Origin of the sequence: Streptomyces sp. NPDC046887 (genome assembly GCF_040644755.1) — a bacterium.
Taxonomy (GTDB): Bacteria; Actinomycetota; Actinomycetes; order Streptomycetales; family Streptomycetaceae; genus Streptomyces; species Streptomyces lichenis.
Window position 1 is genome coordinate 57,672 of sequence record NZ_JBEYXH010000025.1, and the last position, 43,966, is coordinate 101,637.

The 43,966-nt window shown below is 74.5% G+C and carries 41 protein-coding genes and 2 pseudogenes (1 of these 43 running past the window's edge); 18 read left to right on the forward strand and 25 right to left on the reverse strand.

Annotated elements, in window-relative coordinates:
* Positions 1-14, forward strand: the final stretch of a protein-coding gene (locus tag ABZ945_RS22075; RefSeq protein WP_361272085.1) for a Gfo/Idh/MocA family oxidoreductase. The gene continues 895 nt to the left of window position 1, outside the view; the window shows 14 of its 909 coding nt (coding positions 896-909); its start codon lies off the left edge, out of view; its stop codon occupies positions 12-14.
* A 68-nt stretch (positions 15-82) separates the two neighbouring features.
* Here the strand turns inward: ABZ945_RS22075 and lnt are convergent, their stop codons facing one another.
* The gene (gene lnt, locus ABZ945_RS22080; protein WP_361272088.1) at positions 83-1,645 is read right to left on the reverse strand and encodes an apolipoprotein N-acyltransferase; all 1,563 of its coding nucleotides are present in this window, start codon (positions 1,643-1,645) and stop codon (positions 83-85) included.
* A 128-nt stretch (positions 1,646-1,773) separates the two neighbouring features.
* Here lnt and ABZ945_RS22085 point away from each other — a divergent pair, with 128 nt between their 5' ends.
* Positions 1,774-1,989: a hypothetical protein gene (locus ABZ945_RS22085; RefSeq protein ID WP_361272091.1), complete on the forward strand. Its 216-nt coding sequence runs from the start codon at positions 1,774-1,776 to the stop codon at positions 1,987-1,989.
* A gap of 18 nt (positions 1,990-2,007) precedes the next feature.
* Here the strand turns inward: ABZ945_RS22085 and ABZ945_RS22090 are convergent, their stop codons facing one another.
* Positions 2,008-2,883 carry an undecaprenyl-diphosphate phosphatase gene (locus ABZ945_RS22090; RefSeq protein WP_361272094.1) on the reverse strand — a complete coding sequence of 292 codons (876 nt, stop codon included), beginning with the start codon at positions 2,881-2,883 and terminating at the stop codon, positions 2,008-2,010.
* Between the two features lie 177 nt (positions 2,884-3,060).
* Positions 3,061-3,852, reverse strand: a complete 792-nt coding sequence (locus ABZ945_RS22095; protein ID WP_361272097.1) for a TVP38/TMEM64 family protein — start codon at positions 3,850-3,852, stop codon at positions 3,061-3,063.
* A gap of 173 nt (positions 3,853-4,025) precedes the next feature.
* On the opposite strand from ABZ945_RS22095, the gene ABZ945_RS22100 reads away from it, so the two are divergent.
* A complete protein-coding gene (locus tag ABZ945_RS22100) occupies positions 4,026-4,871 on the forward strand; it encodes a fused MFS/spermidine synthase (protein WP_361272100.1) in 846 nt (281 codons plus the stop codon).
* Between the two features lie 29 nt (positions 4,872-4,900).
* On the opposite strand, the pseudogene ABZ945_RS22105 reads toward ABZ945_RS22100, so the two are convergent.
* Positions 4,901-5,726 (reverse strand): annotated as a pseudogene (locus ABZ945_RS22105) (hypothetical protein).
* Complete coding sequence (locus ABZ945_RS22110; protein WP_361272103.1) at positions 5,723-6,820, reverse strand: hypothetical protein; 1,098 nt, start codon at positions 6,818-6,820, stop codon at positions 5,723-5,725. Before ABZ945_RS22110 ends, ABZ945_RS22105 begins: the two are co-directional and overlap by 4 nt.
* A 94-nt stretch (positions 6,821-6,914) precedes the next feature.
* Between ABZ945_RS22110 and ABZ945_RS22115 the strand changes: the two genes are divergently transcribed.
* Together ABZ945_RS22115 and ABZ945_RS22120 are read left to right on the forward strand one after the other, a co-directional pair.
* The gene (locus tag ABZ945_RS22115) at positions 6,915-7,367 is read left to right on the forward strand and encodes a DUF4442 domain-containing protein (RefSeq protein WP_361272106.1); all 453 of its coding nucleotides are present in this window, start codon (positions 6,915-6,917) and stop codon (positions 7,365-7,367) included.
* 160 nt (positions 7,368-7,527) lie between these two features.
* Positions 7,528-8,181: a DedA family protein gene (locus ABZ945_RS22120; protein WP_361272109.1), complete on the forward strand. Its 654-nt coding sequence runs from the start codon at positions 7,528-7,530 to the stop codon at positions 8,179-8,181.
* A gap of 31 nt (positions 8,182-8,212) precedes the next feature.
* Here ABZ945_RS22120 and ABZ945_RS22125 read toward each other — a convergent pair whose 3' ends face one another.
* Positions 8,213-8,746, reverse strand: a complete 534-nt coding sequence (locus ABZ945_RS22125) for a gamma carbonic anhydrase family protein (protein ID WP_361272112.1) — start codon at positions 8,744-8,746, stop codon at positions 8,213-8,215.
* A 191-nt stretch (positions 8,747-8,937) separates the two neighbouring features.
* Here ABZ945_RS22125 and ABZ945_RS22130 point away from each other — a divergent pair, with 191 nt between their 5' ends.
* Both ABZ945_RS22130 and ABZ945_RS22135 read left to right on the forward strand, forming a co-directional pair.
* A complete protein-coding gene (locus tag ABZ945_RS22130; protein WP_248634178.1) occupies positions 8,938-9,723 on the forward strand; it encodes an acyltransferase in 786 nt (261 codons plus the stop codon).
* Between the two features lie 101 nt (positions 9,724-9,824).
* On the forward strand, positions 9,825-10,424 hold the full coding sequence (locus ABZ945_RS22135; protein ID WP_361272116.1) for an XRE family transcriptional regulator: 600 nt from the start codon (positions 9,825-9,827) through the stop codon (positions 10,422-10,424).
* Between the two features lie 18 nt (positions 10,425-10,442).
* On the opposite strand, the gene ABZ945_RS22140 is transcribed toward ABZ945_RS22135, so the two are convergent.
* The 3 genes from ABZ945_RS22140 to ABZ945_RS22150 all read right to left on the reverse strand — a co-directional run bounded on the left by ABZ945_RS22140 (position 10,443) and on the right by ABZ945_RS22150 (position 15,734).
* Positions 10,443-10,865: a CoA-binding protein gene (locus tag ABZ945_RS22140; protein WP_361272119.1), complete on the reverse strand. Its 423-nt coding sequence runs from the start codon at positions 10,863-10,865 to the stop codon at positions 10,443-10,445.
* A gap of 132 nt (positions 10,866-10,997) precedes the next feature.
* On the reverse strand, positions 10,998-15,326 hold the full coding sequence (locus ABZ945_RS22145) for a trypsin-like peptidase domain-containing protein (RefSeq protein ID WP_361272122.1): 4,329 nt from the start codon (positions 15,324-15,326) through the stop codon (positions 10,998-11,000).
* A gap of 33 nt (positions 15,327-15,359) precedes the next feature.
* Positions 15,360-15,734, reverse strand: coding sequence for a CU044_2847 family protein (locus ABZ945_RS22150; protein ID WP_361272195.1), 375 nt, complete (start codon positions 15,732-15,734; stop codon positions 15,360-15,362).
* A gap of 148 nt (positions 15,735-15,882) precedes the next feature.
* Between ABZ945_RS22150 and ABZ945_RS22155 the strand changes: the two genes are divergently transcribed.
* The 7 genes and pseudogenes from ABZ945_RS22155 to ABZ945_RS22185 all read left to right on the forward strand — a co-directional run bounded on the left by ABZ945_RS22155 (position 15,883) and on the right by ABZ945_RS22185 (position 23,919).
* Positions 15,883-16,509: a YigZ family protein gene (locus ABZ945_RS22155; protein ID WP_361272125.1), complete on the forward strand. Its 627-nt coding sequence runs from the start codon at positions 15,883-15,885 to the stop codon at positions 16,507-16,509.
* Positions 16,510-16,743: 234 nt separating this feature from the next.
* Positions 16,744-17,427 (forward strand): class I SAM-dependent methyltransferase, encoded by a 684-nt coding sequence (locus ABZ945_RS22160; RefSeq protein ID WP_361272198.1) that lies wholly within the window; start codon positions 16,744-16,746, stop codon positions 17,425-17,427.
* Between the two features lie 43 nt (positions 17,428-17,470).
* Positions 17,471-18,166 (forward strand): alpha/beta hydrolase, encoded by a 696-nt coding sequence (locus ABZ945_RS22165; protein ID WP_361272128.1) that lies wholly within the window; start codon positions 17,471-17,473, stop codon positions 18,164-18,166.
* 286 nt (positions 18,167-18,452) lie between these two features.
* Positions 18,453-19,622, forward strand: coding sequence for an exonuclease SbcCD subunit D (locus tag ABZ945_RS22170; RefSeq protein WP_361272200.1), 1,170 nt, complete (start codon positions 18,453-18,455; stop codon positions 19,620-19,622).
* Between the two features lie 46 nt (positions 19,623-19,668).
* Complete coding sequence (locus ABZ945_RS22175) at positions 19,669-22,686, forward strand: SMC family ATPase (protein WP_361272131.1); 3,018 nt, start codon at positions 19,669-19,671, stop codon at positions 22,684-22,686.
* Positions 22,687-22,749: 63 nt separating this feature from the next.
* Positions 22,750-22,923 (forward strand): annotated as a pseudogene (locus tag ABZ945_RS22180) (rhodanese-like domain-containing protein); the annotation flags it as partial.
* A 141-nt stretch (positions 22,924-23,064) separates the two neighbouring features.
* Entirely contained in the window at positions 23,065-23,919 is an 855-nt protein-coding gene (locus ABZ945_RS22185) for an SDR family oxidoreductase (RefSeq protein WP_361272133.1), read from the forward strand.
* 29 nt (positions 23,920-23,948) lie between these two features.
* Here the strand turns inward: ABZ945_RS22185 and ABZ945_RS22190 are convergent, their stop codons facing one another.
* On the reverse strand, positions 23,949-25,640 hold the full coding sequence (locus ABZ945_RS22190) for a DUF885 domain-containing protein (protein WP_361272136.1): 1,692 nt from the start codon (positions 25,638-25,640) through the stop codon (positions 23,949-23,951).
* A 104-nt stretch (positions 25,641-25,744) separates the two neighbouring features.
* Positions 25,745-26,308 (reverse strand): Lrp/AsnC family transcriptional regulator, encoded by a 564-nt coding sequence (locus ABZ945_RS22195; protein WP_361272139.1) that lies wholly within the window; start codon positions 26,306-26,308, stop codon positions 25,745-25,747.
* 59 nt (positions 26,309-26,367) lie between these two features.
* On the opposite strand from ABZ945_RS22195, the gene ABZ945_RS22200 reads away from it, so the two are divergent.
* The gene (locus ABZ945_RS22200; protein WP_361272142.1) at positions 26,368-27,621 is read left to right on the forward strand and encodes a PLP-dependent transferase; all 1,254 of its coding nucleotides are present in this window, start codon (positions 26,368-26,370) and stop codon (positions 27,619-27,621) included.
* Here the strand turns inward: ABZ945_RS22200 and ABZ945_RS22205 are convergent.
* Positions 27,512-28,996, reverse strand: a complete 1,485-nt coding sequence (locus ABZ945_RS22205; protein WP_361272202.1) for a GNAT family N-acetyltransferase — start codon at positions 28,994-28,996, stop codon at positions 27,512-27,514. The genes ABZ945_RS22200 and ABZ945_RS22205 overlap by 110 nt on opposite strands.
* Before the next feature lie 332 nt (positions 28,997-29,328).
* Positions 29,329-30,159: an alpha/beta fold hydrolase gene (locus tag ABZ945_RS22210; protein WP_361272144.1), complete on the reverse strand. Its 831-nt coding sequence runs from the start codon at positions 30,157-30,159 to the stop codon at positions 29,329-29,331.
* A gap of 303 nt (positions 30,160-30,462) precedes the next feature.
* On the opposite strand from ABZ945_RS22210, the gene ABZ945_RS22215 reads away from it, so the two are divergent.
* On the forward strand, positions 30,463-31,209 hold the full coding sequence (locus ABZ945_RS22215) for a GntR family transcriptional regulator (RefSeq protein WP_361272147.1): 747 nt from the start codon (positions 30,463-30,465) through the stop codon (positions 31,207-31,209).
* Positions 31,210-31,259: 50 nt separating this feature from the next.
* On the opposite strand, the gene ABZ945_RS22220 is transcribed toward ABZ945_RS22215, so the two are convergent.
* Positions 31,260-31,661 carry a signal peptidase I gene (locus tag ABZ945_RS22220; protein ID WP_361272150.1) on the reverse strand — a complete coding sequence of 134 codons (402 nt, stop codon included), beginning with the start codon at positions 31,659-31,661 and terminating at the stop codon, positions 31,260-31,262.
* Positions 31,662-31,704: 43 nt separating this feature from the next.
* Positions 31,705-32,862: an ROK family protein gene (locus ABZ945_RS22225; RefSeq protein WP_361272153.1), complete on the reverse strand. Its 1,158-nt coding sequence runs from the start codon at positions 32,860-32,862 to the stop codon at positions 31,705-31,707.
* A gap of 187 nt (positions 32,863-33,049) precedes the next feature.
* Here ABZ945_RS22225 and ABZ945_RS22230 point away from each other — a divergent pair, with 187 nt between their 5' ends.
* Complete coding sequence (locus ABZ945_RS22230) at positions 33,050-33,466, forward strand: hypothetical protein (RefSeq protein ID WP_361272156.1); 417 nt, start codon at positions 33,050-33,052, stop codon at positions 33,464-33,466.
* Between the two features lie 3 nt (positions 33,467-33,469).
* Here ABZ945_RS22230 and mug read toward each other — a convergent pair whose 3' ends face one another.
* From mug to ABZ945_RS22265, 7 genes are all read right to left on the reverse strand, one after another.
* Positions 33,470-34,042, reverse strand: coding sequence for a G/U mismatch-specific DNA glycosylase (gene mug / locus ABZ945_RS22235; RefSeq protein ID WP_361272159.1), 573 nt, complete (start codon positions 34,040-34,042; stop codon positions 33,470-33,472).
* Positions 34,043-34,115: 73 nt separating this feature from the next.
* Positions 34,116-35,555 carry an adenylosuccinate lyase gene (purB, locus tag ABZ945_RS22240; protein WP_361272162.1) on the reverse strand — a complete coding sequence of 480 codons (1,440 nt, stop codon included), beginning with the start codon at positions 35,553-35,555 and terminating at the stop codon, positions 34,116-34,118.
* A gap of 105 nt (positions 35,556-35,660) precedes the next feature.
* Entirely contained in the window at positions 35,661-36,467 is an 807-nt protein-coding gene (locus tag ABZ945_RS22245) for an SGNH/GDSL hydrolase family protein (protein WP_361272165.1), read from the reverse strand.
* A 63-nt stretch (positions 36,468-36,530) separates the two neighbouring features.
* Positions 36,531-37,421, reverse strand: a complete 891-nt coding sequence (locus ABZ945_RS22250) for an SAM-dependent methyltransferase (RefSeq protein WP_361272168.1) — start codon at positions 37,419-37,421, stop codon at positions 36,531-36,533.
* A complete protein-coding gene (locus ABZ945_RS22255; RefSeq protein WP_361272170.1) occupies positions 37,418-38,044 on the reverse strand; it encodes a cysteine hydrolase in 627 nt (208 codons plus the stop codon). Before ABZ945_RS22255 ends, ABZ945_RS22250 begins: the two co-directional genes overlap by 4 nt.
* Positions 38,041-39,135, reverse strand: a complete 1,095-nt coding sequence (locus ABZ945_RS22260; protein ID WP_361272172.1) for an isocitrate/isopropylmalate family dehydrogenase — start codon at positions 39,133-39,135, stop codon at positions 38,041-38,043. The genes ABZ945_RS22255 and ABZ945_RS22260 overlap by 4 nt, the downstream gene beginning before the upstream one ends.
* Before the next feature lie 29 nt (positions 39,136-39,164).
* Positions 39,165-39,704: a calcium-binding protein gene (locus tag ABZ945_RS22265; protein WP_361272175.1), complete on the reverse strand. Its 540-nt coding sequence runs from the start codon at positions 39,702-39,704 to the stop codon at positions 39,165-39,167.
* 288 nt (positions 39,705-39,992) lie between these two features.
* Between ABZ945_RS22265 and ABZ945_RS22270 the strand changes: the two genes are divergently transcribed.
* Entirely contained in the window at positions 39,993-40,532 is a 540-nt protein-coding gene (locus ABZ945_RS22270) for a GNAT family N-acetyltransferase (RefSeq protein ID WP_361272178.1), read from the forward strand.
* 348 nt (positions 40,533-40,880) lie between these two features.
* On the opposite strand, the gene ABZ945_RS22275 is transcribed toward ABZ945_RS22270, so the two are convergent.
* From ABZ945_RS22275 to ABZ945_RS22285, 3 genes are all read right to left on the reverse strand, one after another.
* Positions 40,881-41,897, reverse strand: coding sequence for a hemolysin family protein (locus tag ABZ945_RS22275; RefSeq protein WP_361272181.1), 1,017 nt, complete (start codon positions 41,895-41,897; stop codon positions 40,881-40,883).
* Positions 41,894-43,270 carry a hemolysin family protein gene (locus ABZ945_RS22280; protein ID WP_361272184.1) on the reverse strand — a complete coding sequence of 459 codons (1,377 nt, stop codon included), beginning with the start codon at positions 43,268-43,270 and terminating at the stop codon, positions 41,894-41,896. Before ABZ945_RS22280 ends, ABZ945_RS22275 begins: the two co-directional genes overlap by 4 nt.
* Before the next feature lie 182 nt (positions 43,271-43,452).
* The gene (locus tag ABZ945_RS22285) at positions 43,453-43,878 is read right to left on the reverse strand and encodes a GNAT family N-acetyltransferase (RefSeq protein WP_361272187.1); all 426 of its coding nucleotides are present in this window, start codon (positions 43,876-43,878) and stop codon (positions 43,453-43,455) included.
* Between the last annotated feature and the right edge of the window lie 88 nt (positions 43,879-43,966).

Consider the following 43,966-nt stretch of genomic DNA (forward strand, 5'->3'; position numbering starts at 1 on the left):
AGACCGCCGTCTAGGACGCCCGCCTCCAGGGCCGCGCGCCGCCGTCCAGGACGCCGCCGGAGGACCGGGTGCGCGCTGCCGTCTAGGACGCCGCGCGGGTACCGGGTCGGCGCCCGCGCCGGGAGGCCCGTACCGCCGCCCGCGCCTCCGTCCCCGCGTACGCCGCCAGGACCGCCAGGGCCAGATACAGCGGCCAGGGGCCCAGCCGGACATACGGGGTGGTCCCGGCGGCCAGCGGCACCTCGTAGACCGCCGCCGTACTCGCCTCCGTACCGAGCGGGCGGCCGATCCGCCGCCCGTCCGGCCCGTACACCGCGCTGACCCCGGTCAGCGTGGCGTGCACCATCGAACGGCCCGTCTCGGCGGCCCGCAGCGCCCCGAGCGAAGCATGCTGGTCCGGGGCCCAGCTCTGCTGGAAGGTGGAGGTCGCCGACTGCGCCACCAGCAGCTCCGCCCCCTGTCGCACCAGCGCCCGGCTCATATCGGGGAACGCGGTCTCGAAGCAGACCAGTGGGCCGAACCGCACCACCGGGCGGCCCTGAGTGCCCCCGGCCTCCATCACCACCGGCCGCTCACCCCGCCGCCGGTCCTCCCCGGCCGCCTCGCCCACCGAGGTCACCCAGCCCAGCGCCGAGCGGAATGGGACGTACTCCCCGAACGGCACCAGCCGCATCTTGTCGTACCGGTCCCCGGTGGCCCCGTCCGGTCCTACCAGCACACTGCTCTTGTAGATGCCCGGCCGGTCCGCCCGCCGCGCGTCCACATTGACCAGCACCTCCGCCCCGGTCTCCCGGGCCAGCGCCGCCAGCCGCCGCTCCAGCCCGGGCTCGGCCGCCAGGTCCGTACCGACGCTGCTCTCCCCCCAGACCACCAGGTCCACGTCCTGCCCGGCCAGCCGCCGGGTCAGCTCCTCCTCCCGGTCGAACCGCGCCCCGGCCCCGCCGACCCCGTTGACCACCCCCGGCTGCACCACACCCACCCGGACCGTCCCGTACGGCTCCGGGGTCCCGGCGAACCGGCTCACCACCAGACCCGCCAGCGCGCACACGACCAGCCCCGCCAGTCCGGTACGCCGGGTCCGGGCGCCCGCCACCAGCAGCACCACCGCCGTGTTGACCGCCACCACCAGCAGCGACAGCAGCCACACCCCGCCCACCGACGCCAGCCGCAGCGCACCGGCCGCCTGCCACTGACTCGCCCCCAGCAACCCCCAGGGCCCGCCCAGCCCCTGCCAGGAGCGGACCAGCTCCACCATCAGCCAGCCGGACGGCACCACCGCGACCGCCGCCAGCGCCCGCCCCGGGCCACCGCTCAGCATCCGGTGCGCCAGCCACCCCCAGGGCAGCCACAGCAGACCCAGCAGCGCGGCCAGCAGCACGATGAAGACATGGAGGTCGGGCGCCAGCCAGTGGTGCACCGCCAGCATGAACCCGGCCCCGCCCAGCCACCCCTCGAACGCGGCCCGCCGGCCGCTCGGCGCCGAGCGGAGCAGCAGCAGCCAGGGCACCAGCGCCCCATAGGCGAACCACCACAGCGAGGGCGCCGGGAACGCCAGCGCCGGGAACGCCAGCGCCGGGAGCGCCCCGGCGGCGAGCGCCGCCACCGCCCGCCACCAGCGCCCCCCACGAGAGCCCGCCCACCGCATCGGCACCCCTCCTCGCCGCCGGTCCGCCCGGCCCGGCATCGCCACAGAAACAGACCCCTCCAGTGTGCGGGCGATCAGCCGGTCCCGGCCCCCGTGCGATCTTGCCGGGCCCGTCGCACCCTGGACGCATGGCCTGGCAGGCACCCGTCGTGGTCCACCGCCCCTCCCCGGGCGGCGGCCGGCGCGTCACCATCCGCGGACAGATCGCCGGACTGGCCCACCATGACGCCGACCTGGTGGAGTTCCTGCGCCGGGCCGGACTGGACGAGGCGGACATCTCGCTGGACGACCCGCACCTGGTGGAGTGGCGCGGCGGACGCGCCCACCACTTCGAGGCGGCGTGAGCGCCCGGGCCCCCGGACTCAGCCGGCCGACTCACCGGCGTGCGGGCTGAGCACCCCCATGCCGATCAGGGCGAAGATCAGCAGCCCCAGCAGCACCCGGTAGATCACGAACGGCATAAAGCTCCGGGTGGTGATGAACTTCATGAACCATGCGATCACTGCATATCCCACCGCGAAAGCGACAATGGTGGCGAAGATCGTCGGCCCCCAGGACACATGCCCGCCCTCGGTGGCGTCCTTCAGCTCGAACAGCCCGGAGGCCAGCACCGCGGGGATGGCCAGCAGGAAGGAGTAGCGGGCGGCCGACTCACGGGTGTAGTTCATCAGCAGGCCGCCGCTGATGGTGGCGCCCGAGCGGGACACCCCCGGGATCAGCGCCATCGCCTGGCACATACCGAAAATCAGGCCGTCCTTCACGTTCAGGTCCCGGAGCGACTTGCGCTCCCGGGCGGCGCGGTGCCGGCCGCCCTCCTCCGCCCGGGCCGCCAGCCGGTCGGCGAAGCCCAGCACCAGGCCCATCACGATCAGTGTGGTCGCGATCAGCCGCAGATCGCGGAACGGCCCCTCGATATGGTCCTTCAGGGTCACGCCCAGCACACCGATCGGGATCGAGCCGACGATGACCAGCCAGCCCATCTGGGCATCGTGGTCCGAGCGCATCGCCCGGTCGGTCAGCGAACGGAACCAGGCGGAGACGATCCGCGCGATGTCCTTGCGGAAGTAGATCAGCACCGCGGTCTCGGTGCCGATCTGGGTGATCGCCGTGAACGCCGCCCCCGGGTCGTGCCAGCCCGCGAAGGCCGCCGTCAGTCGCAGATGCGCGCTGGACGAGATGGGCAGGAACTCCGTCAGCCCTTGGACGAGTCCGAGGATGAGCGATTCGAACCAATTCATGGAGCCTGGGCCGTCCCGGATGTCAGCGTGCGGTCAGATGGCAAGGTCCGGCCGGTGGTTGATCACCGCCGCCCGGACCGGGGCAGGGTACCGGCCCCAGATGAATGGAAGGCTGCGCCCGGCCGTCCGCCGGGTGACCGGCGCATACCCCGGTGATGGACGGTCGATGCCGGTCCGTCAGCCGCGTCCGGCCGGGACCGGTTCGAGTGACGGTGAGAGGGCGGCGGCTTCGAGGGCCAGGGGGTCGGCGACGGTTTCCGGCCGCTGCCGGCCGCCCAGCCGGTGGCGCTTGCACCAGGCGACGACCGCGCCGCTCGCCCCGGTCAGCACGATGAACCCCATGGCGATCAGAAAGGCCGGCGAGGTGGGCGAGGCGGCCTGGCTGCCCGCGATCACATAGGCGGCCGTGTTGGGGATGGAGCCCAGACCGGTCGCCAGCAGGAACGGCGGGTACCCCATCCGGGAGATCGCCGCGCAGTAGTTGGCGGCGGCGAACGGCACCCCGGGGAACAGCCGCAGCGCCAGCATCGAGCGGAAGCCGTGCCGGCTCAACTGCCCGTCGGCCGCCTTCAGCATGCGCCCGCGCACCAGCGGCCGCAGCGCGTCCTGCCCCAGCAGCCGGCCCAGCGTGAACGCGATCCCCGCGCCCAGCACCGTCCCGCCGACAGCGCCGACCAGCCCGGCCTGCGCGCCGAACAGCGCGCCCGCGGCCAGGTTCAGCAGCGGCCGGGGGACGAAGGCCGCGGTGCACAGCCCGTACGCCAGGCCGAACAGCACCACCGCGCCGGCGCCGTCCATTCTGGCCGGCCAGCCGTCCGCGAGCAGCCGCTGCGGTTCGAAGAGCACCACCGCGATCGCGGCGCAGACGAGCAGCACGACCAGCAGGGAGAGGCGCGCCCAGGGCGACATCAGCACCCGGGAGCAGCGGAGGGCAAGACCGGCCGGGGGTGGGGGGACGGGCTCGAACATTCGGGGAGCGTAACCGACATCGCGGGGTGTTCGCCGTAATCCGTGCCTCACTTCACGCCCCACCCTCCCCATGCTCACCGCCCCCGAGCGGCCCGAACACCCGCCCGCCCTGGCCGGAAACCGCTCGCCCAATCGGGTCACAGTCGAGTCCCTGCCCCGGGGACAATGGCGGAGTGACCGAGCCGCTGCCCGTCCTCGCCGCCACCGACCACGGGACCGCCAAGCTGATGCCCGACGTGGACCGCGAACGGGCCTGGCTGCTGACCGTGGACGGGGCGCCCCAGTCCTATGTGGACCTCGACGACCCGGCCCAGCTGGAGTTCGAGTACGTCCGCCGGCTCGCCCTCGCCATGGACTGCGCCGCCCCGGGCCACGGTCCGCTGGACGCGGTCCACCTCGGCGGCGGGGCGCTCACCCTGCCCCGCCGCACCGCCGCCGTCCGGCCCGGCTCCCGCCAGCGGGTGGTGGAGGCGGACAGCGGGCTGATCGCGCTGGTCGCCGAACACCTACCGCTGCCGCCGGACTCGGGGATCACCGTGCACCACGCCGACGCCCGGGCCTGGCTGGAGGCAGCCCCCGCCGACTCGGCGGACGTCCTGGTGGCCGATGTCTTCGGCGGCTCCCGGGTGCCCGCCCATCTGACCACGCTGCCCTACGCCCGGGCCGCCGAGCGGGTGCTGCGCCCCGGCGGGGTCTATGTGGCCAACCTGGCGGACGGGGCGCCGTTCGCCTTTCTCCGCTCCCAGCTCGCCACCTTCGGCGCGGTCTTCGCCGAGCTGGCGCTGATCGCCGAACCGGGCGTACTGCGCGGCCGGCGGTTCGGCAACGCGGTGCTGGTCGCCTCGCACCGTCCGCTGGACATCGCCGCGCTGGCCCGTCGGGCCGCCGCCGACGCCTTCCCCGCCCGGGTGGAGCACGGGGCCGCACTCGCCCGGTTCACCGGGGATGCGGCGGTGGTACGAGACGAGGACGCCGTGCCCTCACCGGTGCCGCCGGACGGGGCCTTCGGCATCGGCTGACGCCCGGGCGCCAAAACGCCGCCGAACCGCTAGACGGCGGCCGGGGGAGTGCCCTGGGCGGCCCCGGTGACCGGAGCGCCGGCCGCCTCCGCGCCGCCCTCGGTGCCGCCCACCGGCTCGGTGCGCCGGGTCAGCCGCCGTACGTCCGGCACCAGCAGCACCAGCGCGGTCACCAGCACGATCAGCGCCGCGCCTCCCCACAGCGCCTGCGAGCGGCCGAACAGCGACTCCGCCGGGCCGGCCAGCGCGGTGGAGAGCGGCAGCATGGCGGTCGAGCCGAACCAGTCGTACGCCGCCACCCGGGACAGCTTCTCCTCGGGGATCTCCTGGTGCAGGGCGGTCATCCAGGCCACCCCGAAGGTCTCCAGCGCCACCCCGCACCCGAACATCGCCGCGACCAGTCCGCCGACCGGCAGCGGAACCGCCAGTGCCGCCGAGGGCAGCGCCAGCGGGAAGACGCAGAGGGTGCCGACGAGCAGCAGCCGGCGCGGCTTCCACCGCATGGCGACCAGGGCGCCGGCGATGGTGCCCGCCCCGAACGCGGCGAGCGCCAGCCCCCACGGCCGGGCCCCGCCCAGCTGCTCCTGGGCGACCAGCGGCCCGTACACCGCCTCGGCGGCGCCGACCACCGCCACCACCGAGGAACAGCAGCAGCGGTACGGTGCGGGCGGCCGCGACCAGTCCGACGTCCCCGCCGTCGCCGCCGGCCTCCAGCACCGCGAAGGCGGCCGCGATCAGCGCACCGTGCGAGCCCAGTCCGGTGACGATCGCGGAGGCGGTCAGCAGGGTGTAGTTCCGCCCCGCCCACTCCGGTCGGCGGCCCGCCGACCGGAGGAGGCGACGGCGGGAGGTCAGGAGCCAGACCCCGAGCCCGCCAGCCGCACGGTGCCCAGGATCTTCTGGATCACCGCGTCATCCAGCTCGTCGGGGATCCCGGCGTTGGCGTACAGCACCCAGCTGGCGAAGTCGCCCTTCTCGGTCTTGTAGGAGAAGGCGATGGACTTGCCGTCCGTGTCGCACTTCCCCTCCTTCTTGGTGCCCGTGGCGGTGGCCGTGGCGACATGGCCCTGGAGCCCGGAGGCGGTGGTGAACGGCTTCGCCTTGGTGATCTTCACCGTGCCCTTGGGCTCGGTCTGGGCGTAGCCCGCCCACACCCAGTTGCCGGCCTCGTTGTAGGCGGCCTCGGCGGTGTCCTTGGCGCCCTGGCCGCCCTTGGTGCCGACCATGGCGAGGCCGGTCTCGTCCTCCCGGCCGTTCTTCGGGTCGTTGGTGACGCACCAGCGGCTCTTGTACTCGGCCGGCGCGGACATGGTGACGACCGGGCTGCCGTCGCCCTTCTTCTCGTCCTCGAAGCCGACGCTGGTGCCCGCCCCGACCACCTCCCAGTCGCCCGGCACATCGAACTGAGTGCTGCGCTTGGGGTTGTAGACGACCTTCCAGCCCTCGATGGTGGGCTGGGAACCGGCGCCGTTGCGCGGGTTGTCCAGCGGCGGAGCGGTGGGTTCCGCGGACTTGGTGGCGCTCTGCGAGGGCTTGGCGTCCTTCCCGGCCACCGCCTTGCCCTCGTCCTCCTTGCCCAGCACCAGATAGCCGGTGACCGCGGCGGTGGTCAGCACGGCGAAGACGGCCACGATCGCCGTGATCACCGTCTTGCGCCGCTCGTCGCCCCCGCCGCCCGGCTGGGGCGGTCCGGGGACGCCGTAGCTGGGCACGGTGGGCTGCTGGTACGGGTTGGGCTGCCCGGCCCCGTAACCCGGCTGCCCGGCCCCGTAGCCCTGCTGGCCCGCGCCGTAGCCCTGCTGTCCGTAGCCCTGCTGCCCGGCGCCGTAGCCGCCGGGCTGGGTGGGCGGCTGCCCGTACGGGTTGGGCTGCTGGTAACCCGGCTGCTGGTACGGGTTCTGGTCCTGCGGGTTCTGCTCGCCCCCGGGCGGCTGCTGTCCTGGCCACATGGCGAGTAACCATAGAGGGGCGGGGTGACGGCTGCCACGGCCGCCCCTGGCCGTCCCCGTTCCCCCCTCGGCTACTGCCTGGTAACTTCGGGCCATGTCCGACACCCAGCCGAACATCGGCGAGATGCTGCTGGCCACCGTCCCCATGGCCAAGACCCTGAACCTGGAGGTCGTCGAGGCGACCGAGGAGCGTGCGGTGCTCCGCCTGCCCGACCAGCCCGACTTCCACAACCATGTCGGCGGGCCGCACGCCGGGGCCATGTTCACCCTCGGCGAGTCCGCCAGCGGCGCCATCGTCATCGGCGCCTTCGCCGACCAGCTGGGCCGGGCCGTCCCGCTCGCCGTGAAGGCCGAGATCGGCTACAAGAAGCTCGCCATGGGAGCCGTCACGGCCACCGCCACGCTCGGCCGCACCAAGGCCGAGGTCGTCGCCGAACTCGACGCCGGAGAGCGCCCCGAGTTCCCGGTGCATATCGCGATCACACGCGAGGACGGGGCGGTGACCGGCGAGATGACCATCGTCTGGACGCTCCGCCCGCAGAGCTGACCCGCCCGGCACACTCCGCCCCCGCACCTCCCCTCGGTGCGGGGGCGGTCCTGTCCTCCCCCCGGCCGATGCTCCGGTCGGCGGGGCCGCCCCGCCCCGGTAGGCTGCTGCGGCCCCTTGGTCGCAAAGGGGGCAGCGGAACGCGACGGAGGAGTCGGCAGTGCACGTCCAGGAATGGCTGGAGACCGTACCCGCGGTCAGCGTCTACGTCCTGGTGGGCGTCGTGATCGGGCTGGAGAGCCTGGGCATCCCGCTGCCGGGGGAGATCGTGCTCGTCAGCTCGGCGCTGCTGGCGTCCCAGCACGGCGAGATCAACCCGTACGTCCTCGGCGCCTGCGCCACGGCGGGCGCCATCGTCGGCGACTCCATCGGCTATGCCATCGGCCGCAAGGGCGGCCGCCCGCTGCTCGCCCGGCTGGGCCGCCGGTTCCCCAAGCACTTCAGCGAGGCGAACATCGCCCTGGCCGAGCGGTCCTTCCAGAAGTGGGGCATGTGGGCGGTCTTCTTCGGCCGCTTCGTCGCCCTGCTGCGGATCTTCGCGGGCCCGCTGGCCGGCGTACTGCGCATGCCCTACTGGAAGTTCGCCGTGGCCAACGTCTTCGGCGGCATCCTCTGGGCGGGCGGCACCACGGCCGTCATCTACGCGGTCGGCGTGGTCGCCGAGGCCTGGCTCAAGCGCTTCTCCTGGCTGGGCCTGGTCCTCGCGGTGCTGATCGGCCTCACCTCGATGCTGGTGCTGCGCAACCGCGCCCGGAAGGCCACCGCCGAGGCGGAGGCGGCGGCCCCGGTGCCGGTCCCCGCCGCGGCGGACTGAGACCGGCGACCCGGGTACGCCGGCGGCCGGGTCAGTCGGTCCGGTGCGCCTCGGCGTGGGCCCGGGACAGCTCCCGATACATCGCCGCGTTGAGCTTGATGCCCTCGCGCTCCTCCGCCGTCAGCTCCCGCCGCACCTTGGCGGGCACCCCGGCCACCAGCGAACCCGGTGGCACCCGCATGCCCTGCGGCACCAGCGCCTGCGCCGCCACCAGCGAACCGGCCCCGATATGGGCCCCGTTGAGCACCGTGGCGCCCATTCCCACCAGGACGTCGTCCTCCACGGTGCAGCCGTGCAGCACCGCGTTGTGCCCCACCGACACCCGCTCGCCGACCGTCACGGGAAAGCCGGGGTCCACGTGGACCGTGCAGTTGTCCTGGATGTTGCTGTCCGCGCCCAGCACGATCGGACCGCAGTCCGCCCGCAGCACCGCGTGGTACCAGACGCTCGACCCGGCCGCCATCACCACCTCGCCGACCACCACCGAGGTCGGGGCCGCGAACGCCTCCGGATGCACCTCCGGCCGCTTGCCGCCCACCCCGGTGATCAGTGCCCGCTCCGTCATCGCCGCTCCTCGTCCGTCCGCTGCTTGTCCGCCCTGGATCTCCCGCGCCGTGGTGAACCGTAGGCGACGCCCGGCGCGCCCGCGCCGCCAGGGCCGATGGGGGCCGGTGGGGGCCGATGGGGGCCCCGGTGGGGCGAACATCACAGGTCCCGGCCGGGCCTGCCCTCCGGCGGGCCGACTACCGTGACGGAGTGCCGAAGAACAGAAACACGTTCTCTTCCCTGGCCGCCCTCACCGCCTGGCGGCGGCGCGCGGTGACCCGGGCCGTGCACGGCGGCTGGCGCTGGGTGCAGCAGGCGGGCGCGGTCACCGCGGAGCGCCCCGGGCGGCTGCGGTTCCGCCGGATCGGCGCCGGCACCCGGCTGGCCTTCCCGCAGGGCACCGTCTTCGGCGAGCCGTGGATCGAGCTGGGCGAGTGCTGCATCATCGCCGAGCAGGTCACCCTGACCGCCGGGATGCTGCCCGACCTGGACCTCGGCCCCGACCCGGTGGTGACCCTCGGCAACGGCGTGGTCCTCGGGCGCGGCAGCCATGTGGTCGCCGACGCGCCGGTACGCATCGGGGCGGACACCTTCTGCGGCCCGTACGTCTACATCACCTCCACCAACCACAGCTACGACGACCCGGACGAGCCGGTCGGCCGGCAGTGGCCGCGCTCGGCCCCGGTGGAGATCGGCCCGGGCTGCTGGCTCGGTACGGGCGCGGTGATCCTGCCCGGCGCCCGGCTGGGCCGGAACGTGGTGGTCGCCGCCGGGGCGGTGGTACGCGGAGAGGTCCCCGACCACACGGTGGTCGCCGGCGCCCCGGCGCGGGCGGTACGCCACTGGGACCCGGTACGCGGCTGGCAGCCGCCGATCCGGACCCCGGTACCCGTCCCCGTACCGGCGGGCCTCACCGCCGAGCAACTGGCCGCGCTCGCCGAACTGGCCCCCGAGCCGGAGGCCGCCATCTCCGCGGCCCCGGCCGACCCCCGCTGACCCGCCGGGGGCCGGGGCGCCGTCCACGGCAGGCAGTAGAGTTCCCGGCGGCGGGCCCAGTGCCCCCTTCGCTTTCTCCTGGCTTCTCTCCTGGACGGAATGTGTCGGACCTCGACCAGCTCACCCAGTCGCTCGCGCGCAACCTCAAACGCTGGCGCAACGAGCGGGGGTTCACGCTCGACGCCCTCGCCGCCCGGGCCAACGTCAGCCGGGGCATGATCATCCAGATCGAGCAGGCCCGCACCAACCCCAGCGTCGGCACCACGGTGAAGCTCGCCGACGCCCTGGGCATCTCCATCGCCACCCTGCTCGACCAGGAGCCGGGGCCCCGGGTGCGCCTGGTCCCCGCCGAGCGGGCGGTGCGGATGTGGTCCACCCCGGGCGGCAGCAGCAGTGTGCTGCTGGTCGGCACCGAGGGGCGCGGCGGTCCGCTGGAGCTGCTGGCGTGGACGCTGGCTCCGGGCGAGGGCTCCGCCTCCGACCCGCACGTCGAAGGCACCACCGAGCTGCTGCACGTCACCTCCGGGGAGCTGACCCTGCTGGTGGACGGCGTGGCGCACCGGGTGCCCGCCGGGGCGTCGGCCTGCTTCACGTCCGACGTACCGCACGCCTACCGCAACGAGGGCACCGAGACCGTACGGATGACCCTGGCGGCCGCGATCCCGCCGGTGGGCCGCTCGGGCCCGACGTCCGGCTCCTGAGTCTCCCCGGGCGCGGGCTCAGCCCAGCCGGGGGATCTCGATGGCCGGGCAGCGGTCCATCACCATGTCCAGCCCGGCCGCCCGGGTCCGCTCGTACGCGGCCTGGTCCACCACGCCCAGCTGGAACCAGACCGCCCGGGCGCCCCTGGCCACCGCCTCGTCGGCGACCGCGCCCGCCAGCTCGCTGTTGACGAACACATCCACCACGTCGACCGGGAACGGGATCTCGGCCAGCGAGGCGTACCCCTGCTCCCCGTGCACGGTCTCCGCCTTGGGGTGCACCGGCACGACCCGCTTGCCGAAGCGCTGGAGCACCGCCGCCACCCCGTACGCCGCCCGGCTCTGGTTGTTCGACAGGCCGACCACGGCCCAGGTGTCACCGGACCCGGTCAGGATCCTGCGTACCGTCTCCCGCTCGTCGGTCCTGTTCGCCCCGCTCATCGAAGCCCGCCTCTCGACTGCCGTCCGGTTCGGTTCGGACCGGATCGGACCGGATCGAACCGGATCATGGTCCCGGTCCTCTCCTGCGAACCGCCGGCCGGCCGCCGCGATTCCCGCCCGCGTCGGTACGGCTCACTCCGGGCAGACGGTCCGGGGCAGCCCCGCGGGCAGCCCCCGGCGCTCCTCGTCGGTGAACTCGCGCCCCAGCACCTCGCACAGATGGCGCTTCCAGCGAGCGGGGTCGAGGCGGAACAGATCGGTGTAGCCGGCGCCGTCGGTGCGCAGCAGCACCCTGCCGTCCCGGGAGGCCGCCAGGAAGAACTGGTCCTCGTCGAAGTCGAAGGAGTCCAACCGGTCGGGCCGTGCGGCCTGCTGGAAGCGTACGGAGTCCCCGTTCGCCACGAACAGCTCGCTGCCGCGCCCGGTGAAACCGAACACGAACCCCTCCGACCAGGACGCCTTGCTGTCCCCCAGCGGCCCCAGCGGGCCGACCAGCCGCTCGGGCCGCTGTCCGGGGCGCAGCGACCACAGCTCCCACATGGCGCCCTTGGTCTTGGCGATCGCGTACCGGCCGGAGGCGTCCAGGCGGGCGCGGTCGTTGTCCGGGCCGAGCCGGAAGCGCAGCCGCTCGTCCCGCACCCCGGTGCGCAGATCGACGGCGTGCATCGCGGAGTCCCCCCGCACCATGATCTGCACATGTCCGGGCTCGGGACGGGGGCCCACCCCGAACCCCGAGTCGGGCCGGCCACCGTCCGTGGTCAGCGGCGGGTTCTCGGCCACCAGCCCCAGCGCACGGGCGTCGACGGGCGTCGACAGCCGCCGCCCGTCCCGGGTGCTCCAGCGTTCGATCCAGCTGCCGGAGACGGTGACCAGCTCGTCGCTACGGGGGAAGAACACCGTCAGCGGCTCCGCGATCCCGACGCGGCTGACCGGAGGCGTCCGCGTGGTGATCTCCGTGATCCGGCGCAGCGTGGGCAGAGCACGCACCACGACCTTGTTCCGGGCCACCACATCGGCGACCAAGGTCTCCGCCGGGTCCGTGGCCAGCCCGAGGAAGGCCTCCGAGACGAGGGCGCGGTCGGCCGCGGGGCGTTCCACCTGCGCTCTGGTCTCCCCGGTCTCCGCGTCGAGGAGCGCCAGCCGGTCCGGCCCGCCGGGCAGGTCGGCCCCGGAGTCCAGATGGGCGATCAGGGTGTTTCCGCCCTCGATCAGAAACGGATGGGCCACCGCGATCCGCACCGGAGGGCCGTCGTCCGCGCCCAGGGGGTGCCCCCACAGCGAGGTCGGGTCCCAGTAGGTCACCTCGGGGTGCTCGGCGCCCCCGAGGAGGCGGGCGGTGATACCGGCGGGCTTGGCACCGCCCACCGCCCGCAAGGCTCCGCCGTCCCGGCCGCGGTCGGCCAGCGACCACGCATACCTGGTACCCGCGGCGAAACGCCGGCCCGTCTCGTCCACGGCGAGGCCGCCGCAGCTGTAGCCGTCGCTCGCATGGGTGCTCAGCTGCTTTCCGTCGGCCACCCGCACGGTGCGGTAGACGGCGCGGTCCCGCTCGCCGTCCTCGCGGCAGTGGACGAGCACACGCCCGTCCCCGGAGAGCCCCAGTGCCGGGAGGCCGTAGGCGCCCTCCGTCTCCGCGAAGTAGGTGTCCACCCCCTCGGCCACGGTCCGGGTGCCGCCCGTGCGGACGTCCACCCGCAGGACCGAACGCCGACCGGACCCGCTTTCCGGCGTGGAGTGGGCCACCAGGACGTCGCGGTCAGGCCCGAACCACACGGCCTCGACGGCGGCGGTCTGGGTGGGCACCTGCCGGGAGGTCTTCGCCTCCAGGTCCCACACCCGGAGCCGTTCGTCCACCACCATGGCCACCTGCCCGCCGTCCGGGGAGAAGTCGGCCCGGTGGATCTGGTCGCTGGTACGCCGCTTGCCCTCCGCCATCGCCCGGAGCACGGGGTCGCGGACGGCCTGCGCCCGGCCCAGCAGCCTTTCCGCCGTACCGGCCGCGCGGTCCACGTCGTGCCAGACGAAGGCGCCGTCGGTCGACAGATAGCCGATCCGCCGGCCGTCCCGGCTGACCATCGGGTAGAAGGCCTGAGCCGAGAGGCGCAGCGGCACCCGCAAGGTCCCGCCCCCGTCCCGGCGGACGAACAGCGTGGCCCGGCCGAGCCGGCTGGTCGCCAGGATGACGGCGCCGTCGTTGCTCGTCGCCACGGCGTCGATACCGCCCTGGACTCCGCTCAGCACCCAACTGGTGTCCTTGAACTGGTCGTAGCGGCGCAGTACGGCGTTGCGGGCCTCCTGGGTCGGCGACAGCTCATAGGCCGCCATGGCCAGCAGGGCGGCCTGGCCCGGATCCTGCTCGGCGGTCTCCGCCGAGAGCTCGGCCAGCGCACGCGACCGCGCCTCCGCGTCCCTGCGCTCGCTCACCCGCGACTGGTAGACCAGGAAGGTGCCGAGCGCGGCGATCAGGGCCAGCACCAGCGCGGCGGCGAGCCACCCGGCCCGCACCCGCCTGCGCCGCGCCCGCTGCCGACCGCGCGCCCGGGCCAGGAAGTCCCGCTCCGCCGGGCTCAGCTCCTCCTCCCGGCCCTTCAACCAGTGCCGCAGAGCCGCCAGTTGCGGTGCGCCGGGCAGCGGCGCCGCGCCCCGCTCCCAGCGTTCGCGGTCATAGCCGAGCTCCGCCCGGCCGGCCAGGAACTCCCTGTCGTCGCGGACCTGATCCCGCAGTGCGGGCCAGACGCCGATCAAGGTCTCATGGGCCAGTTCGGCCGTCTCCGGCTCGTCCCTGCCGCCGCGCAGGACCAGCAGCCGCCGCTCGGCCAGCGCGCACGCCAGCCGCCAGCCGGTCTCCCCGGCCTCCTCGCGGGGCAGCCTTCGGCGCAGCGGGGTCTCACTCCCGGGCAGCACCCTGACCAGGCCCCGCAGCAGCCGGGACGCCGCTGCCCGCTGCCCCTCTCCGACGCACTCGGCCCAGGCCCGTTCGCAGTGCTCCTCCAGCGCGCCCGACACCCCGCGCACCGCCTCGTAGGTCTCCGTACGCAGCCGCCCGCCGAACCGGTCGTCCCACAGCTTCCTCAGGACGAAGCCGAGCAGCGGCAGGCTCTCCGGCCGGTCGCCGGCGTCCTTCAGGATGCGCTCGGCCAGTCCCGGTTCGTAGCCGACCGCCGGGGCCCTCCTCAGCGGTTCGTTGATCACCTGCCGCAACTGCCGCTCGGACATGGGCGCCAGGGGGAACGTCCGGCTCCGCTCGCCGTCGAGCAGCGGGCCGAGCCGCGGGTGCCGCAGCACCGCGTCCAGCAGGTCGGACCGGAGCGTGATCAGCAGCCGCGACCTGGTGCCCAGACCACCGCGCGGGAGCAGCAGCCGGACGACCTCCGCCACCTCGGCGTCCTCGCGGTCCAGCAGCGCCTCGGCCTGGTCCAGCACCACCAGGTACGCGCCACCCGTCCGGCGCCGCAGCCGGTCCAGCGCGTACCCCACGCCATGCTCCGTGAGCCACTTCTCCACCTGGTCGGGGTCGCCGTGCTGCCCGCTGCCCATGGCAGCGGAGAGGTCAAGGGCCAGCCCGGCCCGCAGGCTGCCCTCCGCCCCCGCGTTCACCACCACGACCTCGTCCGTCCCCTCCCGCCGCAGCCGGGGCACCACACCGGCCAGCGCCAGCGAGGACTTCCCGCAGCCCGACGGGCCGCAGAGGACCACGGCCGGCTTCTCGCTCCTCAGGGCCGCGACGACGCCCTCGATGTCCTGGTCGCGGCCGAAGAAGATCCCCTCATGGCTCTCCTGGAAGGTCTCCAGACCGAGGAAGGGGTCCGTGGTCAGAGCCTCGGAGAGGCCGGGCAGCAGACGCAGCACCGCCCCCACCCCGATGGCGAAGGCCTGCTGGGAGTCCTCCCGCCGGCTCTGGGCCGCGACGACGATGCCGACCACCGCACCCCGCTCCTCGTCCCAGACGGCGCCGCCACTGAAGCCCGGGGTGATGTGGGCGGTGTGCGGGTCGGCCCGGGAGAGCTGGATCCAGTCGCCCTCCGAGCGGCCGCTGAGCCGGCCGCGGTGCCAGAGCACGCCCGGCTCGCCGACCGGGAACCCCACCGCGCGCACCGGCCGGTCCGAGAGGCCGTCCGGATCGGCCACGGGCGCCGGACGGGTGCCGGGTACCGGAGCGCCGAGCCGCAGCACCGCCACATCCCCGCGATGGCCCGCCCCCTCCGGGATCCACCGCTCCACCACGGCCGGATGGCTTCCCTCCACACCGGCCAGCGGAAAGTCGACCCGCACCATCGCACCCGCCGCGACCTCCGCGCCGCGCGGCGCCCCCAGCGCGTCCGACACCACATGGGCGCAGCTCAGTATGCGGTCCGCGGTGACCAGGACACCCGCTCCGGCGCACGCCCCGTCCTCCCCGCGGATCCGGACGGCCGCCGCGTTCAGCGCCGCGTCGGCGGCCCGTGACTCTTCCCCCGGCATCCCTGGCCCCCAGACCCCCGTCAGTCGACCGGATCACGCTACCGGCGAGGCGGTTCCGCCCGGCTCCTCGACGTCACTTCTGTGCCAGGTGAGACGCACGGAGAAGTTGGCCGCCGTCGCGGTGCTCGCGATGACCACGTCCGCCTCGGCCGAGAGCGACACTCCGAACTCCAGGGTGATCTCGTCCGGCGCGTTCACCATCCCCCGGAACCTGCCCACGAAGGTCTCCGCCACCGGGCGCACGGTGTCCAGCATCTCCCCGAAGGTCCGCTCCGCCCGGGCCACCGAGCGGCCGCCGCGACCCACCCGGACCAGGGTCTCGTCCACCTCGCGGATCTGGACCCGGACCGTCTCCTCGGAGCCGTCCCCCAGCGGGACCTCCACCGTGTGGACCAGGCGTTCGCTCACTGCTTCCTCCAGCACTCGGGGAGGGTTGATCGTAACGGGGCAACAGCGTCCGCAACGAGGGGTGTTGATGCGGGTGTCGCGAACCGGTGGGCAGCCGGCGCCCGTACACGGGTCCGGACCGGCACACCTCCCGGGCTAGGGTGGCCGGATGCAGGAGCAGTACCGCACGGTCGCCCGGGAGGGCGTGCACGAGACCGAGATCAACCGTTCCCGCTTCCTCTGCGCGCTCGCGCCCGCCGCGACCGAGGAGGAGGCGCAGGAGTTCGTCGCCCGCATCCGCCGGGAGCGCCCCACGGCGACCCACCACTGCTTCGCGTACGTCATCGGCGCCGACGCCGCCGTGCAGAAGGCCGGCGACGACGGCGAGCCCGGCGGCACCGCCGGGGTGCCCATGCTCCAGATGCTGCTCCGCCGCGAACTGCGGTACACCGCCGCCGTGGTCACCCGCTACTACGGCGGGGTGAAGCTCGGCGCGGGCGGACTGATCAGGGCCTACGGGGGTGCCGTCGGCGAGGCGCTGGACGCGCTCGGCACCGTGGTGCGCCGGCGGTTCCGGCTGGCCACCGTCCAGGTGGACCACCAGCGCGCCGGAAAGCTGGAGAACGACCTGCGCGGCTCCGGTCGCGCGGTGCGCGAGGTGCGCTACGGGGAGTCCGTCACCATCGAGATCGGGCTGCCCGACGCCGAGGTGGACGCCTTCCGCGCCTGGCTGGCCGACGCCACCGCCGGCACCGCCCACCTGGAGCTCGGCGGCGAGGCGTACGGCGAGGCCTGAGCGGCCGCGAACGGGCCCCGGGGCCACCTGGGCGGGCGGGTGGAAAACGGGGTGACCGGCGGTCGCGAGCGGGGCTACCGTCGCGGGATGGACCAGGAGCAACCGGACGCCCGGGACGCACCGCCCGGCCCCGTCACCGCCCCCGTCGACCACTTCGCCGAACCCGCCGCCCACGTCCTTGTCGACCACTTCGCGGAGGAGGTGGCGTCCCGCTACGACGACCCCTCCTCGCCGATGTTCCAGCCGCCCGCGATCGACCCCGCGGTGGAGCTGCTGGCCCGGCTCGCCGCCGGTGGTCCCGCGCTCGAACTGGGCGTCGGCACGGGCAGGATCGCCCTGCCGCTGGCCGCCCGGGGGGTGCCCGTACACGGCATCGACCTGTCCCGCGCCATGGTGGAGCGGATGCGGGCCAAGCCCGGCGGCGACCGCGTCGGGGTGACGATCGGGGACTTCGCCACCACCCGCGCCCCGGCCCCCGGCACCTACGGCCTCGTCTACCTCGTCTACAACACGATCAACAACCTCACCAGCCAGGACGCCCAGGTCGCCTGCTTCCGCAACGCGGCGGACCATCTGCGGCCCGGCGGCCGCTTCCTCATCGAGGTCGGTGTGCCCGAGCTGCGGCTGCTGCCTCCGGGGCAGCGCGCGGTGCCGTTCCGGGTCGACGACTCCGGGTACGGCTTCGACACCTATGACCCGGTCACCCAGGCGATGACCTCGCACCACATCACCGTCTCCTCCGGCGGGCGGGCCGAGGTCCGCTCCCTCCCGTTCCGGTACGTCTGGCCGGCCGAGCTGGATCTGATGGCACGCCTCGCCGGGCTGCGGCCGCTCCACCGCTGGGAGGACTTCTCCGGGCGGCCTTTCACCGGCGAGAGCCGCCACCATGTCTCCGTGTGGGAGAAGCCGGGCGCCTGAAGGGGCCGGGGGCGTTGTCAGACCCCCGCGTTACGGTTCGGGCATGGTGAATTTCGTCATGGTGGCCGGGGCCTGGCTCGGGGCGTGGGCGTGGGACGCGGTGGTCCCGGCGCTGCGGGCGGCCGGGCACGGGGCGTACCCGGTGACGCTCTCCGGGCTGGCCGAGAAGCAGGGCCTGCCCGCCGGGCAGCAGACCCACGTACGGGACATCGTCGGAGAGGTCGAGCGCCTGGACCTGCGGGACGTGGTGCTGGTCGGCCACAGCTACGCGGGCATACCCGTGGGCCAGGCCGCCCAGCTCATAGGCGACCGGCTGGCCCGGGTGGTGTTCCTGGACTCCGAGGTGCCCGTCGACGGCGAGCCCTTCGCCTCCGTCCGGGTGCGGGCCGCGATCGAGCAGAACGGCGGCTTCTGGCCCCCGCTCACCGCCGAGGAGTACGAGGGGCAGGGGCTCACCCCGGAGCAGGTGGCCCGGATCACCGCGGGCTCCGTTCCGCACCCGGGGGCTAGCCTCACCGAGCCCGCCGCCCTGCACGGCAGTCTGGAGGAGCTTCCGGCCACCTATGTGAAGTGCCTGCTGGACTGGCCCGAGCCCGGCCCGGAGGCCGCCCGGCTGCTGGAGAGCCCCCGTTGGCGGCTGGTGACCATGGACACCGGCCACTGGCCGATGTTCTCCCAGCCGGAGGAGCTGGCCCGGCTGCTGCTGACCGAGGCGGGGGACGGGGCGCCGCCCCGGTAGCGCCCGCACGTCTGCGCGGCGGCGCCGTGGCCGCGACCGGGATGTGGCGTTCGGGTGATCCGTCCCCCGGACGGATGGCAGACTGAGGCACCGGAAGAGACGAGGCAGCCGAGGCACCGGCGCGGCGGCGTGCCGGCCGGGACGGCAGCGCCGACCGGGAGGGAAGCGGTCGGCGAGGACGGCGGGGCCGGAGCCGGGTGCGGGGCAGAAGCCCGGCCCGGTGGACGACGGCATGGAGAGCGACCGGAGGGGCGGCAGTGGTGCGGACGCGGGGCGGGGCGGTCCGTTGAGGATCCTGCACACATCGGACTGGCATCTGGGCCGGTCGTTCCACCGGGTCGGGCTGCTCGACGCCCAGGCCGCCTTCCTGGACCATCTGGTCGCCACCGTGCACGCCCGCGAGGTGGACGCGGTGCTGGTCGCCGGGGATGTCTACGACCGGGCGGTGCCGCCGCTGGCCGCCGTGGAGCTCTTCGACAGCGCCCTGCACCGGCTGGCCGCCGCCGGGGTGCCCACCGTGATGATCTCCGGCAACCACGACTCGGCCCGCCGCCTCGGGGTGGGCGCCGGACTGATCGAGCGGGCCGGAATCCATCTGCGCACCGACCCGGCCGCCGCCGGCACCCCCGTGCTGCTCTCCGACACCCATGGCCAGGTCGCCTTCTACGGGCTGCCCTACCTCGAACCGGCACTTGTCCGCGAGGAGTTCGGGGTCCGTAAGGCCCGGCATCAGGCGGTGCTCGCCGCCGCCATGGACCGGGTCCGCGCCGACCTCGCCACCCGCCCCGCCGGCACCCGCTCGGTGGTCCTCGCGCACGCCTTCGTCGCCGGGGGCGAGCCCAGCGACAGCGAGCGGGACATCACCGTCGGCGGGGTCGCCGCCGTCCCGGCCGGGGTGTTCGACGGTGTGGACTATGTGGCCCTCGGCCATCTGCACGGCAGCCAGCGCATCACCGAGCGGGTCCGCTACTCCGGCTCCCCCCTCGCGTACTCCTTCTCCGAGGCCGACCACCGCAAGACCATGTGGCTGATCGACCTCGGAGCCGATGGGGCGATCACCGCGGCCGAGCGGATCGACTGCCCGGTGCCCCGCCCGCTGGCCCGGCTGCGCGGCCGGCTGGACGAACTGCTCGCCGACCCCGCGCTCTCCCGCCACGAGGACGCCTGGGTGGAGGCCGTCCTCACCGACCCGGTCCGCCCGCCCGAACCGATGGCCCGGCTCGCCGCCCGCTTCCCGCACGCCCTCAGCCTCCGCTTCGAGCCCGAGCAGACCGAGGACGGCGCCGCGGCCGCCTCCTACGCCCAGCGGCTGCGGGACCGCGACGACCGGCAGATCGCCGAGGACTTCGTCGCCCACACCCGCGGCGCCGGCCCCGACGCGGGGGAGCGGGCCGTGCTCGGCGCCGCCTTCGACCACGTACGACTGGACCTGACCCGGCGCGAGGCGAACGGATGAGCCCGCACCCTCCCGCCGCTCCCCGCGACCTCACCGAGGCGGCCCGATGAGACTGCACCGGCTCACCGTCACCGGCTTCGGCCCGTTCGGGGGCACCCAGACCGTCGACTTCGACGCCCTCTCCGAGGCCGGGCTGTTCCTGCTGCACGGGCCCACCGGCGCCGGTAAGACCTCCGTCCTGGACGCCGTCTGCTACGCCCTGTACGGGGCGGTGCCCGGCGCCCGCCAGTCCGTCGGCATCCCGCTCCGCAGCGACCACGCCCCGGCCGGCACCAGCACCGAGGTGCTGCTCGACCTCACCGTGGGCGACCGGCGGCTGGAGATCACCCGCCGCCCCGCCCAGCAGCGCCGGAAGAAGAACGGCTCCGGCTTCACCACCGAGCGCGCCCAGTCCTGGCTGCGCGAGTACCGCCCCGACACCGGCCGCTGGACCGACCTCAGCCGCTCCCACCAGGAGATCGGCAAGGAGATCGAGGCCGTGGTCGGGATGAGCCGGGAGCAGTTCTGCCAGGTCGTGCTGCTGCCTCAAGGCGACTTCGCCCGCTTTCTGCGTGCCGACGCCGAGGCCCGCGGCAAGCTCCTGGGCAAGCTCTTCGACACCGCGCGCTTCCAGAAGGTCGAGGAGCGCCTGGCCGAGCTCCGCAAGTCGGCCCAGCGCCAGGTCGAGAGCGGCGACGAGAAGCTGCTCGCCCTCGCCCACCGGATGGCCCAGGCCGCCGGACCGGTGGCCGCCGACCGGCCCACCCCGGATATCCGCCCCGGCGAACCGGGCCTCGCCGAGGCGGTCCTGGACTGGGCGGCCGTCGCCCGCGCCGGAGCCCGGGAGCAACTGGCGGTCGCCGAGGCCCGGTCGGCCCGGACCGAGGGCCACCAGGCCGAAGCCCGGGACGCCCTGGACGGGGTACGGGAGCTGGCCGAGGCCCAGCGGCGGCACGCCGAGGCGCTGCGGCGCCGCACCGAGCTGGACACCCGGCGCCCCGAGTACGAGGCCTGGCAGGCCCGGCTGGACCGCGGCCGCAAGGCCGAGCGGGTCGCCGCCCCGCTCGCCCTGCGCGAGGAGGCCGAGCAGGAACACCGGGCCGCCCGCGCCGACCGGGACCGGTCCGCCGCCGCACTGCCCGCCCCACTCGCCGACGCCGGCCAGGAGCGGCTGACCGCCCGGGAGCGCGAGGCCCGCCAGGAGCTGGCCGCGCTGGCGGGCGCCCGGGGCGCCGAGCGGCGCGCCGCCGAGCTGGACCGGGAGCGCGCCGAGCTCGACCGGGAGGCCCGGGCCGACGAGGAGGCGCTGCGGGAGACCGCCGACTGGCTGGACGGCTGGGAGAGCACCCGCCCCGAGCTGAACCGCCGGATCGAGGAGGCGCAGGAGGCCGCCACCCGCGCCGAGCAACTGGCCGGACGGCTGGAGGCGACCGGGCGCCGGCTCACCGCGGCCCGCCGCCGCGACCAGCTCACCGCCCGCGCCGAGACCGCCCACCGGCAGCTGACCGAGGCCCGCGAACGGGCCGCCGGCGCCAAGGAGACCTGGCTCGACCTGCGCGAGCGCCGACTGCGCTCCATCGCCGCCGAACTGGCCGCCCGGCTCGCCCCCGGAGAGCCGTGCGCCGTCTGCGGCTCGTCCGACCACCCCGCCCCGGCCCGCCCCGGCGACGGCCATGTGGACCGGGCCGCCGAGGACGTGGCCTACACCGCGCACACCGAGGCGGACGCCGCCCGCTCGGCCGCCGAGCAGGAGACCGCCGTCGTCCGGGAGGCGCTGACCGCCGCCCGGGCCGAGGCCGACGACCAGCCGGTGACCGTGCTCACCGCCGAGGTGGCGGAGCTGGAGCGGAGCCTCGACCAGGCCCGGCGGCTCGCCGGTGGCGCGCACGCCGCCCGGGAGGCGCTGGCCGCCGCCGAGCGGGAGCACGACCAGCGGCTCGGCGCCCGCCGGGACACCGAGCGGCGCGCCGCCGCCCGTACCTCCCGCCGGGAGGCCCTGGACGAGCAGCGGGCCGCCCTCGGCGCCGAGTTGGCCCGGCTGCTCGGCGGCACCGGCGGCGGGGTCGCCGAACGGGCCGCCGCCCTGGAGGCGGACATCGCCAGGCTCGCCGAGGCCGCCGAGACGGTCCGCGCCCTGGAGCAGAGCGCGCGCCGGCTGAAGGAGGCCGACGCCAGGCTCGGCGACGCCGCCTACCGCGCTGGCTTCGACACCCCGGCCGCCGCCAAGGAGGCCCTGCTCACCGACGAGCAGCACCGCGAGCTCCAACGCCGGCTGGACGCCTGGCAGGCGGAGGCCGCCGCGGTCGCCGACCGGCTCGCCGAGCCGGACAGCCGGGCCGCCGCCGCGCGCCCGCCCGCCGACACGGCTGCCGCCGAGGCCGCGTACACCGCCGCCGAGCGCGCCGTCCGGGAGGCGGCCGCCACCCTCGCCGCCCACCGCGACCGGGTCACCGCACTGGCCCGGCTCTCCGCCGAGGCCGCCACCGAGGTACGGCGGCTGGGGCCGCTGCGCGAGGAGTACGAGCGGGTGGCCCGGCTCGCCGGACTGGCCGCGGGCACCTCCGCCGACAACCAGCGCAAGATGCGCCTGGAGTCCTACGTCCTGGCGGCCAGGCTGGAACAGGTCGCCGCGGCCGCCACCGCTCGCCTCCAGCGGATGTCCGCCGGCCGCTACACCCTGGTCCACTCCGACGCCCGCTCCGGCACCAAACGGGCGGGCCTCGGACTGCATGTGGTGGACGCCTGGACCGGCGCCGAACGGGACACCGCCACCCTCTCCGGCGGCGAGACCTTCTTCGCCTCCCTCGCCCTGGCCCTCGGCCTGGCCGACGTGGTCACCGACGAGGCCGGCGGGGTCCGGCTGGACACCCTCTTCATCGACGAGGGCTTCGGCAGCCTGGACGACCAGACCCTCGACGAGGTGCTGGACGTCCTGGACTCCCTGCGCGAGCGGGACCGCAGCGTCGGCATCGTCAGCCATGTCGCCGACCTCCGCCGCCGCGTCCCGGTCCAACTGGAGGTCGTCAAGGGCCGTTCCGGCTCCACCGTCCGGCTGCGCACCGGCGCGGGCGCGCTCGGCGGCTGAGCCGCAGGGGCCCCGTTCAGCCCGAAGCAGTCGTCCCCGGTGGCATGGTGCCCCTCCGGGACCGGCCCCGGCTGCGACGGCGCCACCCGCGCCGCGCTCCCCCTCGCCGAACTCGGCTACCGGGTCGAGGAGATGCTCGGCGGCTTCGAGTACCGGGCGCGGGAGGGCCTCGCGTACGAGACCGCCGACGGCACCCGTACCGGCCCGCTCGACCCGCTGACCGTCACCGCCTGCTGACCGCCTCCGCCTGCTGACCGCCTCCGCCCGTACCGCCGACGGCGACTGCGGCTGCCGACGCCGCCACCGGCGGCAGCCCGTCGCGGCGCGGCCCGGAAAACCGGGTGACCGGCCCGGGGCGCCCCACCGACCATGGGCGGTATGACGAGCCCGCACGCCATCCCCCCGGCCGCCTCCCTCCGCCGCGATCCGCTGCCGCTGCGCGGGCGCACCGCGCTGGTGACCGGAGCCTCCCGGCGCCAGGGCATCGGCTACGCGGTGGCCCGCCGGCTCGCCGCGTACGGGGCGAGCGTCTACCTCCACCACCATGTCCCGCACGACGCCGGCCAGCCCTGGGGCGCCGACCCCGACGGCTCCGAGGCGGTCGCCGAGGGGGTGCGTGCGGTGCTCGCCGACCCGGCGGCCACCGTCCACCACGGCCCCGGAGACCTCGCCGACCCGCGCGGCCCGGCCCGGCTGGTGGCGGCCGCCGCCGAGGCACTGGGCGGCCGGATCGACATCCTGGTCGCCAACCACGCCCTCAGCGGGCGGGACGGCACTCTGGACGAGGTCGACGCCGCCATGCTGGACGCCCACTGGGCGGTGGACACCCGCTCGGTGGTCCTGCTGGTCCAGGCGTACGCCCGGCTGCGGGCCCGGCAGCCGGAAGGCGCCCCCGGTGGGCGGGTGGTGATGATGACCTCCGGGCAGGACCACGGCGGCGGTATGCCGCACGAGGTGGCGTACGCGCTCGCCAAGGGGGCGCTCGCCTCCGCCACCCGTACCCTCGCCACCTCCCTCGCGGACCTCGCCGTCACGGTCAACACCGTCAACCCGGGCCCGGTGGACACCGGTTACCTGGACGGCGAGGCGTACGAGGAGATCGCCCGGCTCTTCCCGGTCGGCCGCTGGGGGCTGCCCGACGACCCGGCCCGGCTGATCGCCTGGCTGGCCACCGACGAGGCCGCCTGGGTGACCGGCCAGGTGGTCGACTCCGAGGGCGGCTTCCGACGCTGACTCGGTTGCCCGCCGCCCGGCATGGAAGGTCACAGCCGGGACAGCTCGTCCTCCAGGTCGTCCAGGCCGAGCGACCCCAGCGACAGCGCGGCCATGTGCCAGCGCTTCAGGTCGAAGGCGTCGCCGTGTGCCGCGCGGGCGGCCGCCCGGCCCCGCAGCCAGGCGCGTTCCCCCAGCTTGTAGCCGATCGCCTGCCCCGGCACCGACAGATAGCGGGTGAACTCGCTCGACGCGTACGCCGGTGGGAAGGCCGAGTGCCGCTGGAGGAACTCCTCCGCGAGTGCCGGAGTCCACCGCTCCCCTGGGTGGAACGGCGAGTGCGCGGGGATGGCCAGCCCCAGATGGGCGCCGATGTCCACGATCACCCGGCAGGCCCGCAGCATCTGGGCGTCCAGATAGCCGAGGCGCCGCTCCGGGTCGGGCAGGAAGCCCAGTTCGTCCATGAGCCGCTCCGCGTACAGCGCCCACCCCTCCAGGTTGGCGCTGACCCGCCCCACCGTCGCCTGGTAGCGGGAGAGCCGGTCGGCGACATACGTCCACTGGGCCAGCTGGAGATGGTGGCCGGGCACCCCCTCGTGGTACCAGGTCGACACCAGCTCGTACACCGGGAAGCGGTCCCGGTCGTCCACCGGCAGCCAGGTGCGCCCGGGCCGGGAGAAGTCCTCCGACGGGCTGGTGTAGTACGGGGCGGCGGCCCCGCCCGGCGGCGCCACGCGGGACTCCACCCGGCGGACCGGCCCGGCGAGGTCGAAGTACCGGCCGTCCAGGGCCTCGACCGCCTCGTCCATCAGCTCCTGGAGCCAGGCCCGGGTCTCCTCGGTGCCCTTGAGGTGGGTGCCGCGGCGATCCAGATGGGCCAGCGCCTCCCAGGGACCGGCCCCCGGCAGGATGTGCCCGGCCTCGGTGCGCATCTCGGCCAGCAGCCGGTGGAACTCCTCCCAGCCGTACGCGTACGCCTCGTCCAGGTCGAGGTCCGTACCGTTGAAGTAGCGCGCCCAGCGGGCGTACCGCTCACGGCCCACGGTGTCCGGCGCGTCCCGCACCGCCGGGGCGTACACCTCCCGCAGCCACTCCCGCAGCGCGCCCACCGCGGCGGTGGCCCGCCGGGCCGCGGCGTCCAGCTCCACCCGCGCCCCGGCCGGCGCGCCCGCCACCAGCTGCTCGAACCAGCCACCGCGGGCCGAGCCGCCGCCCGACCACTCGGCCAGCTGCTCGCCGAACACGGCCGTGGCCCGCGGACCACCCGGCAGCCCCTGGGCCAGGCCCTCCGCCAGCGCCTCCCGGTAGCCGTCCAGCGCCGCGGGCACCGCCCGCAACCGCTCGGCCACGGCGGCCCAGTCCCCGGCCGTCGCCGTCGGCATCACGGTGAACGCCACCCGCACACTGTGCGCCGGGGAGCGGAGGTTGCTCACCGCGCGCAGGCCCTCGCCCGCCTCGTGGACGCCGAGTTCGGCGGTCAGCCGCTCCCGCAGCAGCCGGGCGCAGCGCCGTTCGGCGTCCTCGCCGGCACCCGGCAGCTCCTCGGCCCGGTCGAGCCGGCGCAGGGTCCGCCGGGCCAGGGCGGCGACCTCCTCCTGACCGGCGGGGGAGAAGTCCGGCAGCAGACCGGCGCTGGCGGCGACCCCGAGATGGGTCCCGGTGATCGGGTCGAGTTCGACGAGCTCCGCGACATGGGCGTCGGCGACCTGCCGGGGGAGCGCTTCGCTGGAGGTGGCTGGCATGCCGGCCATCCTGGTACGGGCCCGAGGCAGACACCACCCCTCCGCACCGGGCCCGGGCCGCATCCGACCCCTCGGCGACGGTCGCGGCGTACCGGTGCCGATGCCTACGCCGTACCGGCGGCCGACGGCGACGCCGTACCGCTCGGCGACGGCTGCGCCGGAACCGCGCCCTTCGGTTGAGGCTGCGGGGGCGGGGGCTGCGGCGGCAGCAGCGGGCCGCACTCCCACTGCTGGAAGATCAGCCGGGTGTCCACCCGGGCCACCTCCCGCCGCGAGGTGAACTCGTCCAGCACCAGCCGCTGGAGGTCCGCCGGGTCCGCCACCGCCACATGCACCAGGTAGTCGTCCACACCGGTCAGATGGAACAGCGCCCGCGACTCCGGCAGCGCCCGCACCCGCTCCACGAACGGCCCGATCAACTCCCGCCGATGCGGCCGCACCTGCACCATCAGCAACGCCTCCAGACCGCGGCCGATTTTGGCCGGATCGAGCCGCAGCCGGTGCCCCAGCACCACCCCGGTGCGCCGCAGCCGGGCCACCCGGTCCAGACAGGTGGACGGCGCCACGCCCACCTCGGCGGCGAGCTCCCGGTAGGTGGTCCGGGCGTCGTTCTGCAACAGCCGCAGGATGTGCAGATCGACCGTGTCCAGTACGACGGAATCGGTCATCGGCCGAACGTAGCACGGGACTATCGCCGTACTACCCGGTAATTGTTCACAGTGCCGCCATGGATGCCACGCCGTACGACGACGCCTCCCCGGCCCCCACCCGGGCGCTGGCCACCGAGGCCGTGCACGCCGGGCGCGAGGACCTCGCCGCCCAGGGTCTGCACGCCGTGCCGCTCGACCTCTCCACCACCTACCCCTCCGCCGACTCCCGCGCCGAGGCCGCCCGCATCGACGCCTTCGCCGCCACCGGCGCCCGCCCCGACGGGCCCCCGGTCTACGCCCGGCTGGACAACCCGACCACCGCCCGGTTCGAGACCGCGTTGGCCAGGCTGGAGGGCACCGAGAGCGCGGTGGCCTTCGCCAGCGGCATGGCCGCGCTCACCGCCGTGCTGCTGGTCCGGGCGAGCAAGGGCCTGCGCCATGTGGTCGCGGTCCGCCCGCTGTACGGGTGCAGCGACCATCTGCTGGAGGGCGGGCTGCTGGGCACCGAGGTCACCTGGACCGACCCGGCCGGGATCGCCGACGCCATCCGCCCCGACACCGGCCTGGTCATGGTGGAGACCCCCGCCAACCCCACGCTCGCCGAGACCGACATCCGCGCCGTCGCGCACGCCTGCGGCGAGGTGCCGCTGCTGGTGGACTCCACCTTCGCCACCCCGGTGCTCCAGCGCCCGATCGAGCACGGCGCGCGGATCGTGCTGCACAGCGCCACCAAGTACCTCGGCGGCCACGGCGACGTGCTGGGCGGGGTGGTCGCCTGCGACGAGGAGTTCGCCGCCGATCTGCGCCGTATCCGCTTCGCCACCGGCGGGGTGCTGCACCCGATGGCCGGCTATCTGCTGCTGCGGGGCCTGTCCACCCTGCCGGTACGGGTGCGGGCCGCCTCCGCGACCGCCGCCGACCTGGCCCGCCGGCTCTCCGTGGACCCGCGGATCGCCCGCGTCCACTACCCGGAGATCGGCGGCGCCATGGTCGCCTTCGAGGTGTACGGGGACCCGCACGAGGTGATCGCCGGGGTGCGGCTGATCACCCCGGCGGTCAGCCTCGGCAGCGTGGACACCCTCATCCAGCACCCGGCCTCCATCAGCCACCGGATCGTGGACGAGGGCGACCGGCGGGCCGCCGGGGTCAGCGACCGGCTGCTGCGGCTGTCGGTCGGCCTGGAGGACGTCGAGGACCTGTGGCGCGACCTCACCGAGGCGCTCAGCCCGCGGCCGGACCACCGGCGGCCGGCTGCCGCAGGGCATGCGGCGGACGCTCCTCCGCAGGCGGCCGGCGGTCCGCTGCCGGAGGCGTGGACAGCCGGGCGGTGATCACCAGCGTGCCCTCCTCGATCTGGTAGTCCAGCGGGAGGTCGAGGGCGCGCATCGCCGCCACCATCCCGGTGTTGGACGACTGGGTCACCGCGTACACGCTCTCGCAGCGGGCCTCCCGGGCCAGCGCGACCAGCCGGCCCAGCAGCTCGGAGCCGACGCCCCGGCGCTGCCAGTCGTCCTCCACCAGCAGCGCCACCTCGGTCTCGTCGCCGTCCCAGAGCAGATGCCCGAGGGCGACCAGCCGGCGCGGGCCGCCGGGCCCCTCGGCCGCCTCCACCGCCAGGGTCCGGCCGAAGCGGGGGCTCAGCAGATGGTCCAGATAGCGGTCGGCGTCACCGACCGGGCCGTGGTAGCGCGCGGCCAGGGTCCGGTCGGAGCACCGGTCGTGCATGGCCCGGGCCGCGACCGCGTCCTTCTGGTCGACCCGGCGCACGGTGATCTCGCCGCCGCCCTCCGGCAGCGTCAGGGTGTCCCGGCCGCGCGGCAGCCGGGGCCCCAGCCGGGCGTCCAGCTCCACCAGCGCCCGCGCCCGGGCGAACTCGGTCGGGGTGAACGGCAGATAGGCCCGCTCGATGGTGAGCACCCCGCCGCGCGGATCCCGCAGCCGCATCACCGTGTCGCCGTCCTCCAAGGCGCCCTCCACCGGCGCGCTCACCCCGGTCGGCCGCCCGGACAGCGACACCGAGGGCAGCGAGTGGATGGTGCAGCGGCCCAGCAGCTGGCGCAGCGCCAGCGGCAGTTCGGCCGCGTCCAGCGCGGTACGGGTGGCCAGCCCCAGCACCCGGGCGGGGGTGTCCACCAGGTCGTGCGCGTCGGCCCGCTCGGTCCAGGTGTCCCGGCCGCCGGCCGCGCCCACCGCTCGGGACAGCTCCGCCGCCTGCAACCCGGCGGGCGCCCGCAGCAGGAACTCGTCCACCGTGCCGTCGGCCAGCGGATGCGTCTGCAGGGTCAGGATGTCCACGCCCAGCCCGGCGAGCGCCCCGCACAGCGCGGCCAGGCTGCCCGGCTCGTCCCGTACGGTGGTGCGCATCCGCCACAGCACGGTCGCCCGCCCGGCCACCGCCTCTGTGGCCGCCTTGGTGGCCGCCTCCGGAGCGGGGCCGGTATCCGGCGGCGGCGCATGGCTGTGCCGCCGCGCCCACCAGGTGTGGAACGCCGCCGTGGCGACCAGCGCGACCGCCGAGACCCCCAGCAGATACGGGCCGTCCGGCCCGTGCGCCACCATCTTGGCGACCAGGTCCACCACCGCCACGGCGGCGAACATCGCGGCCAGCTCCACCAGGTCGCGGCGCCAGTGGTGCCGGCGGGCGGAGGCCGCTTTCCCCCTCGGGTCGCTCGTCCGGGTCGCTTCGGTCGTCGGGTCGGTCGTCATGTCGGTCGTCACGTCGGTCGTCTCAGTCATGACCTCACTGTGACCCAGCGGTGTTGCGCGATCACAAACGCTCTGTGACTGATCGGTTAAGCGGGGATTTGGGTAGGTGATGGCCGGTTTCGGGCGGCGCTGGCGCGATGTGTCCCCCAACCCCTTTCCACGCCCCTCCCTCCCCCTGACCTGCGCGAACCGGCCGACTGTCAGTGGCGCCCGCTACGTTGGAGCCATCCATTCGCGCCTGCTGGCTGCGGCGCTGCCGGATCCGAGGCCCCGCCCTCCCCTTGATGCGGGGAGCGCGGGGCCGCGGTCCGTGACCCCCGCCTCCGAGGTCCTCAGCGGCTCCCGTCCAGCAGCACCCGGGCGACGAGAGCGGGGTCGTCGTTCATCGGCACATGCCCGCACCCCGGCAGCCGCACCAGCCGCGCCGAGGGCAGCGCCCGCTTGGCGCGCGGCCCCTGGCGGCGGAGCAGCAGCCGGTCCCGGGTGCCCCAGGCAACGGTGACCGGAAGATCGGGCACATCATCGGTGAACAGCACCCGGCGCCCGGCGGCCAGCGTCGCCCGGAAGCCCGCCGCCCGGCGCAGCGCCAGCGTCTCGGCCACCACCGCCTCGGGCGACCGCCGCCCGGGGCGGGCGTAGATGGTGCTGGTCAGCGCCGCGCGCCCGGCGGGGGAGCGGGACAGCCACTCGATGGTCGGCAGCGGCAGCGCCTCGGCGCCCCGCCGCATGGCCATCAGCGTGCCGAAGGCGTACCGCCGCTCCGCCTCGTTCCAGAAGCCGGCCGGCGAGAGCGCCGTCACCGAGCGGACCAGCTTCCGCCGCCCCAACTCCAGGGCGAGCAGTCCGCCCAGCGAGTTGCCGGCCACATGCGGCCGGTCCAGGTCCAGCGCCTCGCACAGACCCCCGAGCACCGGGCCGACCGTGGCCAGGTCGTACGCGCACCCCGCCGGCAGTGCGGAGGAGGCACCGAAGCCCGGCAGATCGACCGCGATCACCTCGCGCTCGCCCGCCAGGATCTCCAGCACCGGCTGCCACGCCTGCCAGTGGTGCCCTATCCCGTGCAGCAGAAGCAGCGGGGCGCCCGCGCCGAGCCGCTCGTACTCCACCGACACGGTGCCCGCGCCGCCCGCGGACTCGACACTGAAGGTGACCCGCTCGGCCATCCGCCGCTCCGTCCCTGCCCTGTCCCGACCCTGTCCCGGCCCGTCCGGCCTTAGACGCGATGTCAGCAAGAATTCCGCACCGGCGCCCGCCACGACAAGAGGCGCGCCCGCACCGCCGAACCTCCAGGGGCGCGAACACCTTGTGAACGCTCTGCGACAGAGGGCGATTCCGCTCCGTGACCGTCCGAGGATTGGTCTTGACCAAGGGGGTGCGCCGCCCTATGGTCGCAGAGTTAGTGCAGGAACCTTTAATAAACAAGGCACGGAAAGCCGCCTCATGGCCGGCGATTGCGGAGGATCAGGGTGGGGACCACGCAGCTGGATTCAGTGCCGGAGCCGAAGTACTGGCACCTGAAGACCGTCATCGGCGAAGCCCTCGACACCGACTTCTCGGTGGGCGAGATCCTGCCCAACGAACGCGACCTCGCGGCCCGGTTCGGCGTCGCGCGCGCCACGCTCCGCCAGGCGCTGGAGCAGCTCGAACTGGAAGGCCGCCTCCAGCGCCGCCGCGGTGTCGGCACCACGGTCGCCCCGCCGCGCGTCGGCGTGGACGTCTCCACCACCCAGCACCGGTGGCCCGGTGCCGCGGACGACAGCTGGCGCCCGGTCGACTGCGGTCTGCCCGAGGTCCCCGCCGCGGTGGCCCGCCTGCTGGACCTCGCCCCCGCCGCCGGCGCTCCCGTCCACATGGTCCGCCGCATCCGGCTGACCCACGGTCAGCCGGTGGCCGCCGAGCAGCTCTACGTCCCCGCCTCCTCGGTGCCCGCCCTCAGCGCCATCGACGCCCCGTCCGGGCCCACCCGGGCCCGCGCCGTGCTGCGCGAACTCCAGCGGCTCACCCTGGACGGCCAGGACCGCGCCGTCGAACTCGGCTCCGCCCGGGCCGAGGACGCCAAGGAGCTCGACCGGCTGCCCGGCGCCCCGGTGCTGGTCGTCACCACCCGCTACTTCTCCGCCGGCCGCACCGCCGCCCTCTCCCTGGGCACCTACCGCGCCGACACCTGCCGCCTCACCTTCGGCGACGCCGGAGACCTCCAGATCGCCTCCTGAGCACCGCGGTCACCTCCCGGGAGCTCCCCAGGGCTCCCGGGGGTCCCGCGTCACCCCACCGGGGCCGCCTCCACCGCGTACCCCGGCACCGACGGCCACCGGACGGTCAGCACCACCGACTCCTCCTCGGCACACCAGGAGTGGCCGACCCCGCGGCCCCAGACCACATAGTCGCCCTGCTCCGCCAACACCACGTCACGGCCCGGAAGCTCCACCCGGAAGCGGCCGCTGACCAGCACCAGCAGCGCCGTCCGCTCCTCACCCTCCACCCATCGCGCACGCCGCTCGCCGCGCGGGTGGACACCCCACTTGACCTCCACCGCCTCGCTGTGCCGGGGGTCGTCGGCGTCCTTGAAGTGACCGAGCAACCACCCCCGGTCCAGCGCCGCGTCCCTGCCCGCATGGCCCACATACACACCGTCGTGCCCACCGTCATGCCCACCATCGTCCACGCCGCCGGACGCTACCAGCCACTCACCAAGCGGCGCGCCCCGCTCACCGCCGGGCCGTCACCGTGCCCTCGACGGCGAACAGCTGCTCCTCGACATGGTCCAGCGCCAGCCGCAGCGCGCCGGTGGCCACCGCGGCCTCACCGAGCAGCGACAGCGCCACCCGGGGCGGGCGCAGACAGAACCGCGCCAGCTCCTCACGGAGCGGCTGGAGCACCCCGTCCAGCCCGGCCGCCCAGCCGCCCACCACCACCAGCTCCGGATCGAGCGCCAGCACCAGCGCCGCCACATCGTGCACCAGCCGCTGGATGAAACGATCCACCGCCGCCCGGGCCCGCTCGTCGCCCTTGCGGGCCAGCGCGAAGACCTCCGCCACCGCCTGCTCGTCCAGCGGATGCAGCGGCTCGTCCGTGGTCGACAGCAGCCGCTCCGGCGTCACCTCCCGGCCCAGCAGATGGAGCGCCCCGATCTCCCCGGCCGCCCCGCCGAACCCCCGGTGCAACCGCCCGCCGATCAGCGAACCGGCCCCCGGACTCAACCCCGCCAGCACGAACACGATGTCGTCCGAGTCGGTCGCCGCACCCTTCCACTGCTCGGCCACCGCGGCCGCGTTGGCGTCGTTCTCCACCAGCACCGGACAGCGGAACGACCGCCTCAGCCGCTCGCCGAGCGCCAGCCCGGTCCAGCCCGGCAGCGCCGTGCTCAGCCGGACCGTCCCGTCCCCCTCCACCACCCCGGGCGTGCCGACGCCCACCGCCCGCAGATTGCCGCGCGCCACCCCGGTACGCCGCAGCACGTCCACCACCACCGCCCGGACCCGCTCCAGCCGCTCGTCCGCCGACGCCGTCTCGGAGACCGCCCGCGAACCGGCGCCGATGATCCGCCCGTCCAGCCCGGACAGCAGCGCGGCCACCCGGTGCGGACCGATCTCGATGCCCAGCAGATGCCCGGCCTCCGCCCGGAACCGGAACCGGCGCGCCGGCCGGCCCTGCCGCCTGGTCTCACCCTCCTCCGGAGCCGCCTCCACGACCAGGCCGTTGGCCATCAGGCCCTCCACCACACCCTCGATCGTGGGACGCGAGAGCCCGGTGATACGGGTGAGGTCGGTGAGTGTGCGCGCGTCGGCGCCGCGCATCGCATGGAGTACCACCGCGGAGTTGATCCGCCGCAGCAGCGACGGGTCTCCGCCGGTCAGCCGCCCCACGTGATTCCTCCCTGGTCGCAGGCCCCTCTGGCCGGATCGTACTCAATGGCCGAACCCCCGGCGAGCGCCGGAGCACCACCCGGCCCACCGAACCGGCGCCCCCACCCCGGGGAACCACCGCCCCGCCCCACCATCCCTCCGGCCTGACGGAACGCCAGTTGTCAGTGGGCGGCGGTTTACTGGAGGCATGACCACGGCACGGCACCTCGCGACCATCGACCGGCTGCGCGCCCTGCCCTTCCCCCGCGCCCCGGGCCCGGCGGCGGTCGGCGAGGGCGGCGGCCCCGGCTACCACCTGGCCGAGCTGCGCACCACCGAGGAGCGGTACGGGACGGAGGAGCAGTACGCGGCGGAGCGCGACGCCCTATCGGTGCTGCTCGGCACCCGCTGGGGCGCCCCGCAGGCGTTCAGCCTCTGGTCGCTGCTGGCCCGAGCGGCCGAGCAGGAGGAGATACCGGAGCCCTGGGCCACCCTGAGCCACCGCGTCCCCGACGTGGACCTGTGGCGTGCCGAGGACCGGTGGATCGCGATAGGCGTCTGTCGATGGTACGAGGACCAGCCCTGCCGCCTCGTCGTGGCCGTCACCACCGTCGACCCGCCCTGACCCCTAGTCCTCCGCGTCCCCGTCCCCGTCCTCGTCCCGGGCCGCGGCGCGCAGCCGGGCGAACTCCTCCGCCATGGTCGCCACCGACCAGTGCGCGTTGAGCCCGCTGGGGTTGGGCAGCACCCAGATCCGGGTGTCGCCTATGGTGCGCTGCTGCGGGCCGACCACCGCGGCACGCTCATGGAACGCGGTGCGGTACGCGGTGACCCCCGCGACCGCCAGCCAGCGCGGCCGCAGCCGCTCCACCTTGGCGGCCAGCAGCCGTCCGCCCTCCCGCAGTTCCGCGTCCGACAACTCGTCGGCCCGGGCACTGGCCCGCGCCGCCACATTGGTGATCCCCAGCCCATACGCGAGCAGCTCCTGCTGCTCCGACGGCTTCAGCTGGCGCGGGGTGAAGCCGGAGCGGTGGAGCACCGGCCAGAAGCGGTTGCCCGGGCGGGCGAAGTGGTGGCCGGTCGCCGCGGACATCAGCCCGGGGTTGATGCCGCAGAACAACACCGAGAGGCCGTCCGCGAGGACGTCGGGGACCAGGCGGTCGCGGGCGGCCAGCAGCTCTTCAGGGGTCAGTCGTGCCATGCGCAGCGCCTGCCCCGAAACGGCCGGCCGCACCCGGACGCGCCGGGAACGGCCACCGTCCGCGACCCCTCGGTCAAAGGATCGCCCCCGGGGTGTAGCCGGCGGCCTCCGGGTGGCGCTTGGCGATCTCCTCGATCCGCGCCACCACCGCGCCGACCTGGGCGGCCGCCGCACCGGTGAAGGAGAGCTTGTCCGCCATGGCGGCGTCCAGCTGGGCCCGGTCCAGCGGGATACGGGCGTCCGCGGCGAGCTTGTCCAGCAGTTCGTTCCGCTCGGTGCCCTGCTCGCGCATGGCGAGCGCGGAGGCGACCGCGTTCTCCTTGATCGCCTCGTGCGCCTCCTCGCGGCCCACCCCGGCGCGTACCGAGGCCATCAGCACCTTGGTGGTGGCCAGGAACGGCAGATAGCGGTCCAGCTCACGGGCGACCACCGCCGGGAAGGCACCGAACTCGTCCAGCACCGTCAGGAAGGTCTCCAGCAGCCCGTCGAAGGCGAAGAACGCGTCGGGCAGAGCCACCCGGCGCACCACAGAGCAGGAGACGTCGCCCTCGTTCCACTGGTCGCCCGCCAGCTCGCCGGTCATCGACGCGTAGCCGCGCAGGATCACCATCAGCCCGTTGACGCGCTCGCAGGAGCGGGTGTTCATCTTGTGCGGCATCGCCGAGGAGCCGACCTGGCCCGGCTTGAAGCCCTCGGTCACCAGCTCGTGCCCGGCCATCAGCCGGATCGTCTTGGCCAGCGAGGACGGGGCGCCGGCGAGCTGCACCAGCGCGGTGACCACCTCGTAGTCCAGCGAGCGCGGGTAGACCTGGCCGACCGAGGTGAACGCCTCGGCGAAGCCCAGGTGCCCGGCGATCCGCCGCTCCAGCTCGGCCAGCTTCCCGGCGTCCCCGCCGAGCAGGTCCAGCATGTCCTGCGCCGTGCCGACCGGGCCCTTGATGCCGCGCAGCGGGTAGCGGCCGAGCAGCTCCTCCAGCCGCCCGTACGCCACCAGCAGCTCGTCGGCCGCCGTCGCGAACCGCTTGCCCAGCGTGGTCGCCTGCGCCGCCACATTGTGCGAGCGCCCGGCCATCACCAGCTCGCCGTACTCGCCGGCCAGCCTGCCCAGCCGCGCCAGCACCGCCACCGTGCGGTCCCGCACCAGCTCCAGCGACAGCCGGATCTGGAGCTGCTCCACGTTCTCGGTGAGGTCCCGGGAGGTCATGCCCTTGTGGACCTGCTCATGGCCGGCCAGCGCGTTGAACTCCTCGATCCGCGCCTTCACATCATGCCGGGTGACCTTCTCGCGCTCGGCGATCGAGGCCAGGTCCACCTGGTCGAGCACCCGCTCGTAGTCGGCGAGCGCCGCCTCCGGCACGTCGATGCCCAGATCCTTCTGGGCGCGCAGCACGGCGAGCCACAGCCGGCGCTCCAGCCTCACCTTCTCCTCGGGGGACCAGAGGACGGCCAGCTCGGCGGAGGCGTAGCGGCCGGCGAGGACGTTGGGGATGCGGGGCTTCACAGACGCAGTCACGTGACTGGATTCTACTGGCGGTTCGCGCAGCCCGAAGCCCCGGTCCGCTTCGTGCGTTGCTACGAAGCCGCCCCGGCCGCGATCGCGCTGCCGGGCCACCTGTCGCTACGGGGCCGATCCCGGGGCGGCGTCCGGCTCCGGCGGGACCTCCCAGGGCAGCAGCTCGGGGCGCTTGGCCGGGCGCCCGTCCCCGGAGGACCGGCCGGTCAGCCGCCGCCCGATCCAGGGCCCGAGGTGCTGCCGGGCGAACCGGACGTCCCCGACCCGCCGGGCCGCCCAGCGCAACGGTACGGACGGAGGCAGCGGCGCCCGCCAGTCCTCCTCGGCGTCCAGACCCAGCACCTGCCACACGGCCTCGGCCACCCGGCGGTGCCCCTCGCCGGTCAGGTGCAGCCGGTCCACGTCCCACATCCGCTGGTCGGCCAGCACCTCGGCGCCGTAGAGATCCACCACCAGCGCCCCGTGCCGGGCCGCCAGGTCGTCAATATGCGCGAACAGCTGCTCCATACGCGGGCGGAAGCGCTGCATCACCGGGCCGTTGCGACCGGGCGAGCGCATCAGCACCAGCTGCCCGCAGGAGGGCGCGAGCCGCTCCACGGACTCCTCCAGCAGTCCCCGCACCCGGCCCATGTCGCACCCGGGGCGCAGGGTGTCGTTGAGCCCGCCGACCAGCGTGACGACATCCGCCTTCATCGCGGCGGCGAGATCCACCTGCTCGTCGAGGATCTGCCCGATGAGCTTCCCCCGCACGGCCAGGTTGGCGTACCGGAAACCGTCGGTCCGGGCGGCGAGCCGCGCCGCCAGCAGATCGGCCCAGCCCCGGTAGCTGCCGTCGGGCAGCAGGTCCGACATTCCCTCGGTGAAGCTGTCACCCACCGCGACAAAGCTGTTGTATGTGGCATTCATCTCCATGGCGAAGCCGATGTTACCGCGCGGTCGCCAACAACCGGAGGCCGCCACCGGAAAGCCCGGGGGCTAGCCCTCCGGGGACGGGTTCTTACGGCAGGTGATCCAGCGGTTGGCGCTGAGCGGGTCGTGCGGCTCGCGCCGGGACAGCCGGGGGGTGGGGTGGTCGAAGGGGGTCCGGGTGGTGGTGGCCCAGCCGAGGGTGGTCAGGGCGTCGGCGGTGTCGGGCCGGGGCCCGGGGGCGAACAGGGCGAGGAGGTCGATGCCGAGGCGGTCGCGGGCGGCGGTGTAGACGGGGTCGGCGCGGACGGCGGCGCACTCCGGCGCGGACTTGATCTCGTACGCGAGGGTGCTGCCCGGCGCGCTGAGGGCGTCCAGGGTGGTGGCGACCCGGAGCTCGGTCGCGGCGGGCAGATAGAGGAAGAGCCCTTCGGCGAGCCAGGCGGTGGGCCGGGCCGGGTCCAGTCCGCTGCCGAGCAGTGCGGTGGTCCAGTCGGCACGCAGATCGGCCGGTACGGTGCGCCGCTCGGCCGAGGGCGTGGCGCCGGGCAGACCGTCCACCACCCGCTGCTTGAAGGCGAGGACGTCGGGGCGGTCGAGCTCCCAGACCGTGGTGCCGGGCGGCCAGGGCAGGCGGAGGGCGCGGGAGTCCAGTCCGGCGCCGAGCAGCACCACCTGGCGGGTTCCGGCCCGGGCGGCGTCGAGCAGCTGGGCGTCCAGGACACGGGTGCGCAGCGCGAAGTAGCCGGCCAGGCGCTCCCACACCGGGTCGCCGGGAGCGACCTGCGAGGGGTCGCGCGGCCAGTCCGCGCAGCCCGGCGCGGCGCGGACGAAGTGCTCGGCGTACGGGTCGACGGCGAGCGGGTCGGGCCGCCGGGCCTCCAGCGCCCGGGCATGGGCGACCAGCAGGGCGGTACGGCCCACCCCGGCGGCGACACCGGAGAGATCCACAGCCGTCACCGCCCCTCCACCGGAGTGGGTGGCAAAGGCGGTGCGACAAAGAAGTGTTCAGAGAAGTCGACGATGTGAGCCCCATACACCCTGGCCATGAAGCGCAGGATGTCCGCGTCGGCCAGGTGCAGGGCGGTGGTGCAGTCGCGCAGCACGGTGAGGTGGAAACCGCGCTGGAAGGCGGTACGTGCGGTGGAGTCGACGCACACATCGGTGAACAGCCCGGCCAGAATCAGGTGCTCGATGCCACGCCGACGCAGATGGGGCTCCAGCCGTTCGTCGAGGAACGCGTCGAAGACGGCGCGTTTGGTGAACACCTCCTCGCCCGGGCGAGGGCGGACGCCGTGGAACTCGGCGCCCCAACTCCCCTCCAGGCACTTGGGGCGCTTGCCGAGCAGCGCGTCCCGCCGGCGCCAGGCGGGGCCCTGGCTGGCGGGGTCGCCGAGGAACCGGACGAAGAGCACATCCAGGCCAGCCTCCCGGGCCAGCTCGACGGCGCGGACGCTGTTCACCGCGGCGCGGGTGAGGCGCTCGGGGTCACCGGGGAAGCGGGCGGCGGCGACCGGGCCCGCGCAGAAGTCGTTCTGCAGATCGACCACGAGCAGCGCGGTGGTGCCGGGCGTACCGGTCACCGAACACCCGCCGTGGCGCTGCCCGGCGCGGGCAGCCGCGTTCCCGCCGGCGCCGCGAGCTCGGCGAGGACGGCCTCCACCACCTCGGTGGTACGGGACTCCCCGCCGAGGTCGGGGGTGCGGACGCCGCGGTCCTGGACGGCGGCCAGCGCGGCTTCGGCGGCGGCCTCGGCGCCGGGGCAGCCCGCGTGCCGCTCGGCGACCCGTGCGGCGGCCCGGATCGTGGCGACCGGGTTGACCGCATCACGCCCGGCCAGGTCGTCGGCCGAGCCATGCACCGTCTGGTACTCCACCAACTCATTGAGTCCGGCCCGAAGATGGACATTCTCCGTGCAGCGGTTCTCCTGCCGCTCCGCGCCGTACCGGTCGAGCAGCATCACATGCATGATGTCCGCCCACTCGTTGCCGGCGACCAGCACGGTCCGGTCCTCGGGGCCGTGCGTGATCAGATTCCGGTTGACCGTGTCCGGCTGGAACAGCTCCACCGCGACGCCGAGCTCGTCGGACATGCCGCCCGTCCACTCGTCCAGCGCGCCGTCCAGCAGGTGGTACTTGTACGCCATCACGACCCGGGACGGCCCGTCCGGCCAGAGCGCGCGGGCGCGGTCCACGGCGTAGCGCAGGACCTGGTCGGTGACGGAGCGGCTGAACTCCATGGTGCGCACCACCGTGTCGGGGGTGTGCCGGTTCTCGCCGGTGTAGAAGCCCTGCGCCTGGTCGCGGACCAGCAGCATCCGAGCCGAACCGGCGGTGAGCGGTTCGACCTTGACGGCCGTCAGCCGCTGGCGGACCAGATACAGCGACTGGGCGTTGATCGCGGTACGGAACACCGCCCGGACGCCCGCGGCGGCCTGCTCCCGGCAGAACCGCTCGTAATGCGCGGCGTCCTGCTCGGTGAGCCGGGCGAACTCCCCGGTGCCGGCGGCCTCGGCGCGCAGTGAGACATAGGAGTGGTAGAGCCGCGGTGACCGCACCACCTCGACCCGCGTGCCGTGCAGCCCGGTGATCCGATGCAGCACCCGTTCGAAGACGGGGGCGAGTTCCGGGCCGGTGCCGCGGCCGACGGCGAGAGCGATGAGCGGTGCGGTCATGCGGTGACTCCTACGAGGTGGGGGGCGGGTCAGGCGGGGGTCGGGACGAGCTGGTCGCCCGGGATGCCGGCCTTCTCGGGGGAGTAGTAGTCGCGGATGCCGTCGGCCCAGGTGGTGACGGCGACCCGGTCGCCTGCGTCGGGCCCGAAGGCGTCGAACAGCGCCTCGATGTTGGCTTCGTCGAACCCGATCGCGGTCATCAGGGCGAGGAACCGGGACCGCTCGATCAGCCCGTCACCGTCGGGGTCGCCGAGCGCGGCCAGGGCGTCGGCGAAGTCGGAGGCGGTGGCGCCGAAGAGCTCGGGGTTCAGCACGAAGCCGCGGAACTCCTCGGGGCTGATCACCCCGTCGTCGTTGGCGTCCAGCGCCCCGGACAGCACCTCCCAGTAGCGCCGGAGGCTGTCGGCCAGCGCCTGCCGGGCGGTCTCGGAGGAGTCCTCGGCGACCGCCAGGACCCGCCCGCTCATCAGCTCGAAGTCGTCGGCCTCGATCACCCCGTTGCCGTTGGCGTCGAACAGGCTGAACACCAGCGCGGCGCGCCGGTGGGCCTCGTGTACCTCGTGGGCCATGGTGTCCTCTCCCTCACAGCGGCCCCGCCTCGGACGGCAGGGCACCCGCCCCGGCGGCGATCCTCGGACCGCCCGGGACGTCCACTGTGCGGGCCGTACACGGGACTTGGTGTCAAAACTGACGTTCCGTCACCCGCCAGAGTGATGGTCCCGGCACCGCCCACGCACCCGCCCCCCCTGGGGCTGAGAAGCCAGGCGGATCCTTCGTGGTCGCGCTTGGAGATCGGGCGACTGGATTTGTCCGGGCAGCCCTTGATCGCTGGAGAGCCTGCTGATGGGGTGGCCGGCATGACTGCGCTCGCATCCGTCGCCTGGCCACCTGCCCCGATCAGGACCGAGAGGCTTGTGCTCCGTGCGCCCGAGGTCCGGGACCGTGCGGCGTTCATCGAGTTGCTGACGTCGCCGGAGGTGCACACCTACCTCGGCGGTCCTCGCCCGCTCGACGAGGTCGAGCGCGCGATGCCCGGGGCGCCCGAGCGGTGGCCCGGGAGCTTCGTGGTCGATCGGGAGGGGGCGATGATCGGCCAGATCCTGCTCCGGAGAGCCACTGAGCACCGCCGCCCGGCTGCGGTGGGGATGGTCGACCTCGGCTATCTGCTCCTGCCGCGGGCGTGGGGTCACGGGTACGCCGCCGAGGCGTGCGCGGCGGCACTCGACTGGCTCGCCGCTGCCCTACCCGACGAGCCGGTGGTGCTCGCCACCCAGACCGCCAACGCCCGGTCGATGCGCCTCGCGGCGAAGCTGGGATTCACGGAGGTGGAGCGGTTCCAGGCGTGGGGGGCCGAGCAGTGGCTCGGGCTGCGGCCCCCGGTCACGCCTTCCGAATGAAGTCATTCTCGGCGGCGCGGATGCGTTGAACAGCTCGTGCTTGGCAGCGCGGATCCGCTGGGCGGACGGTGATGGTTGTGTGGGACCGTGCTGTCCGGCTCCCGCCGCCTGTGCTGTCCGGCTCTCGCCGCCCGTGCTGCCCCGCTCCCTCCTCCCGTGCTGCCGGGCCGCTTCTCCTGTGCCGCCCGCCTCCTTCTCCCGTCGCGTCCGGTTCCTTCCACCCGTGCCGCCCGGCCCCTTTGCCTTCCTATTTGGGCAACGAAATGAAGGGGTGGGAGAGTGCCCGGGTTTGGTGGGTTGGCGAGAGTTCGCCATGTGGGGCCATGGGTGGGGGAGCGCTGGGGGTGGTCAGGTGGCGGGGCGGCCTACCAGTTCGCGGAGGACGTCTTCCATGGTGACCAGTCCGGCGAGTCGGCCGTCCTCGTCCAGCACGGCGGCGAGGTGGGTGCGGCTGCGGCGCATGGCGGTCAGTACGTCGTCCAGCGGGGTGACGGCACGGACGCGGGCGATGGGGCGCAGGGCGGTGACGGGGAAGGGGAGGTCGCGCGGGGTGACGTCCAAGGCGTCCTTCACATGGAGGTAGCCCAGGATGTGGCGGGTGGTGTCCAGCACCGGGAAGCGGGAGAACCCGGACTCGGCGGCCAGGGTCTCCAGTTCCTCGGGGGTGGTGCCGACCCGTGCGTAGCGGACCTGGTCCACCGGCATCACCACGTCGCGCACCGGGCGGCGGCCCAGCTCCAGCGCGTCATGGAGCCGCTCGGTCGCCCGGTCGTCCAGCAGCCCGGCGTCACTGGCGTCGGTGACCATCCGGGCCAGCTCGTCGTCCGAGAAGGTCGCCGACACCTCGTCCTTGGCCTCCACCCGCAGCAGCTTCAGCAGCCCGTTGGCGAAGGCGTTGATGGTGAAGATGACCGGGCGCAGGGCGCGGGCCAGCGCCACCAGGGGCGGGCCGAGCAGGAGCGCGGTACGGGTGGGTTCGGCGAGGGCGATGTTCTTGGGCACCATCTCGCCGAGGAGCATATGGAGGTAGGTCGCCACGGAGAGGGCGATGGCGAAGGAGAGGACGTGCACCAGTCCGCCCGGGACGCCGACGGCGTCGAACAGCGGCTCCAGCAGGTGCGCGATGGCCGGCTCGGCGACCACGCCCAGCACCAGGGTGGACAGGGTGATACCGAGTTGGGCGGCCGCGAGCAGCGCCGAGACATGCTCCAGACCCCACACCACGCTGCGCGCCCGGCGGTCGCCCTGCTCGGCGGCCGGCTCGATCTGGCTGCGCCGCACCGAGATGAGGGCGAACTCCGCACCGACGAAGAACGCGTTCACGGCGAGCGTCAGCAGGCCGATGAGGAGTTGGATCGCGGTCATCGGGTCTCCTGTCCACGGTGGTGCCCGGCCGGGGCGCCGGCGCCGGCTTCCTCGCCGTCACCGGCCGGGACCGGGGCGTGCATCAGGACGCGGGCCGCACGGCGGCCGGAGGCGTCCACCACGTCCAGCCGCCAGCCGTCCGGCAGTTCCACGCTGTCCCCGTTCTTCGGGATGCGGCCCAGCTCGGTCGCCACCAGCCCGGCGAGGGTTTCGTACGGACCGTCCGGCACGCGCAGCCCGACGGACTCCAGCTGGTCGGTGCGGGCGGCGCCGTCCGCCGACCACAGGTCCCGTCCGTCGGCGTCCTGGCCGGCCCGCGCCAGGTCGGGCGTCTCGTGCGGATCGTGCTCGTCGCGCACCTCGCCCACCACCTCCTCGACGATGTCCTCCAACGTGACCACACCGGCCGTACCGCCGTACTCGTCGATGACCACCGCCATCGTCGCCTTGCCGGAGAGCCGGTCCAGCAGCCGGTCGACGGTGAGGGACTCGGGGACGAGCAGCGGCTCGCGCAGCAGCTCGGTGACGGCCGTGCGGGCGCGCTGACCCGCGGGCACCCGCAGCACGTCCTTGATGTGCACGGTGCCGACGACCGTGTCCAGGCTGCCCCGGTAGACGGGGAAGCGGGACAGCCCGGTGGCCCGGGTGGCGTTGGCGACGTCCTCGGCGGTGGCCTGGGTGTCCAGGGCGGTGACCTGCACCCGGGGCGTCATCACGTTCTCCGCGCTCAGCTCGGCGAGGCTGAGGGTGCGGACGAAGAGCTCGGCGGTGTCCGCCTCCAGCGCGCCCTCCCGGGCGGAGTGGCGGGCCAGGGCGACCAGCTCCTGCGGGCTGCGTGCCGAGGCCAGCTCCTCGGCCGGCTCCAGGCCGAGCCGGCGCACCAGCCGGTTGGCGGTGTTGTTCAGATGGCCGATCAGCGGTTTGAAGGCGGCCGAGAAGAACCGCTGCGGGGTGGCGACCACCTTGGCGACGGCGAGGGGGGAGGAGATGGCCCAGTTCTTCGGGACCAGCTCGCCGACCACCATCAGCACGACGGTGGACAGGGCCGTGCCGATCACCAGCGCCATGGAGGAGGCCACGGACGCCGACAGGCCGATGTCGCGCAGCGGCCCCCGGATGAGCGCGGCGATGGCGGGCTCGGAGAGCATGCCGACGACCAGGTTGGTCACCGTGATGCCGAGCTGGGCGCCGGAGAGTTGGAACGTCAGTGACCGTACGGCCTTCAGGGCGCCGGCCGCGCCTCGTTCGCCCCGGTCGACCGCCCGCTGGAGCTCGCCCCGTTCGACGGTGGTGAGCGAGAACTCGGCCGCCACGAACGCGCCGCATGCCAGGGAGAGCAGCAGGGCGACGAGGAGCAGGAGCACTTCGGTCATCGGTTCACCTCCGTTGTGTCGTCACGTGGGTGTGATGGTCATGGGTGTTGTCGTCAGGGGGCAGGTGTCTGTCGTGCGTGTGGTCGATACTGGGAGGTTCGCCCATGGACGGACGCTCACACCTTCGACTTGCAAGAATGGTAAAGGGCTGGCAAAGGAGAATCGATAACCCGTTCGGGTGGTCAGTCGGTCAGCGGCTTGACCCAGCGCCGCCAGTGGTCCTCGCGGCCGTAGCCGGCGGCCGCCCAGGCCGACTGCGCCCGGTCGTTGACCTCCAGGACCATCGCGTCCACCCGGCGCCCGCCCAGCGCGGCGAACCGCCGCTCGGCCGCCGTGAGGAGGGCGGTGGCGATGCCTTGCCGACGGCAGTCGGGGTGGACGGCCAACCGGTAGGCGGAGCACCGCCACCCGTCGAACCCGGCTATCACCGTGCCCCGCAGCACCCCGTCCCGCTCCGCCAGCAGCAGGGCCTCGGCGTCCCGTTCCAGGAGACGAGCGACGCCCGCGCGGTCGTCGCTGATGCTGGTGCCCTCGGCGGCCTCGCGCCAGAAGGAGAGCACGGGGTCGATGTCGGCGGGCACGGCGCATCGGATGCGGAGATCATTCATGGGCCGAGCCAAGCACACGGCCCGCGGGGATGGCGGAGCCACCCCGTCGGCCGGCCAGCTGCGGGGCCGGCGGGCACCGGGCCCGGTG

Excerpts from the sequence above, each read along its gene's own strand:
- lnt (WP_361272088.1), bottom strand. The coding sequence starts at position 1,645 with ATGCGGTGGGCGGGCTCTCGTGGGGGGCGCTGGTGGCGGGCGGTGGCG.
- ABZ945_RS22085 (WP_361272091.1), top strand. The coding sequence starts at position 1,774 with ATGGCCTGGCAGGCACCCGTCGTGGTCCACCGCCCCTCCCCGGGCGGC.
- ABZ945_RS22090 (WP_361272094.1), bottom strand. The coding sequence starts at position 2,883 with ATGAATTGGTTCGAATCGCTCATCCTCGGACTCGTCCAAGGGCTGACG.
- ABZ945_RS22095 (WP_361272097.1), bottom strand. The coding sequence starts at position 3,852 with ATGTTCGAGCCCGTCCCCCCACCCCCGGCCGGTCTTGCCCTCCGCTGC.
- ABZ945_RS22110 (WP_361272103.1), bottom strand. The coding sequence starts at position 6,820 with ATGTGGCCAGGACAGCAGCCGCCCGGGGGCGAGCAGAACCCGCAGGAC.
- ABZ945_RS22115 (WP_361272106.1), top strand. The coding sequence starts at position 6,915 with ATGTCCGACACCCAGCCGAACATCGGCGAGATGCTGCTGGCCACCGTC.
- ABZ945_RS22125 (WP_361272112.1), bottom strand. The coding sequence starts at position 8,746 with ATGACGGAGCGGGCACTGATCACCGGGGTGGGCGGCAAGCGGCCGGAG.
- ABZ945_RS22140 (WP_361272119.1), bottom strand. The coding sequence starts at position 10,865 with ATGAGCGGGGCGAACAGGACCGACGAGCGGGAGACGGTACGCAGGATC.
- ABZ945_RS22145 (WP_361272122.1), bottom strand. The coding sequence starts at position 15,326 with ATGCCGGGGGAAGAGTCACGGGCCGCCGACGCGGCGCTGAACGCGGCG.
- ABZ945_RS22155 (WP_361272125.1), top strand. The coding sequence starts at position 15,883 with ATGCAGGAGCAGTACCGCACGGTCGCCCGGGAGGGCGTGCACGAGACC.
- ABZ945_RS22160 (WP_361272198.1), top strand. The coding sequence starts at position 16,744 with ATGTTCCAGCCGCCCGCGATCGACCCCGCGGTGGAGCTGCTGGCCCGG.
- ABZ945_RS22165 (WP_361272128.1), top strand. The coding sequence starts at position 17,471 with ATGGTGAATTTCGTCATGGTGGCCGGGGCCTGGCTCGGGGCGTGGGCG.
- ABZ945_RS22175 (WP_361272131.1), top strand. The coding sequence starts at position 19,669 with ATGAGACTGCACCGGCTCACCGTCACCGGCTTCGGCCCGTTCGGGGGC.
- ABZ945_RS22185 (WP_361272133.1), top strand. The coding sequence starts at position 23,065 with ATGACGAGCCCGCACGCCATCCCCCCGGCCGCCTCCCTCCGCCGCGAT.
- ABZ945_RS22190 (WP_361272136.1), bottom strand. The coding sequence starts at position 25,640 with ATGCCAGCCACCTCCAGCGAAGCGCTCCCCCGGCAGGTCGCCGACGCC.
- ABZ945_RS22195 (WP_361272139.1), bottom strand. The coding sequence starts at position 26,308 with ATGACCGATTCCGTCGTACTGGACACGGTCGATCTGCACATCCTGCGG.
- ABZ945_RS22200 (WP_361272142.1), top strand. The coding sequence starts at position 26,368 with ATGGATGCCACGCCGTACGACGACGCCTCCCCGGCCCCCACCCGGGCG.
- ABZ945_RS22205 (WP_361272202.1), bottom strand. The coding sequence starts at position 28,996 with ATGACGACCGACCCGACGACCGAAGCGACCCGGACGAGCGACCCGAGG.
- ABZ945_RS22210 (WP_361272144.1), bottom strand. The coding sequence starts at position 30,159 with ATGGCCGAGCGGGTCACCTTCAGTGTCGAGTCCGCGGGCGGCGCGGGC.
- ABZ945_RS22230 (WP_361272156.1), top strand. The coding sequence starts at position 33,050 with ATGACCACGGCACGGCACCTCGCGACCATCGACCGGCTGCGCGCCCTG.
- mug (WP_361272159.1), bottom strand. The coding sequence starts at position 34,042 with ATGGCACGACTGACCCCTGAAGAGCTGCTGGCCGCCCGCGACCGCCTG.
- ABZ945_RS22245 (WP_361272165.1), bottom strand. The coding sequence starts at position 36,467 with ATGGAGATGAATGCCACATACAACAGCTTTGTCGCGGTGGGTGACAGC.
- ABZ945_RS22260 (WP_361272172.1), bottom strand. The coding sequence starts at position 39,135 with ATGACCGCACCGCTCATCGCTCTCGCCGTCGGCCGCGGCACCGGCCCG.
- ABZ945_RS22265 (WP_361272175.1), bottom strand. The coding sequence starts at position 39,704 with ATGGCCCACGAGGTACACGAGGCCCACCGGCGCGCCGCGCTGGTGTTC.
- ABZ945_RS22270 (WP_361272178.1), top strand. The coding sequence starts at position 39,993 with ATGACTGCGCTCGCATCCGTCGCCTGGCCACCTGCCCCGATCAGGACC.
- ABZ945_RS22275 (WP_361272181.1), bottom strand. The coding sequence starts at position 41,897 with ATGACCGCGATCCAACTCCTCATCGGCCTGCTGACGCTCGCCGTGAAC.
- ABZ945_RS22280 (WP_361272184.1), bottom strand. The coding sequence starts at position 43,270 with ATGACCGAAGTGCTCCTGCTCCTCGTCGCCCTGCTGCTCTCCCTGGCA.
- ABZ945_RS22285 (WP_361272187.1), bottom strand. The coding sequence starts at position 43,878 with ATGAATGATCTCCGCATCCGATGCGCCGTGCCCGCCGACATCGACCCC.